Genomic DNA, 57,671 nt, shown 5'->3' with positions numbered 1-57,671 from the left:
CCTAGCTTTTCTAACATACTTCCAAATTGTAGAGGACTATGTTAGTCAGGAGGAGAATTTTAAGTATGTATCCAAGACCGAGTGCTATGTAGGCAATTCTAGGGTTCGTGTTGTAGATAATTCAACGGGAAATTTGATTTGGAAGCTTACTTTTAAGAGAGACCGCTTTGATGGGGATTACTTCGAAGTATTTGATGAAGTTAAAGCGACTGAAATTTCAATACAAACGCTCGCTAAGGTCTCATTCGTTTTAGCTTTTAGTTTTAATCAAAACACCTCTTTTTTGAAACATTGGGGTTATCTAAATAGTATAAGAAACACGAAAGCAGGTCACGGTGGAGATAATGGATACGTTAACATTAAAAACATTGAGGAAATACTTGAAGTAATTGAATTATTGTTTTCGTAGTTATTTGATTTCAATCTATATGCTTTTATCTAAAATAGATAAATGGAACAAAGCGAATTTGAAAATCATGAGTTTTTAAAATAACTATTGCAGCTTTTAAGGTATGACAAAGCAGTTGAAAAACGAATACGGTTCTGGACTGATTTCTAATGTATACGTTGCTAAGTATGTTGTGACGTTATTCAAATGTAATGCTAAATAGAGAGCCATAGATTTTCATTTTGGTTTCTGAATTAAGGTAAGAACTAAAAGGCTTTAAAAGAATAGCTTGCCATATTACCATTGATCTTTTCGGGATTAGAGTCCTAATGACGTCGTTTTACTGTGCAGGAAGACTGCACATCTGTTGCAGATATTTGTATCAAGATTAAAACAAGGCATGAAAATATTCAACTACATTAAGGGTTTCAACTTAAGTCTGGATCAGGAAACGGCTTTAACTAATTTGGAGTCATTTTTAGGTGGTTCTGACAAAATATTTATCTTAAAGGGTTATGCTGGTAGCGGTAAAACTACCATTCTGAAGTGCCTGATAGATTATTTAGAATCTGATGAAAAAGAAGTTGAAGTAATAGCACCAACAGGAAGAGCGGCAAAGGTGTTGCGAGATAAAACACTTAAGGGGACTACTATCCATCGAGGCATTTATAACTTCGACAAGCTTATTCCGATAGAGGTAGAAAATGAAGATGTGGCTAATAAGTCATTTCATTTTTATTTCCCAATAGCTGAAAAAGCAATTACAAACAGGGTTATTATAGTTGACGAGGCATCTATGATATCCAATATGCGAAGTCAGCACGAACTCTTTACTTTTGGCACTGGAAAATTATTGGATGATTTGTTGACTTATGCCAATATTCACAACACGAATAATAAAATAATATTTGTAGGAGATCCTGCACAATTACCTCCCGTTACCGATAATAAATCTTTAGCCTTAGATGCCTCTTTTTTTAGAGCGATAGGTCTTCCTACACAAGAGATTGAAATGACTGGTGTTTTTAGGCAAGAAAGAGAGAATTTGATATTTAGCAACTCCATCAAGATTAGGGAAGTGTTAGAGGAGAGTCAAAGGAATACACTAAGTTTTGATTTTGACGACTCAGAGTTTCTGCATTTGGCTGATGAAATGGGACCTTCAAAGTATGTGAGTTTGTTTCCAAAACCTAAGATAGGAGATAGTGTTATTCTATCGTACTCAAATAATCAAGCTTTTTCAAACAATTTGGCCATTAGAGAAAAGGTTTTCCCTAATCAAGAGGAAATAACAAAAGGTGATATTTTAATATTGAACAATAACAACTACCATACTTATGAAATAGATTTATTCAATGGAGATATGATGGAAGTTGTTGGAGTTTCTAACAAATTAGAAACACTATCTGCCCCTGTTTGGGTAAATGATGGTCAGCAACAAACTCGAAAAAACGTTTCTCTTGCTTTTAGAGATGTTCAAGTTCAGGTGCCACATTATAAAGGGACTATAAATTGTAAAATTATAGACTCATTTCTAAATAGTGGAGCAAGCTCACTTAGTGTAACAGAGCTTAAAGCCTTATATATAAACTTTGTAATGCGTTTTAAGGAAAAGCAGAAATTAAGAAAGGAGCAAGGGATGCCATCCTTTTCAGAAGGTTCTGTGGAGTTTAAGGCTGCCCTTAAAGTAGATCCTTATTTTAATGCATTGAAAGTGAAGTATGGTTATGCGATCACATGCCACAAAGCTCAAGGAAGTGAATGGGATACTGTTTTTGTAGACTTTAGGAGTAGGGTTGGCTTGAATGATGATTGTTTAAGGTGGTCTTATACCGCAATAACTAGGGCGGAAAAAGTATGCTACAGTATTCATGCTCCAAATTTTGATGTTTTTGGGAAGATAAAATTTGAGGAGACAGGTATAATTAATGCATATCCAAAGGATGCTTTTCAATTTCCAAATAACCTGATTTCTGCTTTTCACTCGGAAGGAGGCCATCCATGTAAGGTGCTGAAGTATAACCAAGTATTAAATGACTTGAAAGACACCCCTTTTGAACTTGTTAAAGTTGTTTCGCAAGAATGGTTGGAAATTTATTATCTATTGTACCAGGGTGTTGAGTTCAGAGTACAAGGAACACATGGGAAAAACGGAATCTTTAATCCATTTACGGTAGTAAACAGTGACAAAGAAGATATAGACCACTTGCTAAGTATTTTTAATAAGAGTTTGCAATCAGATTTTGAAGTAAACTATACTCCAACGAGTGAGAGTGCCGATAAGCTTTATAAAAATGTTTGTTTGGCTATGCAAGGTGTTGATATTGAAATAACTAATATAGTGGAATTTATACCGCAGTATTTTATTAAGTATAACTTTAAATCAAAAGAACAGTTTGGTTATATGCAGTTTTATTTTAATAAAAATATGCAATTCACTAAAGCTGTGGTTAAGGTTCTCAATACTTCAAGTTTTCCTGAATTAAACGAGTTAATTTCTAAATTTTAAGCTATGTCATTTAAGGAGGTTACTGAACTTAGAAAGTCTGGAAAGTTAAAAGAGGCTTATATTATGGCCAAATCAGAGCTTGATGAAGCACTGTCTCCCTGTATAATGACAGAAGAATTGACGGGTGATGAAATAAATATTGAGGCGGATTTACTGTGGCCTAAAAGGAGTCTCTCTTGGGTTCTTTTCGAATATTTGAAACAGTCATACTTAGTGGGGAAGTTTGCTAACTTCATTAAAACGCTTAAGGAAATTCAGGAATTAGCTTTACCTGATACCGAAGATTTATTTTTCGAACAATTAACTTGGCAGGTTGGGAAAATGGGGTTTAGCTTAGCAAAAAGCGATTCTATTGAGCATAAAAAAGGGATACAGTTATTCGAAGCTATTCGACCATTTTCATTAGCAAAGGGTTCAGAAGCCTATAGTTTTTTATTTAAGGCATTGCATAAATTACTAAAGGAAACGGAAAGCTATATTCAATTTGTTAATTGGTGGGGTTTTGAAAATTTTAGGCAAGAGGATTTTCAAAAGGAAAAAATGCCAAACGGTAAAGAGGTTATGGCAGTAGTAGAGCAAGGTTATATTGCTTACGCGAAACATTTGTTGCCTAAAAGAGCAATTACGGGTGAGTTAGTTTTTGATAACGCTAGTGCTGAAGCTTTTTTGCCCACATTGTCGAAAGTGATAACAGACTATCCTGATTATCAGTATCCCGCCTATTTCAATGCTAAATTATTATTAGCATTAGGTGAAAATGACAAAATTCTAGAGTCTTTGTTACCTTTTGCCAAGAAAAAACGCAATGACTTTTGGGTATGGGAGATTCTTGCCGAAGTATTTTCAAATGAGCCAGAAAAAGTGTTTGCGTGCTATTGTAAAGCATTGTCATGTAAAGCACCAGAAGAAATGCTAGTAAAGCTAAGGCAAAAAATGACAAGGATTTTAGTGTCAAAAAAGCTATACCGCGAAGCACGAACTGAAATAGATTTATTGGTCAATTCTAGAAGAGAACATGGCTTTAAAATACCTGAAGAGGTAAGTAATTGGCAAGCTACAGAATGGTATGAGAATGCCATATCCGCAAAGAATAACTTTAGATTTTATAAAGCTCATTTGTCAATGGCTGAGTCCCTTTTATTTAGTGACACCCTAGAGGAGCTGATAATCGTTGAATTTGTGAACACTCATAAAAAGATACTCAACTTCATAGCCTCAGAAGAGAAGTTTGGCTTTTTTAAATATGACCGTTTTTTAAATGATGTTGAAGTTGGTGATATATTAAAAGTTCGATTTCAAGGAGGTTCCAATGAAGCTATGTATCGCATCTTTACCGCGGTCAAAGAAGATGATGCAGCTTTTCGAGAGAAATTCATGAAAGAGGTATCGGGAATTGTAAACATTCCGTCAGGTAAAGCTTTTGGTTTTATTGATGATGTATTCATTCATCCTACATTAGTTTCAAAGTATAACCTAAAAGAGGGCTTACCGTTTACGGGAAGAGCGATGAAAACCTACAACTCAGGCAAAAAAAAGTGGGGTTGTAAGCTTGTTTAGAGCACTATTCCAAAATATACTAGTTTGGGGGTTATGTGTTTTTATCTTTAAATGTTAGTCGTTTCACAACTTCAAACTAGCCTCATACAACACTTCATTCTCGAAGCTATCCAAGTATACTTGAGTAATTGACTCCGTTTTGTGTGTCCCACCATGTTTGATATTACATATGTTGATTGGCCGAGACGCTTTAGCGTAGTGGCGAAAATGTGTCTGGCTGTGTAAGTTGTCAATGATGTGATGATGCCTGTTCTCTGGTGTTGATAGAAAAGCTAGATAGTTTTATGGTTTTTCAGTAAACATTTTCTCCAACTACTAACTTTCAGAAAGTCTCAGCTTTTTTTGCTGATTATGGATTTGCTACAATTAAGCTAAATGACGATTCGACAATGGCTGATTTCATTGCACAACACATGGATGGGGAGCTCTCTCTCAAGGTACAGTTAAATGGTAGACTGACTTTTGTTAAGAAGTATCTGGGTAAGGATTTGTACATTTGTTTTCCTTACGAAAATCATTGGTATGTTTATAACCATGACAACTTACTCGAGGAGTTTTTAGGCAAAGGGAAACTTAGCGGAACTTCCTCTTGGGATGAGAAAGGCTTGTATCATTTCCCCAAATTGAGTGAAGAGCTGATTGGGGTTTTGAGAGAGTGGCGTTTGTAGATCATCTAGTTAGGGATATATCAGCCGGGCTGATATATGCTCAGTTTTTTACTTATAAGAAGTGCCGCGTTGTTTAGGTGGTGTATAACCATTTCTTGTTTTTCGGGAGTGCATCTGTATTCTGGTAAGAAAACACTTATACCCGCAATTACCTGATTGTTTAGAATTATTGGGACAGCAAAACCCATTAAGTGGTTGTGGCTAAATTTAGTTTCGGCTATACCTTTCTCTTTGATTATTTTTAGTTGTTCGTAAAGCTCTTCTTTGTTGGTGGCTTCTGGCCAGAGATGTTCTTTTGGTAAGCCATGGTATCCAAGAAAGCGATCTAGTTCTTTCATAGATAGGCTAGAGAGTAATAGGCGGCCACTAGCGGTTTCGTAAACGTTTTTTTCTGAACGAATTTGTACTTGAATGTCTTGGGTTGAGTTAACAGAGTGTAGAATAAGGCGTTTATAGTTTTTCATTACTCCTAAGACACAAGATTCATTTAAGCTTAAGGTGAGGTCTTCCATGACTCCTTTGGCGGCTTGAACTAAGTCTTTTTCATATGCGACGCTATTAGTTAATTGGAAAGCCATAGCTCCAAGCTTGTATCCTCTTTTTTTTCCAAGGTGTTCGAGGTAGTTTTTGTAAACCAAGGTGTTCATGATGTTGGCTGTTGTCGATTGATTAAGACCAAGCTCGGTTGATACCTCTGTGAGAGAGACTGCTTGTCCGTTTCTCTTTGATACTAATTCAAGGATGTCGAACGCTTTAATTATAACCTGTACCATAAAGATATTTTATATACTACAATAATGTGATTGTAAAATTAAGAGTACTTTTTGTAAAACAAATATTTTTGGTATTTTTTTTCAACTTGCTTATTATTTAAGGTTTGTGTATAGATAATTTATTATTAGTTAATTATGTAATATTCTTAACTGTATTTTATGTTATGAATCTATATTTATTACAACAAATAAGAAAATATATCCTAAACAGTAGGAGGTTATTTTGATATGATATATACTTGCAATGTGAGAGTATAAAGAGAGCTAAGTAAATTGTTTAAATTATCAAACTATGAAAGAAAGGTTTATTTTTAGAGGTTTTTTGTTGCTTCTGATCTGTGTTTCCTTTGGGTCGACTAGGGCATGGGCTCAGCAGATTACAGGTAAAGTCGTGGGTGAAGATGGAGATGCTTTGCCAGGGGTTAGTGTACTTGTAAAGGGTACAGTAACTGGTACTACAACTGATGCACTAGGGGTGTATGAACTTGAAAGCGTGCCTAGGGGGCAAACTTTGATTTTTAGTTATATTGGATATACTAGTGAAGAAGTTTTAGTTGCTTCTCAAAGTATTATTGATGTGACTTTAGTTGCTGATTTTACAAGTTTAGGAGAAGTGATTGTGGTAGGGTACGGAACGCAGAAAAAGAAAGATTTGACAGGTTCGATAGCCTCGGCTGACTTAGAGGCTTTTCAAGAATCTCCAAACGTTAGTATTTTGCAGTCACTGAAGGGGGCATTACCTGGTTTGACCATTGGGCAAACCAATCAGGCCGGACAAGAAGCGTCTATTAATATAAGAGGAACAAGTACTCTGAATGGGAATACCTCGCCATTAATAATAGTGGACGGGTTGATATTTAATGGTCGTTTTTCAGACATTAATCCAAGTGATGTATCAAGTGTGGATGTATTAAAAGATCCAAGTAGTAAAGCCATATATGGGTCACAGGCAGCTAATGGTGTTATATTGGTGACAACAAAAACAGGGAAAACTAATCAGAAGCCATCTATTACTTATTCTGGAAGTTATGCAACATCTTCACCTACAATTAATTCTTCTCTTTTAGATAGGGAGGCATATTTGCAAAAAGTAAGAGATATAAATTATTATAATTCTTATACAAAAGAGTCTGGGTATTTAGAGCCTAATCCGGATTGGGACTTTATTAATTCGGACATGAATCCTCCTTTACTAGCTGGTATAGCTGCAGGTAATGATTATGATTGGTTTGGTAACTTAACGCAGCCTGCCCTAATTACTAATCACAATGTCGGTGTTTCGGGTGGTTCTGATAAAACTACATATTTTCTCTCTGCAGGTTACACTGGAGAAAAGGGTTTTGTTAAAAATGATGATTATCAAAGAATTACGACTCGTTTAAATTTGGATACTGAGGTGACTAAATGGTTGACGGTGGGGGCTAATACATCGGCCACTTTTACAGATTTTTCTGGCGATGCACCTAGAGTTGCAAGTATATCAATTACTTCACCACTTGTTTTGCCTAGAGATGAGAATGGAGTGTTTATTACTAATCCAGTCGGCGATAATAACGTAAACGCCTTCCTTGATGCGACAAATGATAATTTTGAAACGCAAAGCAGGATAGTGGGTAATTTTTATGCTATTGCAAAATTGTCGGCTGTTCCTGGGCTTAGTTATAGAGTTAACTTTGGAAATAATGTTAAATTCTTCAAAGATTTTGGCTCAAGTATATACGGTTCAGGTTTTACAGGTCTGGCATATAAAAACAACTCTTTTCAATATGAGCAAACTTTAGATAATATATTAAGTTATGTTAAGACTTTTGGGAAGCATAACGTCAATGCAACTGCGGTTTATGGTTATAATACGGCTAGGTATGAGCGTACAGCTGCTAGTGGTAGTGGTTTTTCAGACTTGGATCTATCATATAATAATTTAGCCTTAGCAGAAATTCGGAACATAGAATCAAGTGCTTGGGATGAGGCTTTGCTGTATCAATTAGCCAGTGCAGCATATAACTATGATGGAAAGTACTTGTTGAAAGCAACGGTTAGAAGAGATGGGTTTAGTGGATTTTCGCAGAATAACAAAACAGCCATTTTCCCTTCTTTAGGAATGGGTTGGGTGCTTTCAGAGGAATCTTTTTTCAATATTCCAGCAGTCAACTTCTTGAAAATACGTGGTAGCTATGGTGAAAATGGTAATAAAGTAGCACGTTATAGTTCATTAGCAGTAGTGGAAGCAGGAGAAGCGTCAAAATACGTTTTTGGAGATGGTGGAACTACACTTATAGGTAGAACTGTAAGCACCTTGGCAAACTCTGATTTAAAATGGGAAAGAACAAAAGGCGTTAATATAGGAGCAGACTTTGCTATTCTTAATAATAGAGTGGACGGAAATATTGAATACTATAATTCCAATACTTACGATTTGTTGTGGTCAAAGATTCTGCCTCAAACCTCCGGGTTTTCTCAGGTGTTAAGTAATGTTGGTCAGCTGAATAATACTGGATTCGAATTTATGGTTCATGGTCGAGTGTTAGAAGGTAAAAAGTTAAGTTGGGATATGACTCTTAACTTTTCGAGAAATCGAAATAAAGTGGTGAGTCTACTAGGTCAGGATTTAGATAATGATGGAAAAGAAGATGACCTGATAGCCAGTGGTTTATTTATTGGCCAACCAATAGGAACCATTTACGATTATCAAGTGGATGGGATCCACCAAGTAGGAGAGGAACTTCCGGCGGGTTTTGAACCAGGAAGTTATAAAGTGATTGACCAAAATAATGATGGTAAATTTTCGCCTGCTGACGATAGAGTTATTTTAGGTAATGCGGAGCCAGCTTATTCATTTGGTATTCAAAACACGATTGGTTATGACCAATTTACCTTACGATTTTTCTTAAACTCTATTCAGGGTGGTAAGAATGGCTACATGAAGTCAAATTATTTTTCAGGAGGAGGTAGCCGAGGGAATGCTACGAATTCAAATTGGTTTGATTTTTATGATTATTGGTCACCAAGAAATCCAGACGCTGAATATCCTACCCCTTGGGTTGGTTCACCAGTAGGAGGAAGGGCTTATTATCAACGAAACTTTGTCAGACTTCAGGATATTTCACTCGCCTATAATTTCAGCGATAAATTAACCGAGAAGTTAAAAGTCCAGAACTTAAAGCTTTATGCTAGTGGTAAAAATCTATTAACACTGACCCAATGGGATGGGTGGGATCCTGAGACTGGTGTAGGAATAGATTCTAGAAATCCATATCCAGTAATGAAGTCTTACTCTTTTGGTCTTGAAATTTCATTTTAGATAAGTTCATTATGAACTATCATTTAACTGACGTTTAAATATTAAAAATATGAAAACTCGTATACTAAAAATAAGTTTAGTAAGCATGTTAATGATGCTAAACATAGGCTGTAAAGAAGATGCCTTTTTAAAAGAAATACCTCTTGATTTCTATAGTCCAGGAAATTCGTATGTGAATGAAGCTAACTTTGAAGCTGCCCTAGTCGATCTTTATTCCAAGGTTAGGTATGTTCAAGGTGTTAAAGCGAATGCACAAGAGTATATCCAATTTTTGGGGACAGATATTGGATATAATGCCCGTCTGGATAATAATAGATTGGGAGACTATAATACAGTGGTTACTCCCCAAAACTCCGTTACTGCCTTTCATTGGAATAATTATTATAAAATAATTTCTAATGCCAATACCATTATTGCAAGATTACCTGAGTCAGAAGTTTCAGAAGCGAAACAAGCACTTATTGCTAGCGAGGCTAAACTTTTTAGAGCTTGGGCTTATCGTTTTTTGGTACATATTTATGGAGGAGTTCCTTTAGTGTTGGAAGAGGCTAGTTCTCCAAAGAGTGATTTTGTTAGAGCTTCGAAAGAAGAAATTTTTGCTCAAATTATAAGTGATGCAACAGATGCTGCCAATAACTTGCCTAATGTCGATGGTGTGTCAGATGGAAGGCTAAGTAAAGCTGTGGCAAATCACCTCTTGGCGGAAACTTATTTAACCTTAAAGGAGTATGATAAGGCGATTGCGGCAGCAAGTGAAGTTATTGATCGGTCTAATTTATCTTTAATGACCGAGCGTTTTGGGAGTCTTAAAGATATGCCGGGTGATGTATTTTATGATTTATTTCGAGTGGGAAATCAAAATCGTTCATCTGGAAACACGGAGGCAATTTGGGTTGCCCAGTATGAAGTTGATATACCTGGCGGTGGGATGACGTCGACAGGTTCTGCTGAAAACAAGCTGGAAAGAGTAGTTGCCCCAGCTTCATGGACTTTGAAGGATCCCAATGGAGATGCTGCTTCATTGAATAGTGCACCAAGATCTACTTTAAATGAAGGAGGTAGAGGAGCTTCATTTTTAAGAACTACTGACTATTATTTATATGATATCTGGGGTTTAGATCCAGATGCAGATAATAGGGTAGTAGATAATCCTGATATTAGGACCTCAAAATATAATATAGTTCGTGATTTTATTTATGCGAATCCAGACTCAGACTTTTTTGGAAAGAGTATGCTTGATTTCCCTACGGAACAGTGGGTTGCACAGAGCTGGAGATGGTATCCTATTCCTTCAAAAGTTACCACACCAGGTCAACATCCATCGGGTTTAATTGACGATCCTGTAACCTTGACTTTGAAATCAACGGCTGGGGCTACTTATAGAGATGATTATCTTATTAGGCTTCCTGAAACTTATCTTATTAGAGCAGAGGCTTATTTCTTGAAAGGGCAATCGGCGGAAGCTGCAGCAGATATCAACGTAATTCGTGCAAGAGCAAATGCGGAATTGGTTGAGCCAGGTGAAGTAAGTTTAGAATATATTTTAGATGAAAGAGCAAGAGAGTTGGTTTTCGAAGAAAATCGTCGTTTAACATTGGTTAGAATGGGGAAACTGGTAGAAAGGGTGAGGAAATATAACCCTTTAAATGGGGATGATATTAACGACTACAATAATTTATACCCAATACCTTTTTCTGAAATCGAAGCAAATAAAGACGCTACTTTAGAGCAGAATCCAGGTTACTAATCTAAAGTGTTATCTGAAATTATATAAAATAATTAAAATGTTTAATTGTATTTCGGCACTCCTTTTTATCTTATTGATTTCTTTACAGACTATCTGTAAAGGGCAATCGGAAACAGAAATCCTACTTTATCCATCGGGAGTGCCGAATGCAATAAATATAGACAGACCAGAGAAAATGACTTTTAATTCAGAGGGCCAGCTTATTGCATTGTCTTCTGTTTTAAACCCAAGGCTTTTGCTCTACCGTCCTAATAGTCCCAATGGGGCAAGTGTTATACTTTGCCCTGGCGGCGGCTATAGGAATTTGAATATTGAAAATGTTAGGTTTATTGCTCAGCGATTAAATGAAATGGGAGTTACTGCTTTCATTTTAACTTATCGATTACCAGCAGATGGTTTAATGGTGGATCCCTCGATTGGTTCACTTCAAGATGTTCAGCAAGCTTTGAGGGTAGTCCGAGGAAGAGCCTCTGAATGGAACTTAAAGAGAGATAAAGTTGGCCTTTGGGGTTCATCCGCTGGTGGGCATTTAGCTGCTATGGCAGCTACCCATTGGAATGTTTCCTACGAAAAGGGCAAAGATACTATAGACCTAAGACCTGACTTTCTAATCTTAGCTTGGCCTGTAGTGACTTTTCGAGGCACGTATGTGCATAAGGGTTCACGGAGAAACCTTCTAGGTGAAAACCTGAATGAAGAGTTGCTTGCAGACTTCTCACCAAATGAACAGGTAAATGTTAATACACCACCTACCTTTTTGGTACATGCTGGAGAAGACCCTGGGGTGTCTGTTTCAAACAGTATACTTTTTTATCAGGCATTAAAAGAGAATAGGGTACCTGCTGAGTTACATATTTATGAAGAAAATGTACACGGTTTTGGAGTTGCCCCAGAAGTTGAGAATTCATGGATGTCTGAATTGAGACACTGGTTTGGCAAGAGGGGGTTGGAATAAAAATGAGCTCTTTATTGAGTTTAAAACAAAGAATATTAAAAAAAAAGAAACAATGAACATATTAAAATACTTGTCAATAACGAGTTTGATGGTTGGTGCTTTCTCCTGCGACTCTTCATCAAACAATGGAGAATGGAAGAGTTTAGGTCAATTAGAGACTAGAGACGCAAAAGAAATTGAATCAAGCACTTGGTCAATTGGGGGAGAAACCATGGATCGAGATTATACAGATTATCAGTCATACAAAGAGTATTTGGGGCCTCTAGGGGCTAAACGTATACGCCTTCAGGGTGGCTGGGCCAGAACAGAAAAAGTTAAAGGTGAGTATGATTTTGAATGGCTAGATAAAGTTATCCCAGATGCCGCAGAAAGAGGAGTGTCACCATGGGTAGAACTATCTTATGGAAATCCTATTTATGAGGGTGGAGGCGAAGCAAAATTAGCAGGCCTTATTCCTATGGGTGAAGAGGCACTTACGGCGTGGGATAATTGGACTAGAGCTATGGTTAATCGTTATAAAAGTCATGTTCCCGAGTGGGAAATTTGGAATGAACCAGACATAAACAAGACGCATACTGGAAGGCAACTTGGGGAGTTTTACCTAAGAACTGCAAAAATTGTAAAAGAAGAACAACCAGAAGCACGTCTGATTGCATTGGGTATGGCAAGTGTTACGAAACTTGACTTTGTTAGGGATTTTATGGACTACCTAAAAGAAAATGATGGACTTCAATTCATTGATGTTTTCTCATACCATGGGTATACGCCAAATCCGAGTACATCGTACCCTAAAATTGAAATATTGAGAGAGTTGGTATGGTCTTATAATTCAGATATTGAATTTATGCAAGGAGAGAATGGTGCTCCTTCTACACCTAAAGAGGTAACAATAGGTGCTTTACGTCAATATGACTGGACTGAATTATCGCAAGCTAAATGGAACTTACGTCGAATGATGGGCGATCATGGACGTGGAATAGCGACAAACTTGTTTACTATCAGTGATATGCATTATGCGGCAGGCGATCATATGGTAGGGGTAAATACCAAAGGGATTTTGAAAACAAACCCTGATAAAACAATTGAAAGGCCAAAAATGTCATACAAAGCTGCCCAACATGCTTTTTCGCTTTTTGACAGTCAAATAGAATTATTAAAAAATGAAAAACCAATTACTGACCAAGATAGCGTGTCCATATTTCAATATCGCCATAAGAAAAATGGAGGAACAATAACCAGCTTATGGAGTAACGAAGGGCGACCAGCTGAGGAATACCAATCCAAAGTGGCAACGGTGACCCTTGAAAATGCTTCTTTCGAGAAACCAGTATTGGTGGAATTAATCTCTGGTAATGTATTGGAAATTCCTGAAGCAAACTGGAAAAAGGATGGTATGCAATACGTTTTTTCAGGTATACCAATTCCAGACTACCCAGTCTTAATAGCAGAAAAAGCAACATTATTGTTGAAGTAATAAAATGGAAAATATCTCAAGGAAAATACTATGGTTTATGGTTTTGGTTCTGCTCAGCCAAAACGCATCCGCCCAAAGTGCGGACACAAGTATTCCATTTTATTTTCCTAGATGGGAGGAGCCAAGCTTTAAGAAGCAAGTTTTTGACATTCGCTCATATACTGGAAATAAAGTTGACAAGGAAGGTTATATAACTAAGGCCATAGCTCGAGCAATAGAAGATTGTCATCAATCTGGCGGGGGGATAGTGTTGATTCCAGAAGGTGTGTGGCTTACAGGTCCTATTCATCTAAAAAGTAATGTAAACCTTCACATAGAAGAGGATGCTGAAGTGCGGTTTAGCCAAAACTTTGAAGATTATCTTCCTGTGGTTTTAATTCAAAGAGGAGGCTTTTTCTGTTATAATTATTCGCCAATGATTTATGCCAAAGACTGCGAAAATATTGCAATAACTGGAAAAGGAACGCTTAATGGGCAAGGTCAGGTTTGGTGGCCTTGGAAAAACAAGCAGCCAGGAATGACGGAACTGTTTAAAATGGGAAAGTCAAGAGTACCAATTAAGGAGAGAGTGTTTGGTACAGAGGATGATGGCGTAAGACCACCTTTCATACAATTTTTAGAATGTAAGAATATATTGTTAGAAGGCTTTACCATGAGGGACGGCTCTTCATGGAATTTGCATCCTGTTTTTTGTGAAAACCTAATAGTTAGGGGTATTAGTATCATTTCACATGGGCCTAATAATGATGGTATCGATCCCGATGGCTGTAAAAACGTGCTCATTGAAGATTGCTTCCTTGACGTAGGTGATGATGCTATTTGTATTAAGTCCGGTCGTGATGAAGAAGCTTGGGAGATAGGTAGACCGAGCGAAAACATTGTCGTTCGTGGTTGCCATGTACTGTCGGGGCATGGAGGTTTTGTAATTGGAAGTGAAATGTCTGCTGGGGTTAAAAATGTGTTAGTCGAAGATTGCGACTTTTCGGGCACAGATAGAGGAATACGGTTTAAGTCTCGCCTTGGTAGAGGAGGAGTGGTAGAAAATGTTTGGGTTAGAAATATTAGAATGGATTCGATTAAAAATGAAGCGATTGTTTTTAACCTTCTATATGATAGCGAACCAATAGAAAGAGAAATGGCCTATAATCGGAGAACGCGTAATCAATTAAACGATGCACCAGTTTTTAGAAAATTTCATCTTAAAAATATTGAATGTAAAAAAGCCAAAACGGCCATTAAAATTCAAGGTCTTCCGGGAGGTCAATTCCTTTCAGATATTGAGTTAAAGGATATAAAAATAAATAGTTTTCAAGGAGTAATTTGTTCAAACGCAAACGAGATTGTTTTTGAGAATAATAATATTGAATCTGAAAATGGGATGAATTATCACCTTGAAGACTGTCAAAACATAAATATTTCAGAGGAAGTAAAACGCGGAGAAGAATTTATAAGTATAAGCGGCTTAATCCAAGGTGTTCAGGTGAATTATAAAGGTAAAAAGCCGTCCATAAACTTCAGAGATGATTTAATGAAACAGGAAGTGAAAATCCAACTGTGGGAATAGTATTGTTTTAGAAAACGAAAGAAAAAGAATAATAGAAATATGCAGAATAGTTGTTATCAAAGAATAAAGAAGGTGTCGTTGGATTTTGTAGAATCTATGAAGATTGGTCATACGCCTGGGGTTTATAGTAAGGAACCTAATGAAGGTGAGAGTTTCTACGGCTCTTACCATGCAGCACATGTGCTTGATTTATTTGGTGAATTGTCTAGGTATTCTGAAAAGGACTTAGATAGGTGGGCTTCACAGTTTACACGTCGTCAAACAGAGCAGGGTTATTTCTCTAAACATGAATCAGACAAAAAGCGAATTAGGTCCATTGAAGAAATGGAGCCGGCATGGCATTATACAAGAGGAAATATATGGGCGTTAAGGGTTTTAGGTCGTAAAGCCGAAAAGGAATTAAGTTTTTTAGAGCCTTTATTAAATGCTGAAAAATTATATGACTGGGTAAAGCATTATAATTGGGAAAACTCTTGGTCTGCTGGAAATCAGGTTTTAGCAGCCGCTACGGCTCTTTTTGCACATCGAGACTGGTTTGGAGGTTCTGAAGTTAATGATTTAATGGAGAAAGGGATGTACAAAGCCTTAGAGGAGTTACAAGATCCGGAAACAGGTTTTTGGGGGACTCAATTTGGTGCAGATTTACCAAATGGACTTTTTGGAACTATACATGTAGTGCCCATATACTTTGCTCTAGGTTGGCCATTAAAACATTTAGAGCGATGTGTTGACTCCACACTGGCTTGTCAATTACCAGACGGCTCATTTTGGCCCGGAGGGTCTGACTGTCCTGACTTTGATGGAGCATATCAACTAGTTAATCTGATGGCTTTGACAGATTACCGAAGAGAAGATGTGGAGGTGGCTTGTCGCAAATACTTAGCTCATGCTTTGCAGCATGAAAGCGAAGATGGAGTAGGTTGGTTATTGCATAGAAAAGATAGTGAACTAGCAGATTGGGTTCCTCGTCCTCACTGGATTTGGAAAGAGGGAGATAAGATGGCATCTGCAGAGCTTCGAGATGAAGACCCAAATCGAGAGAAAATTATGTTAGGATCATGGTTTTATCCTCTTTCCATTGCTCTGGTGAGTGAATTCTTAGGAGATACCGGTTATGAAGGAAATTATCAGTATAACGCTAATTCATTGCATGTTTGCAATGTTTTCAACGGGGCATTAAATAACGAAAATAAAGACACATAATTATGGAAAGTAATAGAAGGGTATTTCTGAAATCTTTAGCTGTTCTTCCCTTGCCTGCATCTCTTATTGGTCGGGGAGAAGAAGGGGTTGTTACGATTTTTAAAAATGATAAAATTGAATTAGAAAAGATTGGTAATGTTGAAATCAAAAAGCCTAAAGACATTCAATCTTCTCCTTTCGGAATTGGTTGTGAGACCCTAGACCGTAAACTTTGGGAACCGAAAGAGGTATATCCTTGGATGGATGATTTATCTGTTAAATGGGCAAGATTACAAACTGGTTGGAACCGCGTTGAAGCTGTTAAGAATAAGTATGAATGGAAATGGTTAGATGAAAGTGTAGATGGTTTAATTCAGCGTGGTTTCCAACCTTTTTTTAACGTGGGGTATGGAAACCTCCATTATACGGAGAGTGAAAGGGGCTCTCATCCAATGCTTACTCAAGAAGCCAAAGATGGCTGGGTTCGTTTTGTGAAAGCTTTGGCTAAACGCTATAAAGGGAAAGTTCAATACTTTGAAATTTGGAATGAACCAAATCTAAAAGGCTTTTGGAGGCCAGGGGAAGTTGATGCTAGTTTGTATGTCGATTTAGTGAAGCTTACAGGACCAATAATTCGTAAGAATTGTCCAGATGCTAGGTTAATTGGTGGAGTGACTTCTAGGATTCCCTTCACGTTCATTAAAGCTATGTTCGAAGCAGGTTTGGGTAATGAAATAGACATTTTTTCTTTTCATCCCTATGGCACAGTTCCAGAAAGTTACACCGATAGAATAAAGGCTTTAAAAACTTTTATTACAAAGTACAATCCTAAACTCAAATTATGGCAAGGTGAAAATGGCTTTGCCTCCGATCCCAATAGTACAGGTTTTGCCGGAGAAGGCCCCTATACCGAAAATATACAGGCGAAAATTATGCTAAGACGCCTACTGACAGATTGCTCATTAGGCATAGACATGACACTTTGGTTTTTAATTATTGATTTACATGATTACCCAAAGGGGTCAGGGAAAATAAACTACAAAGGGATATTAAGAGCCAAGCCTACTATAAGCCCAAAAGTTGCTTTTAAAGCACTGCAATACCTTGGTAGTCTAATACATGGAGATGTAAATGTTCATAATTCCATTATACAAGTTATTGACGGGAAAGGAGTACTAGGAGAAAAGGAATATGTGGCTTACGGGAATGGAGTTGGCAAAACACTTCAATCGGTTAGCTCTACTACATTAAATACCACGAATGGGCTAGTACTTGCCTTTTGGTCAACTGAAAAAGCAGCGGATAACTATGAGGATAGAAAGGCTCATATTATTTTATGGGATTGGGAAGGAAGTGGATTTGAAGATCCTGTTTTAATTGATCCCTTAAAAGGTGAAATATTCGCTCTCAAAGAACATGAAAAGGTTTATGATAACGATAAGCACAGGTTAAGTCATGAGGCTCAATTGTTGAGAAATCTCCCTTTACGTGATTATCCTTTGCTAATAATGGAGAAGAAAGAAGTCGTTTGATGGAAAAGGAAACGAATACCAGACTTATTGTAATAAATGAATTATAAAATACTTGTTGTTTTAATTCTAGCTAATGTCTTAGTGCCAACTTGGTGTGCACTTGGCTCAGAACAAAGCATTCGCTCAACGGCTAAGCTTAGTGAGCATTTGGACAATAGTGGTTTTATCGTAGATTCAGGTACTTGGGATGTATACGCTCAAGGAGCGAAAGGAGACGGAAAAACAAAGGATACTGAAGCTATCCAAGAGGCAATAAATCTTTGTCATTCAGCGGGAGGAGGTCGAGTTTACTTACATAACGGCAAATTCTTATCTGGAACCATTTATTTAAAGAGCAACGTGACACTGCACATCGAGTCTGGTGCAATGCTGTTGGGTAGTGATCAGGTAGACGATTACCCAATAACACCTTCGAAATATCCTTCCTATTCAGGAGATTTTGTTACGAATAAAACGCTCATTTATGCCGAGGATGCCCATAATATTTCAATTATTGGGAATGGCATCATTGATGGCCGAGGAGACGATTTTGATGGCCCGTATCTATTTCCTTCTTTTAGTGGAAGACCTAGAATTATTCATTTTCGAGGCTGCGAGGATATTCAGATTAGAGATATAACTTTAAAAAACTCCGGCTCATGGGTACAGTCTTATCAATCATGTAAAAACATGATCATTGATGGAATTACGGTTGATAGTCGTGAAAATGTAGACATTGAAAAGCCAAGGTTCTATGCCCAAAGGGGACGAAATACCGATGGACTAGATCTGGTAGATTGCGAAAAGGTTCGAATCTCTAACTGTTATATTAATAGTGGAGATGATGGAATTTGTCTTAAAAGCTTTTCTCCAGATCAAGCTTGCCGAGATATTACAATTACAAATTGTATAGTGAGTACAAATGCCTCAGGAATTAAAATTGGGACAGAAACTAGTGGCACATTTGAGGATATTACCATCACAAATTGTACAATATATGATACCCGGATAGATGCACTTAGTATCATGACTGTAGATGGGGCACGAATCGAACGTATAAGTATGTCCAATATATCATTACGAAATATAAAAGGTTCCGCAATATTTATTCGCCAGGGAAACCGCAACCGTCCTTATCGTAAGGATGCAGAAATAAACAAACCTCATTTGAAAGATATTTTGATTGAAAATATTCAGGGCTCGGGTATCTCTTCTAATCAAGGCTGTTCGATAACAGGTTTAAAAACGGCATTGGTAGAGAATGTTGTTTTGAGAAATATAAACCTAGACTTTGAAGGTGGGAAATTGGCAGATGAGAGTTTGCGAACTATTCCCGAAAAAGAAGACGCTTATCCTAATGGTTTAACTTTTGGGACTTTACCTGCATATGGTTTTTATATTCGTCATGTCAAAAATATTGTTTTAGACAATGTTCAACTTTCCTATGATAAAGAGGACCAAAGACCCGCTGTGATTTGTGAGAACACCGAATCATTACGTATAAATAGTTTAAGGGCGGAGTCATCTCTAAAAACACCTGCGGTGATTAGTTTGATTGGTTCAAGGGAAGTTACTATCAGTAACTCTGAATCAATGGGTACTGGTAGAGTATTTTTATCTGTCAACGGGCAGGAGTCTAATGACATAAATTTGATAAACAATAGACTTAAAGGAATGCAGCATAAATATGTGCTTGGAGATTCCGCAACGAAATCTATTGTAAATGAATTTGGAACAATTGAAAAATGAAATATCTCAGTAAAATGAAACATAAATTCCTTGTTATATTAATATTGACTGTTGTTTTAGCACCTATAAAAAGGGTGTTTGCTTCAGGTCAAAGTTGGGATTTCGATTCTAAGTCTACTGATGGAGATGGAGTGAATGAAAATAATTTTTCTCTTGATTCAGGCACTTGGGATGTATATGACTACGGTGCCAAAGGTGATGGGAAAACCTTGGATACTGAGGCTATCCAAAAAGCAATAGATCTATGCCATAAAGCAGGCGGAGGTCGTGTTTACTTACATAATGGTATATTTTATTCGGCTACCATTTACTTGAAAAGTCATGTGACGCTGTACGTGGAGGCTGGTGCTACATTATTAGGAAGCGGAGATGCAGAGGATTATGCAAATACTGCATCTGATTACCCTACTTATGATGGCGATTACACAAGTAAAGCACTTATCTACGCCGAAAATGTAATCAACATTACCATTGAAGGTCGTGGTACTATTGACGGAAATGGGCATGTCATAGACAAGCGAAAATTGACCGATGCTTATCAGTATCCTTCCTTTCAGCATCGCCCTCGGATTATTCATATGCGAGGAGTTGAAAATATACAGATTAGGGATATCACCCTAAAAAACTCTGCATCCTGGGTGCAAACCTATCAACAATGTAGAAATTTGGTAATAGACGGTATTACCGTGGACAGTAGAGAGAATAAGGATATAGAGCAAGCTAACCGCGAGCATTCCGTAAAGCATCGAAATACTGATGGGCTTGATATTGTTGATTGCGAACTGGTTAGGATAGCGAACTGCTACATTAACGCTGGAGATGACGGGATTGTCTTAAAGAGTTTTTCACCTGATAAGGCATGCAGAGATATAGTGATAACTAATTGTGTATTAAGTTCAGGGGCGAGTGGTATAAAAATAGGGACAGAAACGACGGGTCGCTTTGAGGACATTCTCGTGCAGAATTGTGTGGTTTTCGATACTTATGGAGAAGGGATAGCGATAATGACAGCAGATGGTGCCATTATCCAGAGGGTTAATATCTCAAATATCACTTTGAGGAATATCAAACGTCAGGCTATTTTTATTCGGTTGAGTAGTAGGAATAAGAAATTTGGTACCCATACGGTCACCAACTCGCCAGTTCTAAAAGATATCATTATTCACAATATTAAAGGGACTAGGTTGTCACCATTAGGCTGTTCCATTACTGGATTAGTAGATACTCCTTTGGAAAATATAGTGCTAAGCAATCTTGATCTTGAATTTGAAGGAGGACTGACGGACGTAGATCCTAATCATCAGGTACCTGTCAAACCAAATGGCTCTCCAGTGGGTGGTATGTTCGGAAACTACTTGCCTAGTTATGGTTTTTTTGTTCGGAATGTGAAAAACCTTAGGCTAGACCAAGTTCAGCTGCGATTTGCTCAGGATGACGTTCGTCCTGCTATGATTTGCGACAATGTTGAATTACTAAATATAAATGGATTGAAGGCTCAATCTATTCAAAAAACATCCGCACTAATTAAACTTGTTAATGCAAAAGAAGTTTCAATTTCTCAGAGTAGGTTGACTGGGAATGGGGCCGTTTTTCTGGAGGTAAAAGGGGAGCAGTCTAGAGACATAAATCTTGTCAATAATAATCTTAAAGGAGTAGAACAGAAGTACGTGATCGAGCAACCTTTATTGAAGGGGATTGTGCAAGAATTTGGAACCATCGAAAAGTAAAATTGAAAGTAACTTATTGAAATGAAATGAAAAGAATTATTAATATAAAAACAACGGTACTGATGTTCGGATTGGCTATTACGCTATCCGCATGGAGTTTATCTCAGCCATCTATTTTTTTGATAGGAGATAGTATCTCCATTCAATATGGACCATATCTAGAAAAGTACTTAGAAGGTTCGGTAGAATTTGACCGTAAAAGGGATGATGGAAGAGCCGAGAAAAACCTGGACATTCCTGTAGGTGCCAATGGTGGAGACTCTAGGATGGTTTTGGCCTATTTAAAGAAGAAAACACAAGAACCTGATTTTCAACCAGATTTTTTAGTACTAAACTGTGGATTACATGATATTAAACACAATCCTAAAACAGGAGTAATTCAAGTAACCGAACAGGAGTATAGAAACAACTTACTAGGCATTATAGAGGTGTTGAAAAAGAAAGAGATTGGCTTGATTTGGATACGAACCACAGCTGTGGTAGACTCTATTCATAATAACAAGTCTAAGTCAATTAGAAGGTATGCTGCTGATGTAAGTACTTATAATGGCATAGCTGATGAAATTTTCACGGCACAGGACATTCCAATGATAGATCTGTTTGGTTTTACTAAGAAATTAGGTATTGAGCAGTTTAAAGATCATGTACATTATAATGATGAAACAAGAGCATTACAAGCAGCCTTTTTAGCAGGTTCTATACAGAATCATTTAAGAGGTTCAATAACAATAGAAAACGATTAAAATATGAGTTCTTTAGTAACCCTAGATTATATAGCTATAGTACTGTACCTCGTCTTGATGGCAGGGATTGGGCTGTTTTTTAAATGGTATGTGAAAGATGTCAACGCTTATACAAAAGGCTCAGGTGCCTTGCCATGGGTAGCCGCTGGAATAAGCAATTTTATGGCCTTGTTCAGCACTTTTATTTTTGTGGCATACGCTGGTATTTCTTACGAATACGGTTTAGTTTCGGTAACAGTGCTAACAAGTACAGTACCTGCATGTATTATTGCAGCACTAATATTTGCCAAAAGATGGCGTCGTTCTAATGTTTCAACACCCATAGAATATCTTGAAACTCGCTTTAATTCTTCACTGCGTCAAACTGTTGGTTGGGTGGGGATATTTATGAGGATTTTAGATAATACTGTGCGTCTATACGCTATTGGTATTTTTCTTACGGCGGTTACGCCATTGTCGTTACCAATGGCCATGGTTGTTTCCTCCATTATTGTCATTGCCTTTACCATATATGGTGGCTTATGGGCAGTTTCCATTATGGGAACGGTGCAGTTCATTATACTTCTCTTTACATCTATTATGTTATTCTGGCTTTCTTTAGATCATATCGGAGGCTTCGAGGCAATCTCAGAGAAACTACCAGATCATTTAAATTGGTTTAATGGACCTAAAGGCCAGTTTTTCTGGCTCGCAATTTATTACCTGATGATCATCATTAAATACAACGAGAATTGGACGTTTATTCAAAGATTTTACTCCGTTAGGGATGAAAAGGAAGCTGAAAAGGTAGGCTATCTGAGTGCTGCTTTGTTTCTAGTAACGCCCATTATTTTTCTGGTACCTCCTATGGTTGCCAAAATTCTAATGCCTGAGTTGCCAGATAAAGAAATGGCTTACGTAGCTATTTCAAGCTTTTTATTGCCTCCAGGTCTAATGGGTGTGATGATTGCTTCTATGTTTGCGGCTACTATGTCATCACTAAATTCGGAGTACAATGTCATAGCCAGTGTTTTATCAAAAGATGTATATCAGCGACTTATAAATAATGACGCCACCGACAAACAACTTCTTTTGATTGCTAAGATAGCTTCTGTTTTGGTTGGTTTACTTGTTTTGTTTGGGGCCTTGTTTATTCAAGATTTTGGAGGAGCTTTTGAAGCCAATAAATTATTTACAGGAATCTTCGCGATTCCAATAGGTATCCCCCTGGTGCTTGGTATTTTAAGTAAAAGACCTACTTCAAAGGGAGCTATGCTCACCGTTATTATTGGAGCCTTGGTCGGTATAGTTTTGAACTCTATGCCGCAATATTTTTCTTGGGAAATGGCAACGACCATTGAAGTAATAGTTTGTCTTCTTATTTTCTATTCTTCTGGCTTAAAAGCGTCTACTAATCCTAAGTATGTAGCACGTGTTGAAGGCTTTTTTAGGCTTCTGAATACTCCTATTACAGATAAACCAACTGTTGATAGAAAATTTGAAAATGCTCTGAAATACTTGTATGCCATTTCACTTCTATTTGCTGCCCTTCTTTTTATTGGAATGGGGCTAATTTACTATACAGAACTTAGTGGCATGTTATCTATAGTTTCGGGTATGGTTTGTCTTTTTATTGGTGGAGTGATGTGGTGGTTAAAGAACAAAAAAGATAAAACAAGGGAGGAGTCTTAAAGAAAAGGTAATAATAGAATTATAAGTAATGTCAATACTTGAAAAGAGCAAGTATGATTTAATAATTGAAATAGAATAAAATGGATAAACTTAAAAATAAGACAGTATTTATCACTGGTGCATCAAGTGGTATAGGGAGGGCAACAGCTCAATTATTGTTAGAAAAGGGAGCAAATGTCTTCGACTTTAGCCGAAGTAGACAACTTTCAAATGAAATGACGCATGAAAACTTACGCTCGTTTAAGGGAGATGTTACTGTAGAAGCCGATGTTATAGCAGGTTTTAAAGCGTGTATGGAAGCATTTGGTTCGGTGGATGCCCTACTTAATAATGCAGGAGTAGGGAGTGTTTCTCCTGATATGTCAACTATAGAATTAGATGTATTTGACCAGATGATGGATGTAAACGTCAAAGGGGTTTTCTTATGTAACAGGGAAGCACTAAAGGTGATGAAAGAAAAGCAATCAGGGCATATTATTACGGTGATATCAATGGCTGGTCAGCGTACTAACCCTAATGCACCAATCTACTGTTCTTCTAAGTTTGGAGCACGAGGCTTAAGTAGTGGCTTGGCAGATCAAGTATTAAAGTTAGGAATCAAAGTAACAGATGTAAACCCAGGGCCTACAGATAGCGATTATTGGGGAGACAGAAAGGTGCCAAGGGAGAAATTCCTGAAACCAGAAGATGTGGCTAATGTAATCTTGTTTGTGCTAAGTCAGCCTGATTATGTGGTAATAAGAGAAATCAATTTTGACAACATGAAATTTTTGGCATAATGAAAACGGAATTACACACGACCGAAGTTACCAAGGCTTCTCCATTTCCAATTTCGGTAAGTGAAATGAGAGAAAGGTATTTGAAACTATATACAGGTGCCGTAAATGATGTATTACGTTTTAATTATAAAATGCACACATCCAGTTTACCTTCACACTTTGCTCCATTAAGAGAGAGTATGAAAGTGGCAGGCTTGGCTTTCACGGTAAAAGGAGGGCCAGATATTACCACAGAAGGCGAGTTTGAAATGAGAGCTGAAATGCTTGAGGCACTCCATGAAGATACTGTGGTTGTATGGGATTGTACAGGAGATATAGTGACTTCACAATGGGGGGAGGTCATGTCAATGGCAGCAGCCAAATTAGGTTGCAGAGGTGCTATTGTGAATGGTATACGTGACACAAAGGCAATTTTAGATTTAGGTTTTCCTGTCTTTCATCAATTCAAATCGAATACAGGTATGTTGGGGCGTTTTAGAATGTACCATTATCAAAAACCTATCTTAATGGGTGAGGTAGTGGTAACACCTGGAGATTGGGTTTTTGGTGATTTGGATGGTGTCATTTCTATTCCGAAGGCTATAGCTTATGATGTTCTTTTGGCTACAGAAGAAATACTAAATAAGGAAGTTGAAATTAGAGAAATGGTTGAAAGTGGAATGAAACCAACTGAGGTTGTGAAAAACGGCGGATATTTCTAAAATGGCAATATTTTTAAGTACATCTGAGAAAAGAGCTATTCTAAAATCTGTTGAAACAGAGAGTGAATTGTTATTCTCTTTCTATCTAGCTTTAGAAAATCGTGTAAATCAACGTGTTTCTTGGGGCAGTCTCCTTGGACCAAATGCTAGCACTATTTGGTGGCACACGGCAGCAGAGTATTTATCGGATGCTGCTATGCTTTACGCATTGAAACCAAATTCAGCATTGAAGGAATGGCTAAAGCGTCACTGTCTGGAAATTGTTAGAAAATCGGAATACGATTGGGTTGGTCCAGGTTTTAGAAATCATTCCGAACCTTATATTGGTAATCTAGAAACAGCACATTTATGCTGGGGGGTAGCTGCTACTTATGACTTGGCTAAAGATATTTTCACAAGTTCAGAAAAGGAAGAAATTGAACTTGCTTTGCGTGAGAAAGGGCTGGAATTGTGCAGGAAATGGTTAGAAAATAATAATCATTTGGCCAATTGGCGGAGTGTGTTGTTTAGCGGTGCTATGGTAGCGGCTGTAGTTTTGGAAGATGAAAAAAACGTTAGGGAGCTTTTACCAGAATTTAAATTATGCCTAGACGCTCTTCAGGATGATGGTTCTTATGGAGAGTCTCTGCAGTACGGTAATTACCTATGGATAGCTCAGACTTTTGCAAAAGAAGCTGTTTTGAGGAAATATCCAGAGTTCTTGAATGCTGAAAATGTAAGCCAATCTATATATCACAAGTCTTCTGTCAATTGGTTTGCTACTAGTATGTTGTATAGTAAGCCTTTGGTGACTTGGGGAAGTGAGCCTAGAGCCAGAGCTGTTAACTTTAATGATAGTGCGGCTATATTTAGACCATCTGCCGACGTATTACTTTCTATTGCAGTCAGAACTAAGGATAGTAAGGAGGCTGGTTTGGCATATTGGATGTTTGAAAAATATTACCAGCCTGTTCCTAAGCAAGGACCTCATGATCTCGCTGCATTTGGGATGGTAAATGATTGGGGGTTTTTGACACTGCCTTTCTTAACTTATTCCTTAAAAAGTCTTTCTCCAGAAAGAGCCAAGTTGGCTTTAACTACGCGGTTCTCAAATGGAAATCGATTTGCAAGAGATGCATGGGAAGGGAAGACCGTTTTAGCCACTAATGGTGGTAGTGAGCCACTCCATGGGTTAGGGCATCTTCATGGAGATTTAAATAGCTTTATTTTAGTTCATAATCAAGAAAGGCTTTTGGTAGACCCAGGGCATTCATGTTATAGGAATCTTATTCACGGCCTTGAAAGCAGCTCTCAAACGCATAATACGTGCACATTTTTAATAGAGAAAGAATCTTTAGGGCTGCAAGAAGACATGGCTAAAGCCTCACTTTTAGAGCAAAAAAGTGTTTTCCCTAGACGCAGGATTTCAAATGGCAAAGGTGCTGAGAAAATACAAAGAGGTGATAGGAGTCTAATATGTTCAAGAGACGGAGCTGTGTCTGTATTAGGGGCTGAGGTTGGTAGTGCCTATGGAAAACCTATAAAGAGTTTCTCAAGGTTATGGGTTTTAGCTGGTAGTCATACTCTTTTTATTATTGATGAAGTTAAGGCAGACTATCCTGTAACGACTGTATGGAACTGGGTGGTTAACAACAAGGATAGAAACACTAAATGGGAAAGCCAGGGAAACTCATTAACCGTGGAAAAAGGGAATGCGGCTATGAGGCTTATGCATGGCGGTAACACGAACACAGCTTTTCCTGTATTTGGCTTCCTTCATGATTCCTACCATACAGAACCCAATCAATTGGGAGAGGGTAGGTCTGGTGACAGCCTGATATTTAGATTTACCGAAAATGAGAAAAGAAAAAATAGAAGGGTTGTTCATACAATTGCACTGGATGAACCCGAAAAATTAGGCCAATGGTCTTTTAAAACTAATGACAATGTCCATTCGATTGGAAATGGTTTAGAGAGTTGGCGATTAGAAACTCCCGATGACGGCTCTTTAACTATTGTTTCTGGTTCAGGAGAAGAATGGAAAGTGAAAAGTGTGAAGACAGAATACGAACTCAAAAGAATAAAATAATATGCTTTTTTTAGGAATAGATCATCCAGCTGTGGCAGCAAAAGATGTTGAAGAATTGGCTAATTGGTATTGCACCAATTTAGGGTATACCAAATGGTTTCGTCACGAAAAACCAGTTTGGATGCTAAAAGCTCCAGATAATTCCCTTTTAGAGATTATGCCTATAGATGAAAGCGAAAGACCGAAAAGAACTACATGGACGCCTGGATGGTCACACATTGCCATAAGAGTGAGTGATATAAAAAAAGCTATAGAAGTATTAGATGAGGCAGGGGTTCTATGGGGAGGAGAATTGGCCAATGCAATCGGCGGAGGTCAAGTGCGTAACTTTTTCGACCCAGAAGGGAATATGCTGCAAATTTTAGAGAGAAAGGGTCTATAGGCTGATTGTAGTGTAGTATGTTTTGGCTTGTTAGTGAGCCTGTTATGTAAATTATTAAACCTTAATGTAAAGAGAAAGCTCATGAAGATGAACGCATTGTACTATGGAGGACAGCGAAGCTTCCAAATAAAAGAAACAGAGAAAAGTGCTTTAGGAAAAAGTGAAGTGAGATTGAAGATGGCCTATGTTGGTGTTTGTGGAACAGATGTGCACATTTACCATGGAAACATGGACACACGTGTTAAAATACCTCAAGTAATTGGACATGAAGTTTCAGGAGTGGTGGAGGAGTTAGGTGAGGGTGTAATTGGTTGGAAAATTGGAGATAGAGTTACTGTTCGTCCGCTGCATCCTGGAGTCGAATCACCTATTGATAATGGGTTTAAACATATTGGTCAAAACCTTAAGTTTATTGGTATTGATACCCCAGGGGGAATGCAAGAATACTGGAATGTTCCCTCATTTACGCTTCATCATTTACCAGACAATCTTTCTTTAAAATTAGGAGCAATGATTGAGCCTCTGGCTGTGGCGTGTCATGATGTCCGTTTGGGAGAGGTTAAATCTGGCGAATACGCCGTTGTTATCGGTGGAGGGCCGATTGGTTTATTAATAGCTTTGGTAGCAAGGCAAAAGGGGGCAAATGTGTTAATCTCTGAAGTAAATAAAAGTCGATTGGCCTTTATAAAATCATTGGGTTTTGAATGTGTAAACCCCATTGAGGCAGATTTAGTAAAAAGTGTGGCAGATTTCACAAAAGGAGCCATGGCTGATGTAGTTTTTGAAGTTTCAGGTGTACAAGCAGGAGTTTCAGTAATGACAGATTTGCCAAGAGTTAGGGGAAGAATAGTAATGGTAGCTATTCATGCGGAGCAAAAGTCGGTAGATCTCTTTCGTTTTTTTTGGAGAGAGATAAAGTTGATAGGTGCAAGAGTATATGAGCCCCAAGATTTTGAAGAAGCAATAGAGTTAGCTGCAAGTGGTAATTTACCTTTAGAGGAAATGATTACACAAGTATCTCCTCTTTCGGAGGCAGAAGACGTGTTCAAAACGATAGATAGTAATCCCGCAGGGATGAAGTATCTACTTGAAATTTAAATAATTACAAAAGTAAAGAGCAATGAATATATTTGAATCATTTAGTTTAAAAGGAAAAACAGCTTTAGTAACGGGCTGTAAACGAGGAATAGGAAAAGGGATGACCTTGGCATTGGCGGAAGCTGGTGCAAATATCATTGGAGTATCTGCTACCCTTGAATTAGAAGGGAGTACTGTAGAAAATGAAGTTAAAGCCCTAGGAAGAGAATTTTCTGCCTATCAGTGTGACTTTAAAGATCGTACAGCCCTCTATGGTTTTATTGAAAAGGTAAAATCAGAACATAAGCAAATTGATATTTTAATTAATAATGCTGGAAACATACTCAGGAAGCCTGCAGCAGAGCACCCAGATGAGTATTGGGATGAAATTATAGAGATAAATCTTAATTCTCAGTTTATTCTGGCACGAGAGTTTGGCAAAGAGATGATTGAACGTGGAGAGGGTAAGATAGTTTTCACGGCATCTCTTTTAACTTTCCAAGGTGGTATTACTGTCCCGGGGTATGCATCAAGTAAAGGAGCTATTGGGAGTTTAGTGAAAGCTTTGGCAAATGAATGGGCTGCCAAAGGCGTAAATGTAAATGCTATAGCTCCTGGCTATATAGCTACAGATAATACTGCAGCCTTAAGAAATGATGAGGAACGAAGTGCTTCTATTCTTTCCCGTATTCCAGCTGGAAGATGGGGTAAGCCGGAGGATTTTAAAGGAGTAGTGGTTTTTCTATCTTCACCAGCTGGAGCTTATGTGCATGGTAGTATAGTGACTGTAGATGGGGGCTGGATGGGCAGGTAATAGTATTATCATTTGCTAATACACCTTCATGAAATAACTATTTCTAAGGCCAAGTTTCATTTGTTTAGAGAGGGATGTATAAATGTTGAGAACGTTTCATTATGGATGTTTGGTAAGAAGTTTAATATATTAGGTAACTTTTAGAAACGCTCTCTGATAAATAAATAATTTCAACCTAGGGATTAAATAAACCAGAACACTATTAAGATGGATATTGATAGAAGAACTTTCATACAAAGCTTAGGACTGGGGCTGCCTATTATTAATAGTAATAAAAGTGATTTTTTTATTCCTTTTAATGAAGAAACAGAGGAGTTTAAGAAGAATTTCAACTCTATAAAAGATAGAGTTTGGCTAGGAAAGGAGTTTTGGAGTATTCCTTTGGAAGATTGGAGTGTACGAGATGGAAAAGTTGTTTTTGATGGCTCCTTCAATGGTTCACGGACACATTTTTTAACAAAGAAATTGAGTAAAGATGATGGCTCTTTTCTTGTAAAAGCAAAATGTGGGGTATTGAAAATAGAATCGGAAAATGCTTCGGTTGGTTTTTCTTTAGGTATTTTAGATAGACAAACTGATAAGGAAAGTACGGTTTCAAATTGTTATTTTGGTGAGGGTATAGAACTTGGGGTTGCTCTAAATAAGGTATTATTTATTGGATCAAGAAAATATCAAATTGATGGAGAATTTAATTTTGATGATTTTGAAATTATTGTAAGTGGTGAAACTAATAAGGGTCAGACATCAATTAAGCTAGAAGTTCTTGATAAAGAAGGGAAAAAATACTCTTTAATAGAAAATGTTTCCGAAAATTTGGAAGGACTAATTTGCCTGCACCATCAGCTTTCCGGAAGCTCATTTTGGTGGGATCAACTATATATATCAGGGCAGAAGATTGTTAATGAAAAAGAAGAAGTAGGGCCAGTTGTATGGTGTATGTATACGCTTTCTGAGGGTGATTTAAAGCTGACCGCTCAATTAATGCCGATTGGACAAACTGATAGTCAGAATGTCCATCTAGAAATCTTTAGAAATAATCAATGGCAGCGGATAGGAACATCAAAGGTAGATGTAAGGGCTTTTATTGCCCGTTTTAGTATAAATGAGTGGGGTTTTCAAGAGGATATTAACTATAGAGTTCTCTACAAAATTGATGGCATAAATGAAGAGTATACAGGAACAATAAGAAGAGAGCCAACAAATGGAAAGTTAATATTAGGTGCTCTAACATGCCAAAATGATATGGGGTTTCCATATAGACCATTAGTCGAAAATCTGGAAAATAAGAATCCAGATATGTTGTATTTTTCGGGAGATCAGATTTATGAAGGCAACGGAGGATATCCTATCAAAAGATTTCCTGAAGATAAGGCTATTTTAAGTTACTTAGGTAAGTGGTTTATGTTCGGTTTGGCTTTTGGTAATATCATGAAAGATAGGCCAACTATATGTACACCTGACGATCATGATGTCTTTCAAGGGAACCTCTGGGGAGAGGGAGGAGAACATGTTAGTTTGGAAGAGTGGGCTGCGAGAAAAGATGCGAGAGGAGGGTATGTGCAAAGTACTCTTATGGTAAATGTAGTTCACCTTACTCAATGTTCTCATTTACCTAACCCAATTGTGAAGGAGATGCTTCCCTCGGGAATAAGTACTTGGTTTACCGGGTTGAAGTATGGTCGAATTAGTTTTGCTATAGTTAGTGACCGACTTTTTAAGTCTGGTCCAGAAATGATCAGAAAAGGAGTTGGTAGAATTGACCATGTTAGATTTAAGTTAGAAAAGGATGAGGTAGAATCAGACGAGCTTTCATTAATGGGCAATTTGCAGACTGCTTTTATGGAGGATTGGATAGTTGATTGGGATAATGCTGATATGAAGGTTATGCTTAGCCAAACCATATTTGCGAATGTAGCTACACATCATGGCCCAAAACAGAAGTTTTTGCAAGGCGATATGGACTCTGGGGGGTGGCCAAAAAGACAAAGAGATGAAATATTGAGAATAATGAGAAAGGCTGAAGTCTTTCATATAAATGGTGACCAACATTTACCTTTTATTGTGAAATATGGAATTGAGAGGCCAAAAGATGGAGGTTGGGCTTTTTGTACGCCAGCTATAGCAACTGGATATCCTCGATGGTCTAAACCTGACCAAGTAAATATTCCACATATTGAAAGACCCATTCACAATTTAGCAAATACAGGTCTTTATAAAGATGTATTTGGTAATGAGAATTTTGTTTTCGCAGTCGGTAATCCAGCGGAGGAATTTGACTTTGAGCTAAATCGATATAGGAAAGCTAATTTGAAAGCTTCTGGATTTGGGCTGGTTACTTTTAGTAATGTTAAGCGAGAAATAAAGATGGAAGCCTTTCGCTTTTTAGCGTCCTCGACCGAGGAAAAAACTTATCCGGGATGGCCGCTGACTATTCATCAGTCTGAAAATGATGGAAGACAAGCCTTGGGATACCTACCTCTGATAAAGTCTAAGAATAAAAACCAGATCCTAAAGGTTTTTGTTTCGGATAGAAATGAAATTGTTCATAGTATTCGAATACAAGGTTATGAGCATAGACCTAGGGTCTATGAAAATACTAGCTATAGAATTGAACTAGGTGAAAAAGAGACGCTCCAAATTAAAGATAATGTTGAAATAAGTCGAGATTCTAGTGAAACGTTATTTTTTTAAGAGACCCTTATTAAGATCTAGTTTATAAGTTGAAATGGATGTGGAAGAACTTTAAACTTACAACTTCAAACTACGCTCATACAAGACTTTATTTTTGAAGCTGTTAAGATATACATCGAATGATTTCCAGTTTTTTTACTTCAGTTTGTCTTATTGCTCTTTTTACCGTTTAATTGTTTTAACGTAAAATTGAGTAGATAGTGAATAGGTTCTTGTTCAAATAGCCGTCAACGACAGTCTCTAGCGTTTTAAAGCAGACACCCATCGCATAGGTTTACATCCTCCAAATTCTAAACCCTTATTGTGTAGCAACCACGAATGATGGTACCAGTACCATGTCGATTTTTTTTGTCGACAGAAAAAGTGCACAAAGCTTCGAATTAGCCTTATTGTAGAAATAATTGAAAAATTTCAAGAGTCGATGTGGGGTTTGTCCAAATAATTGTGCCTTTATTAATATATAACCCTTGACGAATCATAAGATGAAACCCAATACAGAGCAAAAATTAATAAAGCCGAGTTTAAAGAAGGTATCTAGTAATGAGATAGAGTTTAATCAAGAGGTTATTCTGACAAAGACTTTCCGAGAATCTGCTAGTGATGGATTTGAGTTAATGTTTAGATATTATTATGCCGCACTGTGTAGTAATGCTATTCGCATAGTTTATGATCGAGAAACGGCAGAAGATATTGTTTCTGATGTTTTTGAAGACTTTTGGGAGAGGCGTTGTAATATGGAGATGAAAACTTCCTACAAAGCTTATTTATATCAGTCTGTCAGAAATAAGTCATTGAATTATTTAAGAAGAAGTGTAAATAAAAACTATTTGGTAGAAGAAATTAATGAAGAGGTTCTGAACAAAAGGATTCAGACGACGCCAGAGGATATTATAAACTTCCACGAACTTATACAACATTTAGAAAAGGCAATAGGAGACCTACCCAAGCAATCTAGAAGAGCTTTTCAGCTGAATAGGTTAGATGGTAAACGGTATGTTGAAATTGCAGATGAATTGAATATTACAGTTAGTGCAGTTGAAAGGTTAATAGGTAGAGCTTTGAAAAAATTAAAAGAAGCATTAATCAAAGATGCATATTTAGGGGTAATGCTTGTATTAATAGTTAACTAAATAAAGAATTCATTAAAAGAATGGAAAAGTCGATTTCAAGAAAAATGCTTTTTAAATTTTTCGAAGGAAAGCATACTAGTTTCGAAGCTGGTATGATTCAGGAGTGGTTAAAATTGGATGAGAACAAGGAATTATATTTTGCGTATATGCATGAGTGGGAAGTTCTTAACCCACAAGTGATTGTTGATATAGAATCTCGATTACTAGGTTTGAAAAATAAAGTAGAAGGTGGAAATGTTGAGGAGAAAGAAGAGAGTTCAATTGGTGATAATAATGTGAAAACTAGCTTCTTTTTGAAAGTGGCAGCCGCAATTACCGCTATTCTTCTTACAGGGGGCTATTTAGTATTTAATCGACTTAATGATGTGACAAATATCTCTGACTATAGTACCAACGTGGAAAATGCAAGATTGGTCTCAGGAGAGATTTTTGAAAAACAGAACTTAGGAAGTACTCCTTTACTAGTGAATCTACCAGATGGCTCATCAATACTATTACAACCCAAAACTCGAATTAGTTATAATCCTAAAACTTTTGGGATTGACCGTAGAGAATTAATAATGGAAGGAGAAGCGTTTTTTGAGGTTCATAAGGATAAGGAACGCCCATTTTTAGTGTATGCTAATGATATGATAGCTAAGGTTTTAGGTACTAGTTTTACTATAAGGACGAATCAGGAATCAAATACAGCTGAAGTTTTTGTGAAGTCAGGGAAAGTCTCAGTTTTCACCCAGGAGGACTTTAATAAGAAGGAAAAGATAGAGGGGAAGGAATTGCAAGGTGTTATACTTGAACCGGCCCAAAAATTAGAAGTAGGAGGTAAGAAACAGGATAATTTAAAACCTGAACAAGTAGAACAAAGTGATTTCTTGGAGGAGATAGAGGTCATTAATTTCAACTTTAACGAGGTAAGAGCAGAAGATGTCTTCAATACACTTGAAAAGGCTTATAATATTAAAATTGTTTATGATAAAGATAAGTGGTCTTCTTTTAGGTTAACCGCTCACTTAGGTGATGAGCCATTGCGAGAAAAGCTTAAACTAATTTGTTTAGCCTTGGAAACTTCATTTGAGGAAATAGATGATAAGATTTTGATAAAGACTAAAAAATAATTTTTAAACCCTATTTGAAATGAACTCTCCCTAAAAAAAAGAGCCCTGGAATAATTAATTCCAAGACTCAACGCCTAGCTGTAATTGGTCTTACAGTTAGGCATATTTAAGAAAATTTGGTCATCCCTTAAACATTTACAAGTTATGCAAAAAATATATCCTAGAACAAGGATACTCATTAATATCATGAGAATTTCAGTAATACAACTAATCCTGGTCTTGTGCTTTCTGACAGGCTCTTTTGCCAACGAAGGCTACTCACAGGATGTTTTAGAACAGAAAATATCCCTTAAAGTAGATAAAAGGCCTATTAGGCTTATTTTTAGTGAGATAGAGAAGCTTAGTGAAATAAAATTCATATATAGTTCTGATTTGATAAATGCAAATCAGAAAGTTAGTGCCCATTATACAAACAGAACAGTAGCTGAGATATTAAGTGGAGTTTTGTCGGGTTTAAGGCTTAATTACGCTGTTTCAGGAAATCAGGTAGTTATTAAAAGGGATAGAGAAGATCCGAGGTTAAACAAAGAAGAAAAATCGTCTTCAGTTAATAAAATTCAAGGTCGAGTTTTAGATGAAAATGGAGAAGGTTTTATTGGGGTTACTGTCAGGGTGAAAGGGACTACAATTGGTACTTCTACAAATGGAAATGGTGATTTCTCAATAGAGGCCAATCCGGGTGATGAACTCGTTTTTAGTTTCGTTGGATACGAAGAAACTACGCTAGTTCTTGGTAATGCTACCAGGATTGAAGTTACCATGAAGTCTGATTTGAATGCTCTGGACGAGATTGTCGTTATTGGATATGGTACGGTAAAAAAGAGTGATTTAACAGGTTCAGTTTCCTCGATAAAATCTGAAGATGTTAATGCTTTTCCAACCGCAAATGTAATGCAGTCTTTGTCAGGCCGAGCTTCAGGCGTTCAAGTTAAACAAAATACCGGAGCACCAGGATCGGGTGTAAGTGTACGGATTAGAGGTACTAATTCAATTCAAGGTAGCAATGAGCCCTTGTATGTTATTGATGGATTTCCAGTTAGTTCTCAGCCGCTGGGAATTAATAATACCGATATTGAGAGTATTGAAATCCTGAAGGATGCTTCGGCAATAGCCATTTATGGCTCAAGAGGTGCTAATGGAGTCGTCCTTATCACAACCAAGTCAGGCAAGGAAGGTACTATGAAAGTGGATTATGAGTCTAGTTTTGGTATTCAAAAATTGAATAAAAAGATAGATTTAATGAATGCTACTGAGTATGCCAAGTTTTATAACATCTTAAGTGAGAATGAAGGAAATGAGCCATATTATACGCAAGAGCAAATTGATAGTTTTGGTGAAGGCTTTGATTGGCAGGACTTTATCTATCAAGACGCACCAATTCAAAATCATTCATTGAATATTAGTGGAGGAAACTCAAAAACTCAGTTTTCGGTTTCAGGGAGTTTCTTTGGTCAAAATGGTATAATTAAGGGTAGTGATTATAAGCGTTATTCATTACGAACTAACATTAGTCATAATATTAGTAATAAAGTTAAGGCTTCTTTTTCAACGACATTGTCCAAAGTCAAAACCTCAAGACAAAATTCAGGAGGTTCGATACAAGGGCAGTCGTTGATAAGTGCGTCACTAGTGGCGGCACCTACACTTAGTCCGTATAATGATGATGGTTCTTACAGCGTCCTTAAGACTCCATTACCTGTGATTGTTGTAAACCCTTTGAACTTTATTAATGAAACTATAGATAATGGGACTGCAAACAATGTGCTTGCGAACGGCTCCTTGTCTTATGAGCCAGTTGAAGGTTTAATTTTTAAGGTTTATGGTGGAATTGAAAACAGCGATGTACGAAATGATTACTATCGAACCATTAATTTCTTTAATGCACAGAGTTATGGTAGTGTCTCTACAACCCAATTTACAAGTTTAGTAAATGAAAATACTATTAGCTATAATAAATCATTTGGGACAAAACATAGTATTTCTGCGGTAGGTGGGTTTACTTATCAGGACTTTTTGAATACCTCTTTAAGCGGTTCAGGTAGTGGCTTTTTGAGTGATGCAACAGAAACTTATAACTTAGGGTCTGCTACGATACCGGGTATTCCAGGTTCTGGATATTCCGAATCTGTTCTATTGTCTTATTTAGGTAGGCTTAATTATAATTTCGATAATCGTTTTCTGGCAACGGTAAGTTTTCGTTCAGATGGATCGTCTAAATATAGCGAAGGAAATAAGTGGGGTTTTTTCCCATCAGGTGCCTTGGCATGGAGATTGAAAAACGAAGCTTTTATTGAAAATATAGAATTTATTTCAGATTTAAAACTAAGAGCAAGTTGGGGTAAGACTGGTTCACAAGCCATTGGAGCCTATGCTACTCTCAATCAATTATCTTCTGGAAAAACGGTATTTGGGGATGCCTTATATAACACGTTTGCCCCCAGTACTACGCTCCCAGGAGAACTTAAGTGGGAAACTACCGAGCAGACTGATATCGGAATTGATCTAGCTATTTTAAATAATCGTATTCAAGTATCTGCTGATTATTATAATAAAAACACCCATGACTTGCTTAATTCTGTTCAGTTACCTAGTTCAACAGGATTTAGAAATACAATACAAAACGTCGGTATAATTCAGAACAAAGGGTTTGAGTTTTCTGCAGACGCGATTGTTACTGATGGTGATTTTAAATGGGATTTAAATGGAAATATTGCCTTCAATAAATCCAAAATAGTTAAACTTTATGGTGGCCAGGAGATATTAACAGGAAATGTTAATGTATTGGTGCTTAACGATGATATCTCAATTCTTCGAGAAGGAGAGCCATTAGGGTCGTTTTATGGGTATCAGGAAGATGGTTATGACGAAAACGGACATATACAATACAAGGATATCAATGGCGATGGAGCTATTAACCTAAATGATAAAGTTATTCTTGGTAATCCTAACCCTAAATTTATCTATGGATTGAATTCTTTCATGTCATATAAAGGGTTTGAGCTTACGTTGTTTATGCAGGGTTCCCAAGGTAATGACCTTGCCAATATTAGTGGTATAGGAAATACATTGCATTATAGTTGGGGCATGAATATGCTGAAAGATGCTCTTACCGATCACTGGACACCTGAAAATACTGATGCGAAATATCCGGCTATCGGAATGTTTCAATCTTTTAACTTTTCCAATAGGTTTATTGAAGATGGCTCATTCTTAAGGCTTCGTAATGTTGAAATAGGATATAATTTTCCAGTTGAGAAATGGAAAATGTCTGGTATACGAAATGCCAAAATATATGTGAGTGGTCAAAATCTATTAACGTTAACGAAATATTCGTGGTGGGATCCAGAAGTTAATTCACAGGGAGGAAGTAGTTCTGTAACTCAAGGGATAGACTTTTCTACCTATCCTGGGGCTAAGTCTCATGTAGTTGGTCTTCGAATAGGTTTTTAAATTTTAAATTAACATTACTATGAAAAATTTTGTTTTAAATATATGTATTCTTCTATTTCTAACTTCATGTGAAGATGTTTTGAAAGAGCTGCCGAAATCAATTGCCGAGGAAACATTCTATAATACTGAAGCAGAGATAGAATCGGCAATAGCTGCTATCTATGCTCCTCTTCATAACGTATATAGTTCAGAATTTATACCCTTGTTAGAGTCTTCGACTGATTATCAAAAGGGTGGAGGTAGCTATGCACCGAATAGTGAATTTCAAGGATTGAATAGTACTAATATGAATAGATCTGGGACGAAATGGGATTATTTTTACTTAGCAATTCGGAATGCCAATTTAGTTATTACCAATGTTGAAAAGAATGAAGTCATAAGCCAAGAACTGAAAACGAGTTCTATCGCTGAAGCTCGATTTATGAGAGGAATGGTCTATTTTCAATTAGCCAAATGTTGGGGAGGAGTAGTTTTGAGAACAGAGGACAACATGGATGAAATAAATGTCCCACGTACTACTGAAGAAGAAATTTATAAGTTAATTAAGGAGGATCTTTTGTACGCTGAAGTTAATCTTCCAGATAACTATCCAGTCGCGGGAAGGGCATCTAAATGGGCTGCAAAAACAGTGCTGGCAGATGTCTACTTTTATACTGGAAGTCATTCTGAAGCGGCTGAAAAAGCAAATGAAGTTATACAGTCGGGTAAATTCTCTTTAATTGAAGTCGTAGAGGCAGATGATTTTTCAAATGTTTTTGGTCCTAATGTGGTCACATCTCCAGAAGAAATATTATACATAAAGTATAATACGGAACAGACATGGTCTTATCCATTCTTTACCCACGCTATAGGGAGTCCTTATTTAACAGCTAATGGTTACGGTGGTGCATTATGGAGTGAAGAGCATAACCCCGTTTATGCAAACTGGGATGAAAATGATCTTAGGAAGTCGTATGGTTGGTACAAGACTACTTTAGCTTTTGGAACAAACACAATTTTGAATAAAAAGTTTTCAGATGCCATCAATCCACGCCCTACGAATGATTATCCTTTATATCGTTATGCCGACATTCTTTTGCTTTACGCTGAAGCTTCCTGTGAAGCTGCAGGTAAGCCAACAGAGGAAGGTTTGCTTGCACTTAACCAAGTTCATCGTAGAGCATACGGTTATACTCCCTTGCTAACATCAGCGGCTGATTTTAATCTTTCAGATTATACTAAAGATTCGTTTATTGAATTGGTTCGAAAAGAACGTGGATATGAGACACAGTCCGAAGGTAAGCGATGGTTTGATTTAAAGAGAACTGGGGAACCTGAAAAGTACATTAAGCCGGCAACAGGGAAAAGTGTTGCAGAAAAGCACTTGCTATGGCCTATACCAGTATCTGAGATGAATTACAATGAAGCGTTAGATCCTGCTGTAGATCAAAATCCAGGGTACTAATCACTTAAATGAGCCTTGTGATTTTCTCAAAGGCTTGGTTTAAGTATAATGTTTTTTATAAATATGATTTGCTATCAGAGAATGAGAACATATAAAGTTTTTAGAGGTTTGAGTGGGCTTAGGTTGTTTCTGTACTTGTATTCTGTATTGCAGTTGACTTTGTTTTTTAGTCCAAAATATTCATACGCATCAGAATTACCTAGTACGGTTATCGGTATGTATGAATGGTCTACTCAAAATCTGAACGTAAAACACTTCAGGAATGGTGAATCCATTCCTGAAGCTAAAACTGATTCGGAGTGGAATATGGCTGCTCAAAATGGAACACCTGCTTGGTGTTATTATAATAATGATCCAACGAATGGAGAAAAATATGGTGTGCTTTACAACTGGTTTGCAGTAAATGATCCTAGAGGTATTGCTCCTGAAGGATGGAATATTCCTGGTAGAGAGGAAGTTCAAAGTTTAATTAGTGAACTTGGCGAAGGAGGTGGAGCAACGCTTAAAGGTAAATATGGATGGCCATCAAAGGAGTCTGATAAAAGAGGATTTAATGCTCTTCCGGCAGGTGTACGTTCTATTGGTGGTTTTTTCCATGACAAAGGCAAGTACGCTAACTTTTGGAGTACAACATCCAAGAATTCTGACAATTCCCTTTATTTCAGCCTAGGTCATAAGCATGATAATATTGATACAACTGGAATCTTTAATTTCTTAAGAAAAGGTGCTGGTATGTCGGTGAGATGTGTTAAAAGAGTCTCTTATAGCCAGGAGTTTAAAGTGTTACCTGACAATGTGCCGAATGAAGGTTTGATGTTTGTTGATCATGAATCCAGAAATCGTTCTGGGCATTATGGCTCAGCACTCACTACTTGTAAGAACGGGGATATTATTGCTTTTTATACGAATGTTTCAGGTAGCATATTTAATGGGCATGGAATCGCAGGTTGGTCAGAGTATAAAAGATCAACTGATGGAGGTAAAACTTGGGGAGAGCCAGTTGTTTTGGAGTATTCAAAAAGGATGTGGGACTTGAATAACGTGGCTAACGATAAGTTGAATCCAGGTCAGCTTTATGTCGCCTCATTTGTGAGAGCGGTGATAACCGCTCCAAATGGAACATTGATTGCCCATTTGTCTCGGCAGATGGGTAGTGCTAGGGATAATTATGATGGTTTTAAAACACCTGTTTATATCTTAAGTTATGATAATGGTAAGACTTGGACCGAACCGCGTGAAGTTGATGAAATAGCATCTCCCAAGCAGCTTAGTTTAACCAATGATGATGGTGCGTCATTTGTTTATGATGGTGTAATTTATACAGTGTTTATTGGCGAATACGGGACTGGGGAGTATTGTTTATATGCATCAAAAGATAATGGTGAGAGTTTTTCTAAAATAAGCCAAGGCTTGTTTAAACATAGAAAACACAAAAGCAATTATTACTATATGACAGCCCAAGCTTTAGATGATGGTCGGATTGTGGTCTATTCTTATAACATGGATGACGAACATCATTTCCCCTATGTTGTCAGTAGTGATGAGGGGAGAACTTGGAGTGATGTAAGAACAACTTACATGGCTAAACGTGTAAGAGATGCTCAAATGAGCGAAAAAGTAGGTGACTATTATTTTATGGTTGGTCGGAGTGGAAGTTTTGGGAATGATCCTATGAATCTAGTTCTATATGCCTCTACTAATGGAATCGAATGGGATAATGGGAAATACCTTAAAAAGATACAAAAAACACTAGACTCGTATTCTGCTATAGAGGTTGTTAGGGGCAATGGTAAAACTCGTTCTTCTAAGGTGTTAATTCAGGCATCAGTAGGATATGGGGTTGGTAGCAATGTTAATGTCAAGCATTGGTGGGTTGAGAATATAAAATAGAACTCATTTTTATTTTCAGTTTGTAGTTTGTGAAAAGTTAATTTGACACGAAATGGTTTTAAATGTGTTTTGGAGTATTAAGAATAGCTACATGGTTATACTTATAACCCTGTTGTTTGCTAGTTTATTAAGTTGCTCATTTGAAAAGACTCGTGTTACAGAAAACCCATTTGACCCATTATCATTTAAAGAGTTCGTAGAGCCTGATTTTCCATTTTTTAGTACATACATAGATGCCCGAAAGATTGGAGTGGGCTTTCCTGAAAATAATGTAGTCTCGAGAGGCTTGGTAATACTTTTAGATGATAGTTCATATGTCTGTTTTGATCGAGACTTATTAAGGTGGTCGGTAGCTTGGACTGGGGAGGGATTAACAAAAAGTATGTTACCTGAGGTGTCTTATAGGGATTTTTTTAATAAAAAAAATTCTGTTCCATTAGTCGCTGGAAAGCCAGATCTTGCCAATGGTATATATCCAGGCTGGTCAAGAGGGAAACGTATTTTTAATGAGGTTCGTCCAAAGGGACAATATAGTGAGGGCTTTACTTGGGGAGCACTACAAAAGAGTTATGGGCACTGGAACGGGGTTTACGTATATGGGAGTAAGGTAGTGCTGTCTTACGATATTTCTGGTACCGAAATTTTTGAAATGCCAGGGAGTGTAAGGCATGGAGATGAAACCATATATACTAGGGCATTAGAGGTCGGAGCATCTGAGGATACTTTATTCTTAAATGCTACAGAATTGATAGGAGGAATAGATGAAAAGAGTGATGGAGAGAATAGTTATATTTATTATGGTGAAAAGAGAGACTCTGTTGTTGCTGTTAGTGTTGTGAGTGAAGGATCGCTCAGTAAGCCATTAGTTGCTGTAACAGAAGGTCGACACCTAAGTGTCTCATTTCCTCCATCTAATTTAAATCGGAAGGCTACCGTGTTTTTATGGAAAGGTGCAGTGAAAGATTTAGAAAAGTTCCATTTTGTAAGAGATACTACCCGTGTAGGAATGCCAATGTTCAATGAGGGCGGGAGCATGAGGTGGAATGACGAGGTTCTAACTAAAGGAAAATTAGGGGTGGACACAGCATCCTTTGTAACTGATTTGCTTACGCTCCCTATTCCTAATCCTTGGAAGAGAAATATTCGGGTAATGGACATCGCTTTTATGGATAACAATAAAGCGGCAGTTACAACATTTGAAGGGGATGTATGGATTTTGAGCGGTATTGACGACAAATTGGAAAGTTTGACTTGGAGGCGTTTCGCTTCAGGATTGTATGAACCCATGAGTATCGAGGTTTATAAAGAGGATATTTATGTGTATGGGAAAGAGGGCATTATACGTTTACATGATTTGAATGGCGATGGCGAGGCAGATTACTATGAAAATTTTAGTGATGTGATGCAGCAATCGGCAGAATCTTACGAATGGGCGTCTGACATGGTTATCTCAGAAAAACATAGTATTATTATTTCCAAAGGCGGAGGGTTAACAGCAAGACCAGGTATAACTAAGACTATGACTGAGGGTTTTCGAGCTGGTTCGAATCATGCAGGTGTTGTAATGAGAATTTCTCTTGATGGCAAGCAATCTGAGGTTTTGGCCTCAGGGTTCCGAGCTCCTTATTTAGGATTTGACCCAATTTCCGGAGCACTAACTGCTACAGATCAACAAGGGAATTATGTGCCAAGCACACCAATTTATGTTATTGATAGTGGAGACTATTTTGGAGTACCTGCTACAAAACATCGAGAGGATAGTCCGGACCCCAAGCGTCCGCTGAGCTGGATTCCTCATCGCGTTGATCGCTCTCCTGGAAGTCAGGTATGGGTTACAAGCGATAAAATGGGGCCTTTAAACCAATCACTGCTCCATTTTTCTTTTGGTCGTCCAGGGCTCTTTAAAGTGTTAATTGATTCTACATCCAAGGGACTTCAAGGTGGTGTTGTGTCAATTAATTCTTACTATTCAACCCCAGTTATCAAAGGGGAAATTGGCCCTCTTGATGGACAATTATATATGGCGGGGTTTAATCTTTTTGGTAGTAGTTCAAAAGGAATAAGTGCAATCCAAAGGTTAAGATATACCGGAAAAAATAGTTACATACCTAACGGAATTAAGACTGGGAAGCAAGGAATTATGTTGTCATTTGATTCGCAATTAGATGCTATAGAGGCATTCAATCTTTTTAATTACCGAGTAAAGCGTTGGAATTATAAACGAACAAAGCACTATGGTTCCGGGCATTTCACTATGGATGGAGAAGCAGGAGAGGAAGTCTTACCTGTAGTTGGCTCTTACCTATCTGCTGATAAAAAGAGTGTGCTCTTGCTTATCCTGGATATAAAGGAAGTTGATCAAATGGAGGTTTTATACACATTAAAAGCAAGTGATGGTACTTTATTAAATGATGGCGTTTGGTTAAGTGTGAACTATGTAGAAAGTTTAGATCTGGAATTGTTTGGTTTTGAGGGTGTTGATTTGAGTAAGCTTGATTTAAATGGAGTGGAAATGTCTTCTTTAATGAAGTATGATCCACCTATTACCAGGGATAGGGGGAAGGAACTATTTGAAAAAATGGGATGTCTTGGGTGTCATTCTCCAGGTACTGAAACTGCAGGGATGTATGGTCCGCCTTTTAAAGGCTTGTATGGCTCAGAAAGAAAAATGACCGATGGCTCGACAATTCAGGCTGATGACTCCTATTTAAGAGAGTCTATTTTGGAACCTGAGAAGAAGATAGTTGAGGGATATGAGGCCGAAATGCCTTCGTTTCAGGGAATATTGTCAGAGCCTGATATTGACGCTCTATTATTATATATTATGTATTTAAAATATTAAGAAGAGGACGGTAGGCCTAGTACGTGTTTACATATAAAAAAAGATTTTTGGTCTTAGACCTTTTCTAAATAATTACTTATGGAAAATTTCAAAAATATTATTTGTTACCTCGGGTTTTATAAACAACATCAGTGTAGAATTACGATATCAACATTCCTAGTTGCAATCTTAGCTTTGGGAGAATCTATTGCCCAGGATGTGAAGAATACACCAGCAATGTATTCTTCAGAGCCACAGCTATTGCAAGAGGGGCAATTGCTCTTTGAAAAAAACTGTTCTTCTTGTCATAACTTTTCTCAAAGGAGTATTGGTCCTGGGTTGCAATACACAACTTCTACTTTATCTAAAAAGTGGTTGAGTGAGTTTATTATGGATGCTCCAAAAGTGATAACTTCGGGAGATGCTCGAGCTGCCAAATTGTATTCCGAATACAATCAAATGATGCCTTCTTTTAGCTGGCTAGATTCAACTCAAGTTGAAGCTATTTTGGCTTTTATGAGTAAAAGACAAAAAAGTTTTGCTATTCAGAAAGAACTGACTTCAGCCTCAATAAAAGATCCAATACCCGAGAAAGTTACTTTGTTGGAAGAACGTTTGCATTTGCAATATCACTCTACAGCTCCACGTACCGACACTAAGGCCGCTTGGGCTAGGTTAAATAAAATGGATAAGCTGAAAGGAGACCCAGAAAGGCAATTTATTGTTGATCAACGAGGGGTCTTATACGAGATTAAAGGTAAAGATTGGTATGTAGCTCTCAATATAGAAAGCTTAAAACCAAATTTTGTTTCTTCACCTGGTATGGGTACAGGTTTTGGGAGTTTTGCTTTTCATCCAAATTTCAATAAAAATGGTTTGTTGTATACTACACATGCCGAAAGCAACAGTAGCCTTAAAGGAGACTTGACTCTGGCTGATTCAATAAAAGTGGGCCTTCAATGGGTACTAACAGAATGGAAAATTAAGGACTCCTCTAAATTACCATTTGTAGGTGAAGAACGTGAGGTGCTACGTATTGACTTGTTAACAACCTCTCACGGCGTACAGGAAATAACATTTAATCCTTTTAAAGAGGATTGGGAGGAAGACTACGGTTTACTATATATCTGTGTTGGTGATGGAGGTTCAACAGAAAAAAAAGGGTATTATCAGCTTTGTGCCGATAATACGGGAGTTTCGGGTTCTATTTTGCGAATTGATCCAATGGGGCGAAATAGTAAAAATGGACGCTATGGGATTCCTAAAAGCAATCCTTATTTAGGAAGTCAGAATACTAAGGTTTTTCAAGAAATATTTTGTTTGGGTTTCCGAAACCCTAATCGAATCAGCTGGACTCCAGGTGGAGCAATGCTTATTAATGATATTGGTCAATCTAACATTGAAGAAATAAACCTTGGTATAGCTGGGGCTGACTATGGGTGGCCATATAGAGAAGGGCGTTTCTTAGTAGATCCCAAAGGGGATATTAATGAAGTATATAAGTTGCCAAACGATGAAGAAAAAGGGAGGTATACCTATCCAATACTTGAATATGACCATGACGAAGGGAATGCAATTTCGGGAGGGTTCGTTTACAATGGCTTGTTAGTACCTGCCTTGAAAAATAAATATGTTTTTTCTGATATAACTAATGGTCGTGTGTTTCTCCTAGAAATGGAGGAGTTATTGTTGGGGGAGAAGGGTGCTATGAAAGAGATCGAGATTTTGGTAGATGGTGAACAAACTACTTTTCAGGATATTGTTGGGACAGCCAAGCCAGACTCACGGCTAGGACTAGGAATAGATGGCGAGCTATATTTCTTTACTAAAGCTGACGGTAGATTGTATAAAGTGGTTGGGTTTGATTAGAAATTAATGAAACAAAGAAAAGGGCTAATTGTAATACTTAAAATCAGATAGCTTTTAAGCGAGAATACAAAACTTGACTTAATAATACTTTAACCTAAACCCCAAGTCAGACATATCACTATAATTATGAAAAAACGGATTGTCTTTTTATTATATATTATATTTTTTTTATCAATTGATTCGGTAGAGGGGGCGACAATATTTTTTGGGGGGAGAACTTTTGAGAATTCAAACGATGCTACCTATCAAAATGATTCGTCTTTGGCTGTTGTTCAAACGGGAAAAGTCGGTGAATTTCTTACATTTTCAGGCTTTATTAAATATGATATGTTTTGGGATATACGGCAAACAGTTAATGCTCGTGAAGCTCTAGTTACATTATATCCTCAGGATGTTCTTTTTGATGGAAATGGAAGAGATGTCAATTTGAAAGCTAGTTTTAATATGCTTTCTATACATAGTAGAATTAGATGTAATATTGAAGGACCTGCATTTTTGGGAGCTCGTTCGAGTGGAATAATGGAAGCGGATTTTTATGGAAATGAAAATAAAAGCTTTAGCGACTTGAATGGTTTAAGATTATTTAATGCTTATATGAAATTTAATTGGCGTACAACGCAACTATTGATAGGTCAGGATTGGCACCCAATGTCTACCCAAGGTTTTTTTCCAAAAGTAGTTTCATTTAGTGCTGGTGCTCCTTTTCATCCTATGTCAAGAAACCCACAGGTCACGGTACAGCAGAAAATGGGTGAATTGAAGGTAATTGGAAGTTTACTGGCTCAAAGGGATTTTACTGGTACAGGGCCTGAAGGGCCAGGGTCGCATTATTTACGTAATTCGGGCTTACCTAATCTTCATTTACAAGTTCAGTATGGTGGGGATACTTCTACTTTTAGGAGTGGAATCGGATTAGATTATAAAAAAATAGTGCCCGAATTGTTTACATCAAATGAAGCTGGTGACATATTTTCAACGAAAAATGCACTATCTAGCGTGTCTGCTATTGCTTTTATAGGTTCTTCATTAAAATCATTGACATTCAAATTGCAAGGTGTATATGCTCAAAATGCGTACGATCAGTTAATGATTGGTGGTTATGCTGTAAGTAGAATAATAAATGCAGAAACTGGAGAAAAGTTATTTGCAAATTTAAATACAGCTTCTATTTGGACGGATTTAGAATTAAAACTTAAAAAAATAAATTTTGGATTATTTGGTGGATTTACCGAGAACTTGGGTTCACAGAAAATTATAGAAGGTGCAATGTATTCAAGAGGCGAAAATATCAAAAGTGTAACTCGAATTTCCCCAAGGTTGGTTTACAGCCCAGGGGCTGTAAGTGTTTCATTAGAAGGAGAGTTTACAACCGCTAATTATGGTAAACCTAATAGTAACAATAAAGGTCAGGTTACAGATACTCAGGCTGTTTCTAATTTTAGGTCGCTAGTATCCATGAAATATTCTTTTTAAACGTAAATGTCAGGCTAAAGCAAGGCCGATATTAAACCAGTATTTTTAATGTCTTTTTTGGAGTCTAATGTAATGCATTGGTAGATAGGATATAAAATTGGATATTCGAATCAGTCAATTTAGAAGTGAAAACTTCATAGCACTAAGAAGACGTTATTAGTCCTTGAATCAGGGAATTGAGTTATAAAATAATTTCCTCTACAACTTCAAACTAGCCTCATACAAAACCTCATTCTCGAAGCTATCTAAGTAAACCTGGGTTATTGCCTCAGTCTTGTGTCCCATCATGTTTGATATTACTGCTGTTGATTGTCCGAGTCGTTTTAATGTCGTGGCGAAACTGTGTCTGGCGGTATAAGTTGTGAGTGAAGTTGTGATTCCCGCTCGCTCAGCTAGGACTTTTAGGTCTTTATTAATCTGGGTTCCTACTTTTTGAATTCTATTGGCAATTGATTTTGGTTCTATATGTCTCGCTTTGTCTAGTACGGGGAATATGTAATCGTTACTCTCTTTATATTCATTATATCTTTGGAATATGTCTAAGGCTTGAGGCACAAGCTGAACATTCAGAAGTTTTTTCGTTTTACTCCTTGTATAGCTGAGGAAAGACTTTCCTTCTATGGTGTAAACTTGGGAAACTTCGATTTTTGCAAAATCCATGAAGTTCATGCCAGAGCAATAGTAACTAAACATAAAGAAGTCTTGGGCTAGTTTTTCCTTCGGATGTGTGATCTCTAAAGCTTCCAGTTTTTTTACTTCGGTTTGGCTTATTGCTCTTTTGTCCGTTTCATTTTTTAAATGTGAAATTGAGTAGTTAGTGAATGGGTTCTTGTCTTTATTTAAATAGCCGTCAACGATAGCCTTATTAATTGTAGAGCGTAGGGTTCGAAAGTAAACACTCATAGTATTTGGCTTCCAGCCAAGAACTCTAAAATGTTGTTCTAGTTTTTTTAGAAAAGAAGGAGTGATGCTGGTGAGGCTTATATCTTTCTTTTTTAGAAATATTGTAAGAACTCTTTTTAAGTCTTTGTAAACTTTGGAGTTGCCAATTCTTCCAGCATCTTCTAAATCTTTTTTGATACTATCTATGTAAACAAGTATGGTAGTAGATTGCTTTTTGTTGGTAATGTGTTTTTGAATTTCTTCCAAACTTTTATGTTCATCTTCTGTTTCTAGAGCGTACAGTTTTTTGGTTGCCTCAGATTTCTTGTGCTCTATAAGAATTGAAAGTTCTCTGAATTGAGGATGTTTTCGTTTTGGCAAACATTTGACCTTATCCCATAAGTTAGCGTGGCAAGAGTGGCCGAGTGAGGAGTACCTCGTTTTACGATCTTTTGTTATTCTGAGCATTATAGGATGCTCTCCATTTCGTAAAATTTTTGATGCGAATAGGACTACTTTTATCGAGGCCATTTGTTTAGCTATTTAATCTTGGTTTAAACATAGTTTAAACAAATGTAGCAATTTGTGACAATATCCGACAATTGTTGAAAAATACATTTTTTGTTAAACTTCTTATTTGTAGAATCTTACGTAAAATTGGCAAGTATTGATAAGTGAAAATTAACTGCCTTCTAAGCAGACGGTCGAACGTTCGAATCGTTCTGGGATCACAAAAAAGCTCAACCGTATGGTTGGGCTTTTTTCGTTTTAAGAAAATTTAAGAGGCAGAGGAACGTTCGAATAGTTTGCGGACTGCTAGTCTATTTTTTTGGTTTAGAGTTCTAGTTAGACTTACCAGAGAATAAGTAATGCACCATAGATATGATGCACTACTTAAATCGTGTATTTTAATGGTCTTCGCTGCTCTCGGGACCTAGTAAGGCTATTCTATATGGAGTGTTTCCTACTTTTATATTTTCCTTATTCGAAAAATTTGAAAGCAGGATTTTTAATATTTCCCCTTTCATAGGTTGGGTAACATAGATAAACCTTTCAGTCAGTTCTATTTGAGGCTTTTGTGTTGAAGCACTCTCGGTCGAATTAATAATTGTTCCCTCTTTTAATAGTGAAGAAGTGCTTAAATCAAAAAGTTTGAAGTCTCCCGAATGGAGCAATACTCCTAGTTTAGAGCTGTTATAGCTTATTTTACATTGCATAATGTCAGTACTCTCAAAAATTGGGCTCACAGAATCAGTGTTTACATCAATTAAGTAAGCTCCTTTAGCGGCAGTGTACCCTACAAATTTTCCCGGAGTAGAAGTTTCTAAAATGCTTCCAAACCATGCGGTATCAAAATCTTCCGGATGTGGAATAAGCTTTTGTTCGCCACTACTTTCAACTACAAGTACGCCACTAGCCGAGCCGAAAACGGCATAATTGCCGTCGGTGGCATTACCATGTATCCCTTGTGTAGCTATTTGAGAGTTGTGTAAGGTATTACCTTGCTTGTCAATTATTTTCACTCTTTCTGGTAGTGCACCTGCAATGCTGTTGTCTTTTTCTGTTACAGCATAGGTTCCGTTAGAAAAAATAGCCATTGCTCCATGATGCTTGAGTAAGCCGGCATTTATGGTTTTCATCTTCACGCCTGTACTTTGAATTTCTGATTCACTTGCCAAGGAAAGGGTGCCGTCTCCATCATTGAAAATTAGTATTTCATCATTTTTACTTTTAAAGTGAGTTGGTTGTAATGACTCACCTACCATAGCTCCAAACTTAGGGGTTCCTCTTACATCTACATGGTTTCCATGAAATTCAAACCCACTGTCAAAGAATTCTATGAAGTTGTTTTCTCTGTGAACTATGCCTACAAACCTACCAGCGTCCGATTTGTATAAAGCTGATTTTGGAAATTTGGCATCGAAACTCGTAACCATTCCACTAAGAGGAGCCACTAAATATAAGGAGTTTTCGACTTCATCAGAAACTAAGAGACGGAGGTATTTATGTTCTTCAGTTAAGTTATCTGGTTCTATTTCATGTTCGTTTTCGGTGCACGAGAGGATAGTGAAAGAGATAAAGAGAAGTATTGTAAAGTGTTTGAATTGTATTTTTTTCATTTTATTTGACATGTTTGGGTACTACATCATTTTACTAGAGTGTTGCCTAGCTTTCATTAAAGATGTTTTAGAATAACTTGAAATTAGACTGATTTAATAAGTAGGAGGGCCTCTGGCAGAATTAAAAAAGACTAAACTAGAAGCTGGATTTTCCAGTTCTTTTTCAAATTCAAAAGTGAGATGATAATGTTTGAAATAGAAAGATGTCTTACACCATATTTGTGTTAGTTTTTGGTGAACTTGGCACCAATCGCAATTAGGAACCTTAATTTTAAAGTGTACTCGATGATTGCAATTCTTGGATTCTTGACAAGAACCTGCTTGGATATAGTTTGAATTGTTAGAAAAGTGTTCTGACTCATGCCTGTGAAGCCATAAGGATACCATACTCATGCTATAGAATAGCAGCAGGAAAAGGGGTTTTGGCTCGAAAATTCTTCTTGGCATCAAACTATTTGCAACAGTGTTGCAAATATAGAAGTTGTATTTTCTCAAATGCAACAATGTTGCAAGAAAGTTCTATTGGATTTTTTGCAAGGAATAGGAGTGAAGCATATTCTAATAGTCAATGTATGGTTTGGAAGGTGTCCAGTCATTGGTAGTGTGAAAAACTATTTGACCTCTTTTGGCAATTGGAGATATTATTTCATCATTTTCAGTTTGAGGAATTCTATAATCTTGTGTTTACAGCTTTACTTTTAGCCTATTCGTCTATTCTGACCTTGATAGTTCACTTTTTAAATATTTCTTTTTGTTTTTCAAAGGCCTATATTTGCTTAGAGTGTTAAAACACTTCTTCAACCTATTACTATGAATGTTAAAATAAAATTTGTCTTATTGGCCTTTGGCCTATGCCTTAGTATAGCCGTTTTTGAATCGTGTAATTCTTCTGAAGCTGCTGATACTACTATTCCTGATCAAGTCGATTTTAATTTCCATATCAGACCTATTCTTTCTGATAGATGTTTTAAATGCCATGGTCCAGATGCTAACACTCGTGAAGCAGATTTGCGACTAGATACACCCGAAGGAGCTTTCGCTGCATTGAAAGACTCACCCGATGCTCATGCATTAGTCGCGGGCAAGCCTGAGTTATCAGCAGTTTATCAGCGTATAATAACTAGCGATAGCACGGAGATGATGCCGCCGATAGAGTCAAATTTGAAATTAAGTCAATTTGAAATTGAACTTATAAAAAAGTGGATAGAGCAAGGTGCGGAGTATAAGCCACACTGGGCGTTCATTGTTCCAGAAAAAACAGAATTGCCGAAGGCGGATAAAGATTGGGTTCAAAATGAGCTTGACTATTTTGTTTACGCCAAAATGAAAGAAAACAATCTTTCACCTAGCGATAAGGCCACCAAAGAGCAATTATTAAAACGAGTTTACATTGATTTAATAGGTTTGCCTCCAAGCATTGAAGCACAGGAAAGTTTTTTGGCAGACGATTCAGAGTTTGCCTTTGAAAAGGTGGTAGATGAATTATTGCAAAGTAAACATTATGGAGAAAGAATGGCTCTTCCTTGGTTAGATGTAGCCAGGTATGCAGATTCTCACGGCTATCAAGATGATGGACTACGAACTATGTGGCCATGGAGAGACTGGGTGATTCATGCCTTCAATGAGAATTATTCTTACGACAAGTTTTTGCAGTGGCAACTTGCCGGTGATTTGATTGAGAAACCTTCAAAGGAGTCTATTTTGGCTACCGGCTTTAATAGAAACCATAAAATTACGCAAGAAGGCGGCGTGATTGACGAAGAATATAGGATAGAATATGTAACAGATAGGGTAAATACTTTCGGGAAAAGTTTCTTGGCTTTGACTTTTGAGTGTGCTCACTGTCATGACCATAAATATGATCCCATTTCGCAGAAAGAGTATTACAGTTCTTTTGCGTTTTTTAATCAAGTGCCAGAGAAAGGACTGGTAGGAGATATTACCTTAGCTTCATTGGCTGACCCGCCCAAAATGCAAATCACAAATGAAGAAGTTGATGATATTTTTAAGTTCATCAATAAAAAAGACACGGCCAAATTAGAGGTGATGGTCATGAAAGACCAAGCCGAGTTGCGACCTACCCACTTACTAGAAAGAGGAAACTATGATGCTTTGGGAGAGGTAGTACCTTTTGGTTTACCAAAAAGCATCATGGATTTTGACACTACTAAGTTTGCCCAAAATAGATTTGGCTTGTCAGAATGGCTGATTGACGATAGTAACCCATTGACCTCTAGAGTCTATGTTAATAGAATTTGGCAGCAGTTTTTCGGAATGGGAATAGTAAGAACTACAGGTGATTTTGGTATGCAAGGCGACCTGCCGTCGCATCCTCAATTATTAGATTGGTTGGCAGTTGATTTTAAAGAAAATGGCTGGAATATTAAAAGGTTGGTAAAGCAAATAGTGATGTCCGCCACTTATCAACAATCTTCTAAAGTGGAGAAGAAGCACCTTAATACAGACCCCACAAATATTTATTTAGCAAGAAGTAGTCGAGAACGTGTATCGGCAGAGTTAGTTAAAGATTTAGTACTGTCAAGCTCGGGTTTGTTAAATGAAGAAATAGGCGGTTCTAGTATCAAGGCCTATCAGCCAGACGGTATTTGGGAAGGAGCTACCTCAGGGAGAGGGGTTTTAGCTAAGTATGTGCAAGACCACGGTGATGATTTGTATAGAAGAGGAATGTACGTTTTTATTAAAAGGACTGTGCCGCCACCATCTATGCTGATTTTTGATTCTAGTAACAGAGACCAATGCGAGGTTCAAAGAATTACAACGAACACCCCGTTGCAGGCACTGGCTATGCTAAATAACCCTACGGTTCTGGAGGCTTCAAGAGTATTATCTGAAAAACTGGTAGATAAAGAAGTAGAGAATAAATTAGAAACGGCCTTCCGCATGATTCTTTGTAGAGTAGCGGAAAGTGAGGAATTAGAGCTTTTTGAAGACTACTATAATGAGGAGTTGGCCTATTTCAAAGAAAACCCAGCAAAGGCTAATAAAATTCTACAGGCTGGAGAGTATAAAAGTAATATTGAAGTGAAAACAGTTGAGAAAGCGGCATTGATGGCCTGCATTCAGCTAATGTATAATATGGAGGAGGCCATTACTAAAGTATAGATTATGGATAAGGATTTCTTTAATAACAGAATGAACGTAAACCGGAGGCATTTCTTAGGAAAAGCCGCCGCTGGAATTGGTGGGATAGCTCTTGGCTCTTTACTGATGCCAGACCTATTCAAAGGAGGCAAAGGCCTTACAGAAGGTTTACCAGTAGGTATACCGCATTTTGCTCCTAAAGCCAAAAGGGTAATCTATCTCTTTCAAAATGGTGCACCTAGCCAGTTGGAGAGTTTTGATTATAAGCCAAAGCTCAATAAAATGGCAGGGCAAGATTTGCCGGAATCTATCAGAAATGGTCAAAGGCTAACTGGTATGACCTCTGGTCAAAGCAAGTTTCCCTTGGTAGGTTCCTATTATGATTTTAAACAATATGGTAAATCAGGAGCGTGGATAAGCGACTTGTTTCCTAATATTGCCAATATAGCGGATGACCTATGTATAGTGCGTTCTATGCATACAGAGGCCATAAACCATGACCCGGCCCTTACTTTTATGCAGACGGGTTCTCAGATTGGTAACAGACCAAGTATGGGTGCTTGGATGAGCTATGGCTTGGGGAGTGAAAATCAAAATTTACCAGCATTCACAGTTTTACTTTCTAGAGGAAGAGGAAATGGGCAAGGCGTTTATTCTAAACTCTGGACAAATGGCTTTCTAGATTCTACCCATCAAGGCGTACTTTTTAGCAGTGGAGAAGACCCAATTTTATATTTGAACGATCCAGACGCCATGAGTAAGGCATCTCGTAGAAAGATGCTAGATAAATTAGCGGAGCTTAACCACATGGGTTTTGATAAAAATGGTGACCCAGAAGTGCAAGCCAAAGTACAGCAGTACGAAATGGCTTACCGTATGCAAACCGCCGTTCCAGAATTAACAGACCTTTCAAAAGAATCTGACGCCACTATAAAAATGTACGGGCCTGAGTGCTTAGTTCCTGGTACTTATGCGGCCAATGCTCTGTTGGCTAGAAAGCTTTCGGAATCGGGCGTTCGTTTTGTGCAGCTTTACCATCAAGGATGGGACCAGCACGGAAACTTACCAAATGAAATGGCCTTACAAGCAGAAGAGGTAGATAGAGCCTCAGCAGCACTGGTAACAGACCTGAAACAGCGAGGAATGTTGGATGAGACTTTGGTGATTTGGGGAGGAGAGTTTGGAAGAACTAACTACTGCCAAGGAGGTTTTACAGAAGATAATTATGGTAGGGACCATCACCCTAGAGCTTACAGTATCTGGATGGCTGGTGGAGGTATTAAGCCAGGAATGGTTTATGGAGAAACCGATGATTTAGGATATAACATAATTAAGGACCCAGTGCATGTCAATGATTTTCATGCAACAGTAATGAATCAGATGGGTTTAGACCACGAGCAATTAACCTATAAGCACCTCGGCAGGAGATACCGACTGACAGATGTTGCCGGAAAGGTTATTAATGATATTATTGCTTAAAACAAACGAGTGTTTGGTAAATGAATAAAGTTCAGAAAGTAGGTTCGTCCATATTGATATTGCTCAATGTGATGCTCGTTTTTTTATTGATTTTTGAGTCAAAAGTAGATTTGCCGCTGCTTTTTGCTCCTTTGGGTAGGGTGCATCCTTTGTTTTTGCATTTCCCTATTGGAGTGTTCTTTGTGGCTGCTTTTCTGCACTTGGGTTCAAAGCTTTTCAAAGAAACCAAACTTGACGAACTCCTTCAGTTTCTTTTTCTTATTTCTGCCTTTACTGCAGCCTTAACAGCACTTTTTGGGTTTTTCTTAGGACAAGAGGCTGGTTATGCTGCTGAGCAATTAAAGTGGCATAAATGGCTGGGAATTCTTACAAGTCTCATACTTTGGGTAGCTTATTTATCTCTAGAGAAATCATGGAAATTTAGTAAGCCACTTACGGTGGTTTCTGCCCTAGTTATATTGATTACGGGCCATTTGGGTGGCGAAATTACACATGGAGCTAACTATGTTTTTGCTCCGCTTCAAAAAGAAACGGAAAAAGCTTTTGACCCCAAAGGACCTATTTTTTCAGAAGCTATCAACCCTATTTTAGAAGCAAAATGCCTTTCCTGTCATAATGATAAAAAAATGAAAGGAGAGCTTAATATGGCTTCGCTTTCTAAGATTATGAAAGGCGGTGAAGATGGGCCACTTTGGTTGGCGGGCGATGCTTTGAATAGTCACATAATACAAAGTGCGAAGCTACCACTTGAAGATAAGAAACACATGCCGCCTAAAGGCAAACCTCAGTTGACTCCACTAGAAATTGCAATTCTAGAGCAATGGATTAACCAAGGTGCTAAAACAGATTTAAGTATAGCAGAACTTTCCGAAGGTGACTCGCTTCGTCAAATGGTGATGAAACAATACGGTGGCGGAAAAGAAGAAAAGGTTTATGAGTTTTCTGCAGCTTCTGAAAGTACTTTGGCAGAGGTAAAAACGCCATTTTGTACCGTAGAGGCCTTGGCATTAAATTCTCCTGCTTTAAAAGCCAGTTTTTATGTAACAGAAAGGTATGACCCAGCTACCCTGGAAAATCTTAAAAAGGTTTCAGGGCAATTGGTTGAGTTGAATCTCGCTAAAATGCCTGTTTCAGATGAAGATTTAGACCTGATTTCTAGTTTTGAAAATCTCGAAAAACTAGTGTTAAACAGTTCCGACGTTACAGGTGAAAATTTAGAGGCCTTGTCAAAACTCAAAAATCTGACGAGCCTAAGTTTAAGCGGCTGTGTTTTAGAAGAAGGAAGTTTAGATAAGCTTGCAAATTTCCCTGCACTTGAGCAGCTTTTTGTCTGGAATACGGGCTTAGATGTTGCTGAAGTTGACGCTTTTGAAAAGTCAAATAAGAAGGTTGTTGTCTCAAGAGGTTTTGTACCTACTGATGAAGACATGCTGAAAATTAATCCTCCGTCCTTGGTTAATAAATCTCCTGTGCTTAAAGCAGGTGAAAAGGTTCAGCTTAAGCATGGATTACCAAATGTTCAAATTAGATATACCACGGATGGAAGTAAAATAGACTCTGTAAGTGGAGATATCTATGAAAACGAAATTTCGGTTGAAGGATTCGCTAAAATAAAAACGGTAGCTACCAAGGAAGGTTGGTATGTGTCAGACCAAAAAGACTTTACTTTCTTTAGAGGTAATTATAAGGCTGATAGTGCTTGGTTACTAGCACCAACTCATAGCCAATATCCTGGTGTTGGCAGTAGTACGGTTATTGACCAAAAACAGGGCGATAAGGCCAACTTTAAAGATTTCGCCTGGCTAGGTTATAAGGGTAGTAATGCGGAAATTTTACTTAAAATAAACGCCAAAGACAAGGTCAAAGGTTTGACAGTGAGTTATTTGAAAAATGTTGGGAGTTATATCATGCCGCCGCAAGAAATTCAAGTGTGGGCCGGAAATGATAGAAACTCTTTAAAACTAATAGCGAGTAAGAGTCCTGAGGCTTTAAAAGAGCAAGGAAGCGTAACCTATGAGGGAGTGAATTTTGCGATGGATAAGTCTTATAAATACTTCAAAATAGTAGGCAAGCCAATAAACAAATTGCCTAAATGGCATGGTGGGGCAGGGCAGGAAGGCTGGCTGTTTATTGACGAAATCTATTTGTACTAATCCTTTTTGGTTCTAAGAATCCAAGAAGCTAATAAACTACCGAAGAGCCCAATTGGCAAAATTTCCAATATGGTCATGGCAAACTTAATTAAGGGGTTCTCATAGTGTTTCATAGAGATTTCTATCTCGGTTAATGCTTTTGATAGTTCCTCTGGAGAAAGGTTCGTTTTGCTTAAATCGTTTCTATACATATCGGCTATTCTATCATTAAACTCAGGGTTAAGGCCAGATATTATCATCCAAGCTGCTGTATAAATCAATGCACTAATAATGGCAATTAAAGCACCGGTTTCCAGTGCTTGTTTAAAAGTGATTTCTCCACCTAGGCCTTTGGCTTTACGTTCTTTTATTCCCCAAAAAATAAGAGCCAAGGCTACAAACATACTGATGTAGCCAATAGTTTGAGATGAGGCCAAAGAGGATTCTTTGGAAAGTATAATGGGAGAAAATACCGCCATAAGTGCGGATTGAATTCCTCCAGAAATGAAGCCGAATTTTAAAGCAGATTGGTTCATGATTTTATGGTTGAAGTGAATTGCCTTTATAAGGAGTCTATAGAAAGATAAGGAATTCGGACCTTATCTGCAACTACCAAATATCAATAATGCTAGATACTAAAAAGAGGCTGTCTCATATTAAAAAATGAGATGGCCTTTTTTGGTGCTAAATACCCTGAGTTTTGTCTGGGTATAGTATGTAAGATGCAAAAAGTGGA

At 37.5% G+C, this 57,671-nt stretch carries 37 protein-coding genes (1 of these 37 running past the window's edge); 33 read left to right on the top strand and 4 right to left on the bottom strand.

The annotated features are described in order from the left end of the window. From AADJ06_RS20835 to AADJ06_RS20820, 4 genes are all read left to right on the top strand, one after another. A protein-coding gene (locus AADJ06_RS20835; protein WP_341228435.1) for a hypothetical protein crosses the window boundary here: on the top strand, nt 1-409 show its 3' end. It extends 1,271 nt beyond the left edge of the window; only the last 409 of its 1,680 coding nucleotides appear in the window; its start codon lies beyond the left edge, outside the window; the stop codon is at nt 407-409. A 379-nt stretch (nt 410-788) separates the two neighbouring features. Beyond that, nucleotides 789-2,897, top strand: coding sequence for an AAA family ATPase (locus AADJ06_RS20830; RefSeq protein WP_341228434.1), 2,109 nt, complete (start codon nt 789-791; stop codon nt 2,895-2,897). 3 nt (nt 2,898-2,900) lie between these two features. Continuing rightward, on the top strand, nt 2,901-4,454 hold the full coding sequence (locus AADJ06_RS20825) for a hypothetical protein (RefSeq protein WP_341228433.1): 1,554 nt from the start codon (nt 2,901-2,903) through the stop codon (nt 4,452-4,454). 389 nt (nt 4,455-4,843) lie between these two features. Next, the gene (locus AADJ06_RS20820; RefSeq protein WP_341228432.1) at nt 4,844-5,122 is read left to right on the top strand and encodes a hypothetical protein; all 279 of its coding nucleotides are present in this window, start codon (nt 4,844-4,846) and stop codon (nt 5,120-5,122) included. A 20-nt stretch (nt 5,123-5,142) separates the two neighbouring features. Here AADJ06_RS20820 and AADJ06_RS20815 read toward each other — a convergent pair whose 3' ends face one another. Beyond that, the gene (locus AADJ06_RS20815; protein ID WP_341228431.1) at nt 5,143-5,895 is read right to left on the bottom strand and encodes an IclR family transcriptional regulator C-terminal domain-containing protein; all 753 of its coding nucleotides are present in this window, start codon (nt 5,893-5,895) and stop codon (nt 5,143-5,145) included. A 292-nt stretch (nt 5,896-6,187) separates the two neighbouring features. Here AADJ06_RS20815 and AADJ06_RS20810 point away from each other — a divergent pair, with 292 nt between their 5' ends. From AADJ06_RS20810 to AADJ06_RS20685, 26 genes are all read left to right on the top strand, one after another. Beyond that, nucleotides 6,188-9,196 (top strand): TonB-dependent receptor, encoded by a 3,009-nt coding sequence (locus tag AADJ06_RS20810; RefSeq protein ID WP_341228430.1) that lies wholly within the window; start codon nt 6,188-6,190, stop codon nt 9,194-9,196. A gap of 49 nt (nt 9,197-9,245) precedes the next feature. Next, complete coding sequence (locus AADJ06_RS20805) at nt 9,246-10,943, top strand: RagB/SusD family nutrient uptake outer membrane protein (RefSeq protein ID WP_341228429.1); 1,698 nt, start codon at nt 9,246-9,248, stop codon at nt 10,941-10,943. 37 nt (nt 10,944-10,980) lie between these two features. Continuing rightward, on the top strand, nt 10,981-11,898 hold the full coding sequence (locus tag AADJ06_RS20800; RefSeq protein WP_341228428.1) for an alpha/beta hydrolase: 918 nt from the start codon (nt 10,981-10,983) through the stop codon (nt 11,896-11,898). 52 nt (nt 11,899-11,950) lie between these two features. Next, nucleotides 11,951-13,372, top strand: a complete 1,422-nt coding sequence (locus AADJ06_RS20795; RefSeq protein WP_341228427.1) for a hypothetical protein — start codon at nt 11,951-11,953, stop codon at nt 13,370-13,372. Between the two features lie 4 nt (nt 13,373-13,376). Continuing rightward, entirely contained in the window at nt 13,377-14,936 is a 1,560-nt protein-coding gene (locus tag AADJ06_RS20790) for a glycoside hydrolase family 28 protein (RefSeq protein ID WP_341228426.1), read from the top strand. Nucleotides 14,937-14,975: 39 nt separating this feature from the next. Next, nucleotides 14,976-16,139: a hypothetical protein gene (locus tag AADJ06_RS20785; protein WP_341228425.1), complete on the top strand. Its 1,164-nt coding sequence runs from the start codon at nt 14,976-14,978 to the stop codon at nt 16,137-16,139. Nucleotides 16,140-16,141: 2 nt separating this feature from the next. Further along, nucleotides 16,142-17,650, top strand: coding sequence for a hypothetical protein (locus tag AADJ06_RS20780; protein ID WP_341228424.1), 1,509 nt, complete (start codon nt 16,142-16,144; stop codon nt 17,648-17,650). 36 nt (nt 17,651-17,686) lie between these two features. Continuing rightward, on the top strand, nt 17,687-19,378 hold the full coding sequence (locus AADJ06_RS20775; RefSeq protein WP_341228423.1) for a glycosyl hydrolase family 28 protein: 1,692 nt from the start codon (nt 17,687-17,689) through the stop codon (nt 19,376-19,378). Between the two features lie 14 nt (nt 19,379-19,392). After that, the gene (locus AADJ06_RS20770; RefSeq protein WP_341228422.1) at nt 19,393-21,105 is read left to right on the top strand and encodes a glycoside hydrolase family 28 protein; all 1,713 of its coding nucleotides are present in this window, start codon (nt 19,393-19,395) and stop codon (nt 21,103-21,105) included. 26 nt (nt 21,106-21,131) lie between these two features. Then, nucleotides 21,132-21,848 carry an SGNH/GDSL hydrolase family protein gene (locus AADJ06_RS20765; RefSeq protein WP_341228421.1) on the top strand — a complete coding sequence of 239 codons (717 nt, stop codon included), beginning with the start codon at nt 21,132-21,134 and terminating at the stop codon, nt 21,846-21,848. Between the two features lie 3 nt (nt 21,849-21,851). Then, complete coding sequence (locus AADJ06_RS20760) at nt 21,852-23,519, top strand: sodium/solute symporter (protein WP_341228420.1); 1,668 nt, start codon at nt 21,852-21,854, stop codon at nt 23,517-23,519. An 80-nt stretch (nt 23,520-23,599) separates the two neighbouring features. Beyond that, entirely contained in the window at nt 23,600-24,298 is a 699-nt protein-coding gene (locus AADJ06_RS20755; protein ID WP_341228419.1) for an SDR family oxidoreductase, read from the top strand. Next, complete coding sequence (locus AADJ06_RS20750; RefSeq protein ID WP_341228418.1) at nt 24,298-24,999, top strand: RraA family protein; 702 nt, start codon at nt 24,298-24,300, stop codon at nt 24,997-24,999. The genes AADJ06_RS20755 and AADJ06_RS20750 overlap by 1 nt, the downstream gene beginning before the upstream one ends. A 1-nt stretch (nt 25,000) precedes the next feature. Next, nucleotides 25,001-27,067 carry a heparinase II/III family protein gene (locus AADJ06_RS20745; RefSeq protein ID WP_341228417.1) on the top strand — a complete coding sequence of 689 codons (2,067 nt, stop codon included), beginning with the start codon at nt 25,001-25,003 and terminating at the stop codon, nt 27,065-27,067. 1 nt (nt 27,068) lies between these two features. Then, complete coding sequence (locus AADJ06_RS20740; RefSeq protein WP_341228416.1) at nt 27,069-27,449, top strand: VOC family protein; 381 nt, start codon at nt 27,069-27,071, stop codon at nt 27,447-27,449. Between the two features lie 81 nt (nt 27,450-27,530). After that, complete coding sequence (locus tag AADJ06_RS20735) at nt 27,531-28,547, top strand: alcohol dehydrogenase catalytic domain-containing protein (protein ID WP_341228415.1); 1,017 nt, start codon at nt 27,531-27,533, stop codon at nt 28,545-28,547. A gap of 28 nt (nt 28,548-28,575) precedes the next feature. Next, the gene (locus AADJ06_RS20730) at nt 28,576-29,340 is read left to right on the top strand and encodes an SDR family oxidoreductase (RefSeq protein ID WP_341228522.1); all 765 of its coding nucleotides are present in this window, start codon (nt 28,576-28,578) and stop codon (nt 29,338-29,340) included. Nucleotides 29,341-29,547: 207 nt separating this feature from the next. Then, nucleotides 29,548-32,031 carry an alkaline phosphatase D family protein gene (locus AADJ06_RS20725; protein WP_341228414.1) on the top strand — a complete coding sequence of 828 codons (2,484 nt, stop codon included), beginning with the start codon at nt 29,548-29,550 and terminating at the stop codon, nt 32,029-32,031. A gap of 482 nt (nt 32,032-32,513) precedes the next feature. Beyond that, entirely contained in the window at nt 32,514-33,161 is a 648-nt protein-coding gene (locus tag AADJ06_RS20720) for an RNA polymerase sigma-70 factor (protein ID WP_341228413.1), read from the top strand. Between the two features lie 20 nt (nt 33,162-33,181). Beyond that, nucleotides 33,182-34,273 (top strand): FecR family protein, encoded by a 1,092-nt coding sequence (locus tag AADJ06_RS20715; protein WP_341228412.1) that lies wholly within the window; start codon nt 33,182-33,184, stop codon nt 34,271-34,273. 186 nt (nt 34,274-34,459) lie between these two features. Continuing rightward, the gene (locus tag AADJ06_RS20710) at nt 34,460-37,723 is read left to right on the top strand and encodes a TonB-dependent receptor (RefSeq protein WP_341228411.1); all 3,264 of its coding nucleotides are present in this window, start codon (nt 34,460-34,462) and stop codon (nt 37,721-37,723) included. A gap of 19 nt (nt 37,724-37,742) precedes the next feature. Then, nucleotides 37,743-39,167: a RagB/SusD family nutrient uptake outer membrane protein gene (locus AADJ06_RS20705; protein ID WP_341228410.1), complete on the top strand. Its 1,425-nt coding sequence runs from the start codon at nt 37,743-37,745 to the stop codon at nt 39,165-39,167. A gap of 81 nt (nt 39,168-39,248) precedes the next feature. Further along, nucleotides 39,249-41,057 (top strand): FISUMP domain-containing protein, encoded by a 1,809-nt coding sequence (locus tag AADJ06_RS20700; protein WP_341228409.1) that lies wholly within the window; start codon nt 39,249-39,251, stop codon nt 41,055-41,057. A gap of 91 nt (nt 41,058-41,148) precedes the next feature. Beyond that, complete coding sequence (locus AADJ06_RS20695; RefSeq protein WP_341228408.1) at nt 41,149-43,899, top strand: DUF6797 domain-containing protein; 2,751 nt, start codon at nt 41,149-41,151, stop codon at nt 43,897-43,899. Between the two features lie 78 nt (nt 43,900-43,977). Next, nucleotides 43,978-45,747, top strand: coding sequence for a PQQ-dependent sugar dehydrogenase (locus tag AADJ06_RS20690; RefSeq protein WP_341228407.1), 1,770 nt, complete (start codon nt 43,978-43,980; stop codon nt 45,745-45,747). A gap of 126 nt (nt 45,748-45,873) precedes the next feature. Next, nucleotides 45,874-47,220 carry a hypothetical protein gene (locus AADJ06_RS20685; protein ID WP_341228406.1) on the top strand — a complete coding sequence of 449 codons (1,347 nt, stop codon included), beginning with the start codon at nt 45,874-45,876 and terminating at the stop codon, nt 47,218-47,220. Nucleotides 47,221-47,418: 198 nt separating this feature from the next. Here AADJ06_RS20685 and AADJ06_RS20680 read toward each other — a convergent pair whose 3' ends face one another. Then, nucleotides 47,419-48,633: a site-specific integrase gene (locus AADJ06_RS20680; RefSeq protein ID WP_341228405.1), complete on the bottom strand. Its 1,215-nt coding sequence runs from the start codon at nt 48,631-48,633 to the stop codon at nt 47,419-47,421. A 377-nt stretch (nt 48,634-49,010) separates the two neighbouring features. Further along, entirely contained in the window at nt 49,011-50,222 is a 1,212-nt protein-coding gene (locus tag AADJ06_RS20675) for a hypothetical protein (RefSeq protein WP_341228404.1), read from the bottom strand. Nucleotides 50,223-51,032: 810 nt separating this feature from the next. On the opposite strand from AADJ06_RS20675, the gene AADJ06_RS20670 reads away from it, so the two are divergent. Genes AADJ06_RS20670 through AADJ06_RS20660 form a run of 3 tightly spaced genes read left to right on the top strand, consistent with a single transcriptional unit; the run spans nt 51,033 to nt 56,956 of the window. Next, a complete protein-coding gene (locus AADJ06_RS20670) occupies nt 51,033-53,345 on the top strand; it encodes a PSD1 and planctomycete cytochrome C domain-containing protein (RefSeq protein WP_341228403.1) in 2,313 nt (770 codons plus the stop codon). A gap of 3 nt (nt 53,346-53,348) precedes the next feature. After that, a complete protein-coding gene (locus AADJ06_RS20665) occupies nt 53,349-54,803 on the top strand; it encodes a DUF1501 domain-containing protein (RefSeq protein ID WP_341228402.1) in 1,455 nt (484 codons plus the stop codon). A 20-nt stretch (nt 54,804-54,823) separates the two neighbouring features. Further along, nucleotides 54,824-56,956 carry a c-type cytochrome domain-containing protein gene (locus tag AADJ06_RS20660; protein ID WP_341228401.1) on the top strand — a complete coding sequence of 711 codons (2,133 nt, stop codon included), beginning with the start codon at nt 54,824-54,826 and terminating at the stop codon, nt 56,954-56,956. On the opposite strand, the gene AADJ06_RS20655 is transcribed toward AADJ06_RS20660, so the two are convergent. Then, nucleotides 56,953-57,471: a DUF4199 domain-containing protein gene (locus AADJ06_RS20655; RefSeq protein WP_341228400.1), complete on the bottom strand. Its 519-nt coding sequence runs from the start codon at nt 57,469-57,471 to the stop codon at nt 56,953-56,955. The two genes, AADJ06_RS20660 and AADJ06_RS20655, sit on opposite strands and share 4 nt — an antisense overlap. Nucleotides 57,472-57,671: the final 200 nt, after the last annotated feature.

This window comes from uncultured Arcticibacterium sp. (assembly GCF_964021845.1).
GTDB lineage: Bacteria > Bacteroidota > Bacteroidia > Cytophagales > Spirosomataceae > Arcticibacterium.
This window is presented reverse-complemented; position numbering and strand designations above follow the sequence as displayed.

Bases quoted from the DNA above. Each gene is read 5' to 3' on its own strand.
- AADJ06_RS20695 (WP_341228408.1), top strand. From the start codon at position 41,149: ATGGTTATACTTATAACCCTGTTGTTTGCTAGTTTATTAAGTTGCTCA.
- AADJ06_RS20810 (WP_341228430.1), top strand. From the start codon at position 6,188: ATGAAAGAAAGGTTTATTTTTAGAGGTTTTTTGTTGCTTCTGATCTGT.
- AADJ06_RS20675 (WP_341228404.1), bottom strand. From the start codon at position 50,222: ATGAAAAAAATACAATTCAAACACTTTACAATACTTCTCTTTATCTCT.
- AADJ06_RS20660 (WP_341228401.1), top strand. From the start codon at position 54,824: ATGAATAAAGTTCAGAAAGTAGGTTCGTCCATATTGATATTGCTCAAT.
- AADJ06_RS20750 (WP_341228418.1), top strand. From the start codon at position 24,298: ATGAAAACGGAATTACACACGACCGAAGTTACCAAGGCTTCTCCATTT.
- AADJ06_RS20715 (WP_341228412.1), top strand. From the start codon at position 33,182: ATGGAAAAGTCGATTTCAAGAAAAATGCTTTTTAAATTTTTCGAAGGA.
- AADJ06_RS20700 (WP_341228409.1), top strand. From the start codon at position 39,249: ATGAGAACATATAAAGTTTTTAGAGGTTTGAGTGGGCTTAGGTTGTTT.
- AADJ06_RS20830 (WP_341228434.1), top strand. From the start codon at position 789: ATGAAAATATTCAACTACATTAAGGGTTTCAACTTAAGTCTGGATCAG.
- AADJ06_RS20680 (WP_341228405.1), bottom strand. From the start codon at position 48,633: ATGGCCTCGATAAAAGTAGTCCTATTCGCATCAAAAATTTTACGAAAT.
- AADJ06_RS20770 (WP_341228422.1), top strand. From the start codon at position 19,393: ATGAAACATAAATTCCTTGTTATATTAATATTGACTGTTGTTTTAGCA.
- AADJ06_RS20760 (WP_341228420.1), top strand. From the start codon at position 21,852: ATGAGTTCTTTAGTAACCCTAGATTATATAGCTATAGTACTGTACCTC.
- AADJ06_RS20710 (WP_341228411.1), top strand. From the start codon at position 34,460: ATGAGAATTTCAGTAATACAACTAATCCTGGTCTTGTGCTTTCTGACA.
- AADJ06_RS20725 (WP_341228414.1), top strand. From the start codon at position 29,548: ATGGATATTGATAGAAGAACTTTCATACAAAGCTTAGGACTGGGGCTG.
- AADJ06_RS20820 (WP_341228432.1), top strand. From the start codon at position 4,844: ATGGCTGATTTCATTGCACAACACATGGATGGGGAGCTCTCTCTCAAG.
- AADJ06_RS20745 (WP_341228417.1), top strand. From the start codon at position 25,001: ATGGCAATATTTTTAAGTACATCTGAGAAAAGAGCTATTCTAAAATCT.
- AADJ06_RS20720 (WP_341228413.1), top strand. From the start codon at position 32,514: ATGAAACCCAATACAGAGCAAAAATTAATAAAGCCGAGTTTAAAGAAG.
- AADJ06_RS20780 (WP_341228424.1), top strand. From the start codon at position 16,142: ATGGAAAGTAATAGAAGGGTATTTCTGAAATCTTTAGCTGTTCTTCCC.
- AADJ06_RS20800 (WP_341228428.1), top strand. From the start codon at position 10,981: ATGTTTAATTGTATTTCGGCACTCCTTTTTATCTTATTGATTTCTTTA.
- AADJ06_RS20815 (WP_341228431.1), bottom strand. From the start codon at position 5,895: ATGGTACAGGTTATAATTAAAGCGTTCGACATCCTTGAATTAGTATCA.
- AADJ06_RS20740 (WP_341228416.1), top strand. From the start codon at position 27,069: ATGCTTTTTTTAGGAATAGATCATCCAGCTGTGGCAGCAAAAGATGTT.
- AADJ06_RS20670 (WP_341228403.1), top strand. From the start codon at position 51,033: ATGAATGTTAAAATAAAATTTGTCTTATTGGCCTTTGGCCTATGCCTT.
- AADJ06_RS20790 (WP_341228426.1), top strand. From the start codon at position 13,377: ATGGAAAATATCTCAAGGAAAATACTATGGTTTATGGTTTTGGTTCTG.
- AADJ06_RS20755 (WP_341228419.1), top strand. From the start codon at position 23,600: ATGGATAAACTTAAAAATAAGACAGTATTTATCACTGGTGCATCAAGT.
- AADJ06_RS20690 (WP_341228407.1), top strand. From the start codon at position 43,978: ATGGAAAATTTCAAAAATATTATTTGTTACCTCGGGTTTTATAAACAA.
- AADJ06_RS20795 (WP_341228427.1), top strand. From the start codon at position 11,951: ATGAACATATTAAAATACTTGTCAATAACGAGTTTGATGGTTGGTGCT.
- AADJ06_RS20685 (WP_341228406.1), top strand. From the start codon at position 45,874: ATGAAAAAACGGATTGTCTTTTTATTATATATTATATTTTTTTTATCA.
- AADJ06_RS20825 (WP_341228433.1), top strand. From the start codon at position 2,901: ATGTCATTTAAGGAGGTTACTGAACTTAGAAAGTCTGGAAAGTTAAAA.
- AADJ06_RS20765 (WP_341228421.1), top strand. From the start codon at position 21,132: ATGAAAAGAATTATTAATATAAAAACAACGGTACTGATGTTCGGATTG.
- AADJ06_RS20665 (WP_341228402.1), top strand. From the start codon at position 53,349: ATGGATAAGGATTTCTTTAATAACAGAATGAACGTAAACCGGAGGCAT.
- AADJ06_RS20805 (WP_341228429.1), top strand. From the start codon at position 9,246: ATGAAAACTCGTATACTAAAAATAAGTTTAGTAAGCATGTTAATGATG.
- AADJ06_RS20785 (WP_341228425.1), top strand. From the start codon at position 14,976: ATGCAGAATAGTTGTTATCAAAGAATAAAGAAGGTGTCGTTGGATTTT.
- AADJ06_RS20735 (WP_341228415.1), top strand. From the start codon at position 27,531: ATGAAGATGAACGCATTGTACTATGGAGGACAGCGAAGCTTCCAAATA.
- AADJ06_RS20705 (WP_341228410.1), top strand. From the start codon at position 37,743: ATGAAAAATTTTGTTTTAAATATATGTATTCTTCTATTTCTAACTTCA.
- AADJ06_RS20655 (WP_341228400.1), bottom strand. From the start codon at position 57,471: ATGAACCAATCTGCTTTAAAATTCGGCTTCATTTCTGGAGGAATTCAA.
- AADJ06_RS20775 (WP_341228423.1), top strand. From the start codon at position 17,687: ATGAATTATAAAATACTTGTTGTTTTAATTCTAGCTAATGTCTTAGTG.